The following is a 55,423-nucleotide window of genomic DNA, read 5'->3' on the forward strand; positions in this document are numbered from 1 at the left end:
CGCCGGACAATTTTTTGTGGAAAGGCCATCCCTTCGGGGGTGGCCTTTCCTGTTTTCCGGGGACTTTTACCCGAGACCGACACCCGGGCCTCCGCTTGGGCCTTTCTCCGGAAAGCCCGCCCGGCGGAGGAGACCGGGCGGGCCGGATCGGGAGGTCTCTCAGGCGGCGACGAGCGAGGAGTATGCCGAGGCGTCGCCGGACAGGGCCGTGCTCGGGCGGCCGTCCACTCCTACCGGGACGTCACCCGCGACGGTGACCCGGTGCAGGCGGCGGGGCCGGCCGTCGAAGTCGTGCACGACCCGGTGCTGGGTCGCCCGGTTGTCCCAGATCGCGACGTCGCCCGGGGACCACCGCCAGCGGACGGTGTTCTCGACCTGGGTGACCTGCTCCTGGATCAGGCGGATCACGGTGGCGGAGATGTCCGCGGGCAGGCCGACGACGCGTTTGGCGAAGTCGCCCAGCAGGATCGACCGCTCGCCCGTCTCCGGGTGGACACGGACGACGGGGTGCTCGGTCTCGAACACGGTGGAGGCGAAGACCTCGGCGTATCGGCGGGTCCGCTCGGGATCGGCGGAGGTGGCGATTCTGGCGTAGTCGAACTGGTTGGTGTGGACGGCGCGCAGGTTCTCGACCAGGCCGGCCAGCTCCCGCGGCAGGTTCTCGTAGGCGGCCACCGTGTTGGCCCACAGGGTGTCGCCGCCGGCCGGGGGGACGGTCACGGCGCGCAGCACCGAGGCCAGCGGCGGGCGGTCGACGAAGGTCACGTCGGTGTGCCAGCGGTCCACCTTCTGACCGTTGCCGTAGTCCAGGTCCAGGATGTGGGCGTTGTGGTGCAGCGCAGGCACGGTCGGGTGAGCCGTGGTCAGATCGCCGAGCAGGCCGGCGAAGGCCACCTGGCCCTGTTCGTCGAGGTGCTCCTGGCCGCGGAAGAAGATCACTTTGTGGCGGAGCAGTGCCGCGCGGATCTCTTCGACGGTCCCGGCGGGCAGGTCGCCACCGAGCCGGACGCCGCTCACCTCGGCGCCGATGCGACCGGCTACCGGGGTGATGACAGGGGATGACATGGGGGTCTTCCTTCCAGACGAAGATCTTCAGGGGGATCGAGGTCGGACGGAAGGACACAGCGCGCTGGCCACGCGGCAGAGGTCCACGTGGTGGCGTGTCGTGAGATACAGCCGGGAGGTCACACGTTCAACGTAGGTCTCCCCGTCGATAATTGTCAACTAATCAAGTAGGAAATACCTGTTTTATGGTCGGGCCCTGTACGGCCCGCACCCGTCTACGCGGGGGCGGGCCGTACAGGGGTCAGGAGGTGGTGAGGTCGAGGTCCTTGAGGCGGGGGTCGCCCTCGTCGGCGAGGTAGTGGTCGGCCCGGGTGGCGTCGTCGCCCTCGGCCGCCTTGAGGCCGCGGGCGACGAACGTGCCGGCGACGGCGACGATCAGGTTGACGCTCAGGGCGAGGGCGCCCGTGTAGATGGTCATCTTGGTGTCCAGGCCGAGCTTCTCCAGCGGGAACGCCGACCCGGCGAAGTGCAGCTTGCCGGTGACCGGGTTGCCGGTGTTGTAGAGCAGCAGCATCCCGGCGGTCATGCCCGCGACCCACCCGGCGATGAGGCCGCCGCGGTGGAACCAGCGGGTGTAGAGGCCGAGGGCCACGGCCGGGAGCGTCTGAAGGATGATGACGCCGCCGATGAGCTGGAGGTCGATGGAGAAGCCGGTGTCCAGGAACAGGATGCACAGCACCGCGCCGACCTTGACGAGCAGCGAGGTGATCTTCGAGACCCGGGCCTCGTCGGCCTCGTCGGCGTCCGGCTTCAGATACTCCTTGTAGATGTTACGGGTGAACAGGTTCGCCGCGGCGATCGACATGATCGCGGCGGGGACCAGTGCGCCGATGCCGATCGCGGCATAGGCGACGCCGGTGAACCAGTCGGGGAACATCTTGTCGAAAAGCTGGGGCACGATCGTGTTGTTGTCGGTGCCGATGGGCTTGACCCCGGCCGCGATGGCCATGTATCCGAGCAGCGCGATCAGGCCGAGCAGCAGGCTGTAGGCCGGGAGCGCGGACATGTTCCGTTTGATCACGTCACGGTTCCTCGAGGCCAGCACGCCGGTGATGCTGTGCGGGTAGAGGAAGAGGGCCAGTGCCGAGCCCAGGGCCAGGGTGATGTACTGCAGCTGGTTGTTGGCGTTGAGCAGGATGCCGTCACCCGGTGCGGGCGTGGCGTCGAACTTGGCCTGGGCCGCGCTGAAGATCCCCGACCAGCCGCCTTCGATCTGGGCGGGGATCGCGAAGATCGCGACCAGGATCACGATGTAGATCAGCGTGTCCTTGACGAAGGCGATCAGTGCCGGGGCGCGCAGGCCCGACTGGTAGGTGTACGCGGCCAGGATGGCGAACGCGATGATGATCGGCAGATGGCCGGTCACCCCCATCGACTTCAGCACGGCCTCGATGCCGACGAGCTGGAGCGCGATGTAGGGCATCGTCGCGACGATGCCGGTGATCGCGATCAGCAGTGCCAGCGTGGGGGAGCCGAAGCGGGCCCGGACGAAGTCGGCGGGGGTCACGAAGCCGTGGACGTGCGAGACCGACCAGAGTCGCAGCAACACCAGGAACACGATCGGATAGACCACGATCGTGTAAGGCACGGCGAAGAAGCCCATCGCGCCCGCGCTCCAGAGCAGGGCGGGCACGGCCACGAAGGTGTAGGCGGTGTAGAGGTCGCCGCCGATGAGGAACCAGGTGATCCAGGCGCCGAAGTTCCGGCCGCCCAGTCCCCACTCGTCCAGGGTGGCCAGGTTGTCCGGGCGGCGCCAGCGCGCGGCCACGAAGCCCATGCCGCTGACGAGCAGGAACAGCACGGAGAAAATGATGATCTCAGTCAGGTGTTCGCTCACGGGGTCACCGCCTCCGCTTGGTCATCTGGTAGACGACCGTGGTGCACACGACGCCGACCGCGATGAAGGCGAACTGGAGCCAGTAGAACCGTGGGAAACCGAAGAGCCGGGGCTCGTCGAAGTTGAAGAGAAAAGGCAGCAAAGGTAGGATGATCGGTAGGATCAACAGCCAATTCCATGGACTGCGATCGCCCCGATCCTTGTCGGGAGTGGTCAACACGCTCTCCTCAAGTTGGAGAGGAGGCGGCTGGCCAGAGCCGCCCCCTTAGCTGACCGGCAGCGTAATTATGCGAGCGTTGCATTGCGGTCACCGATCGCCGAGCGGAGTGGTTGGCGCGACGAACGGTAGGTCAGCCCCCGACATGGAGGTCGTCCGCGATGTCGCGGGTGCCGTAGCCGTCAGGAGCGTCCACTTCGACGACCTGTTCGGGCCGGTCGTCGAATTCCAGACGCAACGCTCTTGACATCGTGGCATGCATTTCGTACAGGCACGTGATGTAGGTGAGCTCCAGGATCTGCTGGTCGGACAGGTGGGCCTTGAGCACCGCGAAGATCTCGTCATGCACCCGGCCGCCGTCGAGCACCAGACCGTCGGTGTAGGCCAGCACGGCCCGTTCGATCTCGTTGAAAAATGGGCTGACCTGCCAGTAGGCCACTGCCTGGACCTTCTCGTCCGGCACCCCGAGCGCCCGCATCTGCTTGCAGTGCTGGGAGAAGACGAACTGGCTCCCCCGTGCCCATCCGGCCCGCGACTGGCCCAGCTCGCGCAGTACGGGATCGAGCCCGGCCTCCCGATAGAGCTGAAAGCCCTTCACGCAGTGTTTGAGGATGGCGGGGTCCAGGGCGAAGACCGTCCACCAGTCGCCGGGGGAGCCGGTCGCGGTGCCGGGATCGGCCGCCGGGTCCCGGTCCGGGCCGAACAGGCGGTCGTAGAAGAACAGTGTCAGCGGATCGGTCACCTCGTCACGGGGTACCTGGCGCAGCCGCGGCATCACACGGTCCTGTCCGCCGCGGTCCTGGGCTCGTGGCGGACGTCGCCGGGCCGGCCGACCTCGCGGGTCCAGGCGGCGAACTCCACCAGGATCCCGTCGGGATCCTTGAAATAGATCGACCGGACGAACACCCCCTCCTGCATCACGGGCGCGATGCCGAACTCGCTGTCGTCGTGGTTGAGGAGCACTCCGACGTCGACGCCCTTGGCGATCAGCTTGTCGCGGTATTCCTCGATCTTGTCCGGAGCGACGTCGAGGGCGATGTGGTTCATCGAACCGACCGCCGACAGCAGTTCTCCGCGGTCGGGCAGGTTCTTCGGCGCCGAGACGCCGGGCACCGCCTCCGGGGCGTCGGGGAACCAGAAGAACGCCAGCGCGTTGCCGCCGCCGCAGTCGAAGAAGAAGTGCTGGCCCCAGCCCATCGGCAGCTCGATCGTCTTGATCAGTGGCATGCCCAGGACGCCGGAGTAGAAGTCGACCGTCCGCTTCATGTCCGAGCACACCAGCGCGAGATGGTTGACCCCGCGCAGCTCGAACTCGGTGTTGTCGCCCATGGCCCCTCACTTGTCGAAGTAATGAGTTACTTATCACCCGTGGGGGCACCCGAAACATGGCCGGAAGCGGCAATGCGGCAGCAGGGTCACGCGGAGGGGCCGGCGCCGGGAACGGCCTGCCTAGCCGCGCATCCCGAACAGGGACCGGGTCACCCTCGTACGGCGCACCAGCAGGTCGTAGGCGGCCACGGTCAGGGCGAGGGAGGCTACGACGATCACGGCGTATTTGACCGCCATCGGCGCCTGCCGGCCGACCACGCCGTAGGCGACTCCGACGACGATCGGCTGGTGCAGGATGTACAGCGGCAACGCGGCGACGGCCAGATAGCCGTACAGCCGTCGGCCCCGGCCCCGCGGCGAATCCGGTGCCGGTGCCGGTGCCGGCCGTCGGCGGTCGAGAAGTCCCGTGATCGCGACCAGCCAGCACCAGCCCGCCGCGCCGTACAGCGTGCGGACGCCGATGGCGAGCGCGGTCATGTCCGTGAAGGGGTCCCCGCCGGGAGTGTCGCCCACGGCCAGGAAGCCCACCATGCCGATCGGGAACAGGGTCAGGCCGAGCACGGCGGCCGGCACCGCGTCGCGGCGCACCGCCGCCCGGAGCCGTTCATCGGAGGCGAGCACGAATCCGTACAGGAAGAACAGCAGGTACGCCCATCGGCTCCACCCGGCGTACGCCTCCTCCAGGCCCAGCAGCGCGCTGACGGCCGCGACCGGGACGGCCGGCAGCAGCACCGCGCCGCGCCGCCGTGCCGCGGTGGCCAGCCGGTCGCGGATCCGGCGGCCGCGGTCACGGGGGAGCCGGCCGGCCAGCGGCGCCAGCAGGAGCGAGAACGCCAGCAGCAGCACCACGAACCACAGATGCCCGGTCTCGAAATACCTGCCCTGCACGACGAAGGGGAACTCGGCCGGCTCCAGGTGCACGTCGAAGAAGCGCGGCAGGAATCGCAGGTAGGACTCGTGGTATCCGGGGTCGGCCCGCAGCCGCAGCCACTGCGGCACCGGGATGATCGTGAGTGTCGCGAACACCAGCGGCACGCCGAGCCTCCGCAGCCGCTCGGCGGCGAACCCGGCGGGGCCGCGCCGGCGCAGCGAGTGCCAGGAGCCGAGACCGGCGATGAGGAAGAGCATCGGCATCGCCCACACCACGCCGAGACCGGCGACGACCGTGGTCGCCTCGGTGGTCTCGGCGTTCTTCACGTAGAAGTCGTCGCGCGTGTCGAACACCAGCGCCGAATGGAAGAACACCAGCCCGACCACCACCAGGGTGCGGATCGCGTCCAGTTCGGGCCGTCGCCCCGGCCGCGCCGCCTGGGGCCCTTCGATGCGCTCCGTCGTCATCCTGCCTCCGCCGCCTCCGCCGCCGCGCATGACAGGACCAGTCTCGGCCCGCCCGGCGCCGGGCGCCAGACCATCCGGCGGCCAGGAGACGGGATCCGCCGGCCGGAGCGCTCGGCCGTGGGACCAGGCCCCGCGGACGCGCGCCGGTCCGCGATCCTCTGCCGGCTCAGAGCTCAGAGCTCAGAGCTCAGAGCTCAGGGGGCCGGGGGCGGATGCCGGGGGCCAGGTGTGGGGTCAGGCGTCGGTGCGCAGGTCGTCAGTGGCCTCATGGTAGGCGTCGGTGGCGCGGGTGAAGTAGTCGAAGAGCACTTCGAGCTGTTCGGGGGAGTAGCCGCGGAGGATCTCACCGATCCTGTGCCGGGCCGGGGCCATGACCTCGTCCAGTTTGGCGGGCTTGGCGACCGGCTCGACGATCACTTTCCGGCGGTCGTCGGGTGAGGGGGCCCGGTGCACGTATCCGGCCTGTTCCAGCCGGTCGACCAGCCGGGTGGTCGGACCGGTCGTCAATCCCGTGCGCGTGCCCAGCTCGCCGGGCGTCATCGGTCCGGACAGCTCCAGGATGTTGAGCGCGTACAGGTCGGTGGCGCCCAGCTCGCAGGCCTTGGCGCTGGCGTGGCCGTGCAGCATGACCGCGCTCAGGTAGCGCCGGTAGACCGCGCCGGCGTCCGGTCGCATCGCAGGTGTTGACATCGGTTGACCCTCTCCCTAATCTCTTCCTTAGAGAAGATAAATCTCCAATGAAGAAGCTTCATTTAGGAAGCTATCATGGAAGGGTGGGGATCATGAACCACATCACCGACGTCGAGGCCGACACCGCCGCCATCCGCGCCCTGCTCGAGCGGACCCGCGACGCCTGGGACCGCGGCGACGGCGCCGCCTACGGCGCGGCCTTCGCTCCTGACGCCACCGACGTCACCTTCGTCGGCACCGTCTACCACGGCTCCGCCGAGATCGGCCGCGCCCACCAGGTGCTGTTCGACAGCTTCCTCAAGGACACCCGGCTGGCCATGGAGGTCGTCGACATCCGCTTCTACGGCGCCGACACCGCCGTCGTGGTCACCCGTGGCGACACCTACAAGGACAGGCCGAAGAAGCTGGGCAAGGTCCAGACCTACACGATCGTCCGCGGTGCCGACGGCGACTGGCGGATCGCCGCCATCCAGAAGACCAGGCGTCAGGGCCTGATGGAGGCCATCTCCTTCAAGTTCCAGCCCGCCACCAAGCCCTCGGCCCGCCACTGAACCCCATAAGTCCGGTCCCGCCGGTCCGGCCTCATCGGTCCGGCCTCATCGGTCCGGCGTCACCGGTCCGGCGTCACCAAACCGGTCCCACCAGTTCAGACCCACCGGTCCGGCCTCACCAGGCCGGAACCCATCAGTCCAGACCCGCCAGACGAAGGAAGTGTCCGCCATGGCGTCCATCGCCGTCATCGCCGCGACGGGCCGCACCGGCCGGATCATCGTCGAACAGGCCCTGGCCGCCGGGCACACGGTCACCGCCGTCGCCCGCCGGCCTGACGTGCTCGGCCTGAGCCACCCCCGTCTCACCTCGCGCGCCGCCGACGTGCTGCAGGCGGACGCCCTCCGCGCGGCGCTGGCCGGCCACGATGTCGTGATCTCCGCGCTCGGCGCCACCGGGCGCGGGCCCACCACCGTCTACTCCGCCGGCACCGCCGCGATCGTCTCGGCGATGCCCGCCACCGGACGGCTGATCGTGATCTCCTCGGCGGGTCTGGCCGTCCCGGCCGACGCCGGTCCGGGCACGCGTCTCCTGGGGCGCCTGCTGCACCGCGTCATGCGCCATCTGTACGCAGACATGGCCCGCATGGAACGGCTCCTGGCCGCGACCGACCTGAACTGGACCGCGGTGCGCCCCACCGGTCTGAACGACGGGCCGGCCGGCGGTCACCCGCGCGTCTCGATCGGCGCCACCGCAGGCGTCGGCCCCCGGACCTCCCGCGCCGATCTGGCCGCCTACATCCTCGACCAGATCGACAACAGCGCCACCTACCGCGTCCCCGTCGCCGTCTCCTCGTGACCACGGTAGGGCCGGGCCGGCGGGTCGCCCGTCATGCCCCCGCCGCCATCTTCCCGTGGCGGTGAAGGGGCCGGCCCGCCCTTATCGCCGGACCTGCCGTGCATGGCCATCTGCATGACGGCGCCGGTCAGCGCGCCGCACTGTCCGGGGTGGCGTATCTCGCGGCAAGGGCCGCGGCCACCGGCTCGACGCCGCGGCACTGTGTCACGCTGTCGCAAAGCGCGACACGAGAGGCTTTCCCATGGACCTCACTCAAAACCCGGCGGACTCACTTTCCGCCCCGCTGCTCGTCGTCATGGGCGTGACCGGTTCGGGCAAGACCACTGTGGGCGCCGCCCTCGCCCGGCGGCTGCGGGTGCCCTTCGCGGACGCCGACGACTTCCACAGCGAGGCCAACGTCGCCAAGATGTCGGCCGGCATCCCGCTCGACGACGACGACCGGCTGCCGTGGCTGCGGGCGGTCGGCTCCTGGCTCGCCGGGCACGCCGCGGGCGGTGGCGTGGTGAGCTGCTCGGCGCTCAGACGCGGCTACCGCGACGTCCTGCGGCACTCGGCGCCCGCGGTGGGCTTCGTCCATCTCGCCGGCGACATCGAGGTCGTACGCAGGCGGGTGGCCGGCCGGCCGGGGCACTTCATGCCGGCCTCACTGGTCGCCTCGCAGTTCGAGACCCTGGAGCCGCTGGAGCCGGACGAGGGCGGGATCGTCCTCGACCTCGGCAGGCCCGTCGAGGAGCTCGTGGAGGCATATCTCGCCGCGGTCCCGTCCTCCCAGGAGTGGTCACACACCGCGGTGCCGTCCTCCGGGAGGCGGTCGCGCGCCGCGGACCCCACCGGCCCGCAACCGGACGCCGAAACCCCGGAAAACCGAGGAGAGTGACATGAGCACCGCCCTGATCGCCCTCGCCGCCCCCGCCACGGCCTCCCCCGGCCGGCTGGTCCCCGCGGCGCTCGTCGGCATCGCGCTGATCGTCTTGCTGATCACCTATTTCCGGGTGCACCCCTTCCTGAGCCTGACCCTCGGGTCGCTGGCCGTGGGGGCCATCGCGGGGCTGTCGATGGCCGGCACCATCACCAGCTTCACCACCGGGTTCGGCAGCACGGCGGCCGGCGTCGGCACGCTCATCGCGCTCGGTGCGATGTTCGGCAAGCTGCTCGCCGACTCCGGCGGGGCCGACGAGATCGTCGACACGATCGTCGGCCGCTCCAGCCCCGGATCCCTGCCCTGGGCGATGGCCGTGGTGGGCGCGCTGATCGGTCTGCCGATGTTCTTCGAGATCGGCCTCGTCCTGCTGATGCCGGTCGTCTTCCTCGTCGCGCGCCGCTCCGGGCTGTCCCTGATCCGGGTGGGGATCCCCGCGCTGGCCGGCCTGTCGGTGATGCACGGGCTCGTGCCTCCCCACCCGGGACCGCTGGTCGCCATCGACGCGCTCAAGGCCGACCTGGGCGTCACCCTGGCCCTCGGCGTGCTGGTCGCCGTCCCGACGGTGGCCGTCGCCGGGCCGCTGTTCTCCAAGTACGCCGCCCGGTGGGTGGACGTCCCGGCGCCGGACCTCTACATCGCCAAGCCCGAGGCGGAGAACGCCCGGCGACCGTCGTTCCCCGCCACCCTGGTCACCGTGCTGCTACCGGTCGTGCTGATGATGGGCAAGGCCCTGGCCGCCATCTTCGCCCCCGAGGACAACGCCGCCCGCGCGGCGCTCGACTTCCTCGGCACCCCGCTGGTGGCCCTGCTGATCGCCGTCATCGTCGCGATGTTCACCCTGGGCGGCGGCGCCGCCATGGACAAGAAGTCGATCGCCAAGTCCCTGGAGCAGTCGCTGCCGCCGATCGCGGGCATCCTGCTGATCGTGGCCGCCGGCGGCGGTTTCAAGCAGACACTGATCGACACCGGCATCGGCGGGCTCATCGCCGGGTGGGTGGAGAACGGCGGGCTGTCGGTGCTGCTGCTGGCGTGGCTGGTGGCCGTGCTCATCCGGCTCGCCACGGGGTCGGCGACCGTCGCGACCGTCACGGCCTCCGGGATCCTGGCGCCGCTGGTGGCCAACCTCGGCACCGGGGAGACCTCGCTGCTCGTGCTGGCCATCGGGTCGGGCTCGCTGTTCTTCTCCCACGTCAACGACGCGGGCTTCTGGCTGGTCAAGGAGTATTTCGGTCTCACCGTGGGCCAGAACATCAAGACCTGGTCGGTGATGGAGACCATCATCTCGGTGACCGGCCTGGTGCTGGTCCTGCTGCTGGACCTGATCGTCTAGGCCGTGTTCGGAAGCGGCATCCGTTCAGGGCTGTGACCGGGAAGTTTCACCCGGTCACAGCCCGCGCGCCCTCACGAGCTGCCGACGCGGAGCGCTCCCTTCGGAACAGGGCGCGTCACGATGACAGACAGAGCGCGTCACGGGCCCTGAGGACCCACCGGCGCCGTCCGCCGTGCTCCGCCGAGTTCCCCGGGCGGAAGGTCTTCCGCGCTCATCCAGGCGGATCACGCGGTCGCCGGTGGGTGGGTCTCAGATGCCGTCGCGCAGGATGGGGCAGGTCATGCAGTGGGTGCCGCCCCGGCCCTTGCCCAGCTCGAAGCCCTCGATCTCGATGACCTCGACACCGTGCTGGCGGAGCTTGCGGTTGGTGAACTGGTTCTTGTGGTATCCGACGACGACGCCGGGCTCCAGGGCGAAGAAGTTGTTGCCGGAGTCCCACTGCTCACGGGCCTGCTGGCTGTCGTCCCCGCCGGTGGGGATGATGTTCAGTTTGGAGATGGCCAGCGCGTCCTCGACGGCGCCGACGAAGCTCCTCTCGGCGTGGACGTCCAGCGTCCGGGCCCTGTCGCCGGGGCGCAGCGAGTGGGTGGTGGCCGTCTCCAGGAAGGGCAGGTAGGCGGAGGCCTTGTCGACGTCGAGGAAGGTGAACACGGTGTCCAGGTGCATGTAGGAGCGGCGCTTGGGGACGTTCACCGCGATGACGCGCTCGGCCGCGCCGGCGGCGAAGGTCGCCAGGGCGATGTGCTCGATCATCTGCGGGGTGCTGCGCTCGCTGATGCCGATGACCACGGTCTTGTTGCCGATGGGCATCATGTCGCCGCCCTCCAGCGCGGCCTTGCCGTAGTCCTCCTCGTCGAAGTCGGCGTCGTCGCCGCTCGGCGGGTACCAGTAGGAGAAGTCCGCGCCGGTGAACATGGGGTGGTGGTGGTAGATCGTGCTCTGGTTCATGGTCTCCAGCAGCCGCGCGTGCCAGAACATCGGGTTGAGTGAGACGCCGCCGTACAGCCAGGCGGCGGGATCGCGCTGGTAGAGGGAGTTGGGCAGCGGCGGGAGCACGAACTGCTGCAGGCCGGCCGAGGCCGCGACCAGGGAGCGGGTGTCGAAGCCGCGGACGTCGAACTCCTCCTTGGTGAGGCCGCCGATCAGGTGGGCCGCCAGGTCCTTGCCGCTCCAGGTGGACAGCTCCTCGCGGACGGCGTCGACCAGGGCGGGGCCGACGGTCAGATGGGTGACGGCCTGTTCGACGGCCCGCCGCTTCACCTCGGGGGCCGCCTCCAGGGCCTGTGCCAGCAGTTCCTGGTGGAAGAACACCTCGACGCCGCGTTCGCGCATTACGGTGACGAACGCGTCGTGCTCCTTCTGCGCGTGCTCGACCCACAGGATGTCGTCGAAGAGCAGCCTGTCGTTGTTCGTCGGCGTCAGCCGTTTCAGGCTCATGTCGGGCCGGTGGACGATGACTTTGCGGAGTGCGCCGACCTCGGAGTGCACGCCGAAGGCTGGAGTGGTCATGTGATGTCTCCGTCCGTGATGCGGTGATGCTCCGTTCCATCGAGTCCATCGAGGAGGGGCGACACCTGGGGTCGATCGGCCGCTGCCCCGTGGGCCCTGGCGGATGGCCGTCAGCGCGATGGTGGTGATCCTCTCCGCCGGCCGAAGAACATATTGGCGTTTTCCCCTATATGTGAGCTTTGAACACCACCCCTCGCGCCGTCCCCGGCGCGAAACGGCCGCGCCGTCCCTGACAGGAAACGGGCCGCGAAAACATGACATGGGATGTCCTGTTTTCTTGCCAGCATCGTCGGCATGCACACCACACCGAAGTTGAAGGGGAAGGTCGCTCTGGTCGCCGGGGCGACGAGGGGGACGGGGCGGGCGATCGCGGTCGCGCTGGGCGGCGCCGGGGCCACGGTCTACTGCACCGGGCGGAGCACCCGGGAGCGGCGCTCGGAGATGAACCGCCCGGAGACCATCGAGGAGACCGCCGAGCTGGTGACGCGCGCGGGCGGGGAGGGGATTGCTATCCAGGTCGACCACCTGGACTCCGAGCGGGTGCGGGAGCTGGTGGAGCGGATCGACCGCGAGCAGGGGAGGCTCGACCTGCTCGTCAACGACATCTGGGGCGGCGAGACGCTGGCGGCGTGGGACACCCCGCTCTGGGAGCACCCGCTGGAGGACGGCCTGCGGCTGCTCCGGCTGGCGATCGACACCCACCTCATCACCAGCCACCACGCCCTGCCCCTGCTGATCAGGAACCCCGGCGGCCTGGTCGTCGAGGTGACCGACGGAACCACGGAGTACAACGCCGCGAACTACCGGGTCTCGTTCTTCTACGACCTGGCCAAGGTCTCGGTGAACCGCCTGGCGTTCTCCCAGGCTCACGAGCTCCGCCCGCACGGCTGCGCGGCGGTCTCGCTGACGCCCGGCTGGCTGCGCTCGGAGGTGATGCTCGAGCACTTCGGCGTCACCGAGGACAACTGGCGCGACGCCACCGCCCGGCAACCGCACTTCGTGATCTCGGAGTCGCCCGCCTACACCGGCCGCGCGGTCGTCGCGCTGGCGGCCGACGAGGACCGGGGCCGCTGGTCGGGGCAGTCTCTCTCCAGCGGGCAGCTGGCCCAGGTGTACGGCTTCACCGACGTCGACGGCAGCCGGCCGGACGCCTGGCGCTACCTCGTGGAGGTCCAGGACAGGGGCGGGCCCGCCGACGCGACCGGATACCGCTGACGGGCCGGGGCTGTCAGGCCGGGCCGTACAGGGCGTGCAGCTTCGCGGCGGCCCGGGCCAGGTCGGCGCGGAGCTCGGGCGGGTCGAGGACCTCGGCTTCCGGGCCGAACCGGAGGATCTGCGCGTAGGCGACCTCCAGCGACTCCACGGGCAGCGAGAGCGTGACCCAGCCCCGGCCGTCGGGCTCTCCGGCCGAGGCCAGCGCGTCGTCGAGGGCCGCGGGGTCGGCGACGTGGGGGAGTCCGCGGCAGCCGGCGGGGCTGAGCCGTAAGGTGACATGCATGGTCAGCAGGGAGTGGGCGAACTCGGCGGCGCGCTCACCCCAGAACGCGGCCAGGTCGAAGCCGCGGTCCCGCTCGAAGCGCCGGCCGGAGTGGATCTCGACCCCGGCGAAGCGGTCCACCCGGTAGATCGCCGACCGGGTCGCCAGATACCACACCCCGGCCTTGAGCACGAGCCCGTACGGCTCCAGCGTCCGCTCCGCCCCCCGGTAGAGGGCGGTGACCGGATGGTCGCCCCACACGGCCCTGGCCAGCGGGGCCAGGGCCTCCGGCGGCGGTCTCTCGCTCGCGAACCAGCCGGGGGCGTCGAGGTGGAAGCGCTGCGCGGCGGTCGCCGGCGCGTCGCGCAGGCCGGGTGAGAGCGCGGCCGAAGCCTTCAGCCGGGCCGTGGCCGCCACCTCGCTCAGACCCATCTCCCGCAGGGCCTCCGGCACGCCGGACAGGAAGAGCGCCTCGGCCTCCGCGCGGTCCAGCCCCGTCAGGCGGGTGCGGTATCCGTCCAGCAGCCGGTATCCCCCGCCCCGGCCGCGGTCGGCGTATACCGGCACCCCGGCCTCCGCCAGGGCCAGCACGTCCCTGTGGACGGTCCGCTCGGAGACCTCCAGCTCCCGCGAGAGCTCCGCGGCGGTCATGCCTCCCCGGGCCTGCAGCAGCAGCACCAACGACATCAACCTGGCGGCGCGCACCCCCCGACCCTAACCCGCCCGCCCCCGGAGCCGGACGCCCCGGCCCGGCCCCGGGGCCGCCCTCGGCCGGGCCCCGTCGGCCGGGCCCGCTCATCCGGGGACGAGGGGGAGCACGACCGCCGAGGGGCGGGCCGGGTCGTGGAAGACCTCGTGGTCGGCCGCGACCATCGCGCGGCCGGTGCCGAGCGGCTCCCCGGTGCCGAGGTTGCGGGCGATGCGGGGGTAGGCGCCGCCGGCCACGTGCAGGCGGATCCGGTGGCCGCGCCGGAAGCGGTGGCCGATCGGCCACAGGTCCACCTGGACGCGGCGGACCCCGTCGGGGCCGGCCGGGGGAGCGCCGGGCGACAGGCGGCGCACGCCCTCGCACACGTTGTAGGACGCGCCGTCCGGGTGCACGTCGCAGACCCGCACGACCAGGTCGGCGTGCTCGCCGCTGGAGCGGACGTACAGGTCGGCGGAGACCGGCCCGATCATGTCCGTGTCCTCGCGGAGCTCGGGGCCGGTGTAGACCAGCACGTCGCGCCGGGCCTCCAGACGGCGGTTGTCGCGCGGCTCGGAGTTGCCCAGCAGGACGGGGCCGCCCAGCGCGGGGGTCGGGTGCGCGGGGTCGTAGCGGTAGCGGTCGGGCCCGCAGTCCTGGGGGTTGTCCGGCGAGAGGGCGGAGCCCGGCTGCAGGTGCCAGCGCTGCTCCCGCATGCCCGGCACCGGCCAGTCGGGATAGTCGCGCCACTCGTCGGCGCCGGTGACGTACAGCCTGACCGGCTGCTCCCGCAGCCCCGACGGGTCGCCCAGCAGATGCGCCCTGAACCAGGCCAGCGCGTCGGCGTTGGCCACCCGGCCGTGCCGGACGTCGGCGTGGTACCACGGGCCGATGGTCAGGTACGGCCGCCGCCCGGCGGCCCGCATGGCCGTGTAGTCCTTGACCTGCCACGGCAGGAACACGTCGTACCAGCCGCCGACCATGGTGACCGCCGCCTCCACCCGGCCCACCGCGGCCGAGAAGTCGCGCCTGCCCCAGTAAGGGGCCGGGTCGGCGTGGTGGGTCAGCAGGTCCTGGAAGAACGGCAGGCCCCTGCCGGCCGACAGGACGTCCAGCTCCCCGAGCGGGCGTCCCGACAGCGCCGCGCGGCGGGTCCTGCGGGGGGCCAGCAGCGCGCCCGCCCCGCCGAACCGGGTCTCCAGCGAGGCGGTCAGCGTGGTCCAGATCAGCGAGGACTCCAGGGCGAACGCCCCGCCCACGTAGGCGGCGTCGCGGAACTGGGAGGCGGTGACCGAGGTGGCCATGGCCCTCAGGTCGGGACCGGCGAACGGGGCGATCGCCCACTGGGTGTAGCCCAGGTAGGAGGGGCCGTGCATCGCCAGGCTCCCGCCGTACCAGGGCTGCCCGCGCAGCCAGGCCAGCGTGGCCAGCCCGTCCTCGTGCTCGTCGCCGAGCGGGTCGAGCAGGCCGCCGGAGCCGAAGCCGCCCCGGCAGCTCTGCAGGACGACCTGGAAACCCCGCCGGGCGAACGCCCGGCCGAAGGCCAGCCCGAACACGCCGCGCCTGCCGTACGGCGAGCGGACCAGGACCGTGGGCGGCCGCACGGCGCCGACCGGCACGTGGCGGTCGGCCAGCAGCGTGACCCCGTCGCTCATCGGCACCGGCAGGTCACGCTGGACAAGAACGCGATACGGGGGCATCCATCACTCGTAACAGATCACGCCCCGGGTGGGCCAGAGGCGGCCGGTGTGAGCCCGGTCATGCGGTCCCCGCCCGGCGGGCCGCGCCGTCCGGCGGGGACGTCCGGGCCGGTCACGGCGCCGGGCCGCGAATCGCCGTCCTGCCGGTCACGTTGCATGATCACGGTTTCCGCCGGTACTGTGGGCGGTATGCGATACCCCGACACCCTTCAGTGGTGGCGTCGCTTCTAGGCGGCGCAGGTTTCGCATTCGCGAGCACACAGACGGCCGCCCGGACAGGCGGCCCTCTCCATGTCCGCCTCCTCTGGGCACAAGTAATGACAAAGGGGCGAGGCTGCAAGTGGAGACGAGCGGATATACCACCGCCGGTGGCATCAAGGTCGAGGTCACGGCGTCAGATGTGCCCGAGACGGTGCTCGAAGACGTCGTCACGACGCTCGGCGAACGTCGCGGAGGCGTGCTCTCCTCCGGGATGGAGTATCCCGGCCGCTACAGCCGGTGGCACCTGGCCTACGTCGACCCCTGCCTGGAGATCGTGGCCAGGGGCCGCAGGATCGCCGCCCGCGCCCTGAACGCGCGGGGCAGGGTCGTGCTGCCGGCCGTCACGTCCTGCCTGCTGGCCGCGGGCAAGCCCACCGGGGAGGTGAGCGCCGACCACGTCGAGGTCTACGTCGCCGAGTCGGAGGACATCCTCCCCGAGGAGATGCGCAGCCGCCGCCCCACGGTCTTCACCGCGATCCGCGAGGTCATCGCCGCGTTCAAGGGTGAGGACGAGCACCTGGGGCTGTACGGCTCCTTCGGATACGACCTGGCCTTCCAGTTCGAGCCGGTCCGGCAGGTCCTCACCCGGGCGGGCGACCAGCGCGACCTCGTCCTGCACCTGCCCGACCGGGTGATGGTGATCGACCGCAAGCGGGAGACCAGCAAGGAATACCGCTACGAGTTCACCGTGGACGGGACCTCCACGCACGGCCTGGCCCGTGAGGGGGAGAGCGTCCCGCTGCCCGCCGCCCCCGTCGAGCTGCCCGCCGACCCGGAGAAGGGCGCCTACGCGAAGGTCGTCGCCGCGGCCAAGGAGAAGTTCGTCCGCGGTGACCTGTTCGAGGTCGTCCCCGGCCAGGTCTTCCACGCCCCCTGCACCGACCCCGCCGCCTTCTACCGGGGGCTGCGCCAGGTCAACCCCGCGCCGTACGAGTTCCTGTTCAACCTCGGCGAGGGCGAGCACCTGGTCGGCGCCTCCCCGGAGATGTACGTCCGGGTCAGCGGCGACCGCGTCGAGACCTGCCCGATCTCCGGCACGATCGCCCGCGGCGGCAACCCGATCGAGGACGCCGAGGCGATCCGCACCCTCCTGTCCAGCGTGAAGGAGGAGTCGGAGCTGACCATGTGCACCGACGTGGACCGCAACGACAAGTCCCGCATCTGCGTGCCGGGCAGCGTCCAGGTCATCGGCCGCCGCCAGATCGAGATGTACTCCCGGCTGATCCACACCGTCGACCACATCGAGGGCCGCCTGCGGCCGGAGTTCGACGCGCTGGACGCCTTCCTCACCCACATGTGGGCCGTCACCGTCACCGGCGCCCCCAAGTCCTGGGCGATGCAGTTCATCGAGGACCACGAGGCCACCACCAGGCGCTGGTACGGCGGGGCGGTCGGCTACATCGGCTTCGACGGCTCGATGAACACCGGCCTGACCCTGCGTACCGCGCAGATCCGCGGCGGCGTCGCCACCGTCAGGGCCGGGGCCACGCTGCTGTTCGACTCCGACCCGGAGGCCGAGGAGCGGGAGACCGAGCTCAAGGCCAGCGCGCTGCTCGGCGCCCTGGCCGCGGTCGGCGCGGCCCCGCAGGCGCAGGCCGCGCCGGAGCCGGTCCGGGAGCAGCCGGGCGAGGGGATGAAGGTGCTGCTCGTCGACCACGAGGACTCCTTCGTCAACACCCTCGCCGACTACTTCCGCCAGCAGGGCGCGGAGGTCGTCACGCTCCGGCACGGCTTCCCCGTCGGCATGATCGACGAGATCGCGCCGTCGCTCGTGGTGCTGTCACCCGGCCCCGGCTGGCCGTCGGACTTCGGCCTGACGGAGCTGGTCAGGGCGCTCTACGAGCGCGACCTGCCGGTGTTCGGCGTCTGCCTGGGCCTGCAGGGCATGGTCGAGCAGGCCGGCGGCACGCTGGAGCTGCTGTCCCACCCCGAGCACGGCAAGCGCGGGAGGGTGCGCCGGATCGGCGCCAGCGCCCTGCTGGACGGGCTCCCGGAGGAGTTCACCGCCGCCCGCTACCACTCGCTCCACGCCAAGCAGCCCGGGGTCGCCGGCTTCACCGCCACCGCCCTGACCCCCGACGGCGCGGTGATGGCGATCGAGGACGTGGCGAACAGGCGCTTCGCGGTGCAGTTCCACCCCGAGTCCATTCTCACCGCCGAGGGCGGAGCCGGAGCCAGGATCATCTCCAACGTCCTGCGGCTCTGCCGTACCTCTGCGTAGTGGCACGCGTGCGTAAAGGCACCCGAGATCACGCTCGGTAGCCATAGAGTGCTCCTGCCGTAGGACCGTGGGCGGGCCGGCCGGGCCGGCCCGCCCGCAGCCGTGGGAGGAGCCGACATGAGACCGCGGGACGCGCTGCCCGTCGAGCTGCCCGGCCCGGTCCGGGAGGCCCTGCTGGCGCCGCTGGTCGACCACCACTGCCGCGGGGTCCGCCGCGACGACCTGACCCGCGCCCGCTTCGAGAGGTTGATCACCGAGGCCGGGACCCCGGCGCCACCCGGCACCACCCACTTCGACACCCCCGCCGGGGCCGCGGTCCGCCGCTGGTGCGCCCCGGTCCTCGACCTGGACCCGCACGCGCCGCCGGCCGTCTACCTGGCCCGCCGGACCGAGCTGGGGCCCGCCGAGGTGAACCGGCGGCTGCTGCGCGCGGCCGGGATCGTGGCCTTCCTGGTCGACACCGGCCGCGACGGCCCCGAACTGCTCTCGGCGGCCGAGATGGGTCGGCTGGGCGACGCGGCGGCGGACGAGATCATCCGGATCGAGCAGATCGAGCAGGACGTCGCCGAGAAGGCGTCCTCCCCGGTCTCCTACATCTCCGCCCTCGGTCAGGGGCTCGCCGACGGCGCCGCCCGCGCCGTCGGCCTCAAGTCGGCCATCGCCTACCGGCACGGCCTGGACTTCGACCCCGCGCGGCCGGGCCGGGGCTCGGTGATCGCGGCGGCCGGCCGGCGGCTGGCCCGCCCCGGCGCGCGGCTCACCGATCCGGTGCTGCTGCGCCACCTGCTCTGGGCGGCCGTGGACGTGGCCAGGGAGCGCTGCCTGCCGCTGCAGTTCCACACCGGCTACGGTGATCCCGGCCTGGACCTCCACCGTGCCGACCCGGCGCTGATGACGGGCTTCGTCCGGGCGCTGCAGCCGATCGGCGTGCCGGTCGTCCTGCTGCACTGCTACCCCTTCCACCGCCAGGCGGCCTATCTGGCCAACGTCTTCCCGCACGTCTATGTGGACATCGGCCTCGTGCTGACCCGCACCGCCGCGGGGTCGGCCGCGGTCATGGGGGAGCTGCTGGAGCTCGTCCCCTTCCACAAGCAGCTGTTCGGCTCCGACGGCCACGGCGTGGCCGAGACCTGCCACCTGGGCGCCCTGTACTACCGGCGGAGCCTGGCCAGGGCGCTGGCCGTACGGCTGGCCGACGACGAGTGGAGCGTCCCGGACGCGGCCCGCGTGGCCCACCTGATCGGCTCCGGCAACGCCCGCCGGCTCTACCGGCTGTAGGCCGCGCCACCGTTGCGCGGCGCGTGGGATCCGTCCTCCGGCGCACTCCGCCCCGCCGGACCCGCTCCGCCGCGGCCCCGTCCGGACCTGGTCCGCCGCGCCGCGCGCGGCCTCGTCCGGGCCCGCTCCGCCGCGCCGCCCGCGGCCTCCGCCGGGGGCGGCGCTAGGCTTGCCTGGATCCCGTCCCCGTCACCGGAAAGGTCTGCGCCCATGGACCTGAGTCAGCCGCGTTTTCTCGACGACGTAACCGTCGAGCTGGTCAAACACAGCGCCTCGGACTCCGACGTGCTCTGGGCGGCGCGGGTGTCGACCGCGGGGGAGCAGTCCCTGGAGGAGCTCCACAAGGACCCCGAGCGGTCCAAGGGGCTGATCAACTTTCTGATGCGCGACCGGCACGGCAGCCCCTTCGAGCACAACTCGATGACCTTCTTCGTCAGCGCCCCGATCTTCGTCTTCCGCGAGTTCCACCGTCACCGGGTCGGCTGGTCCTACAACGAGGAGAGCGGTCGCTACCGGGAGCTGCAGCCCCACTTCTACGTGCCGGGCGTGGAGCGGAAGCTGGTCCAGGAGGGCCGTCCGGGCAAATACGTCTTCGTCGAGGGCAGCGAGGAGCAGCACAAGATCACGATCGAGGCGATGGAGGCGGCCTACCGGCAGTCCTACGCCGCCTACCAGGAGATGCTGGAGGCCGGGATCGCCCGTGAGGTGGCCAGGGCGGTGCTGCCCGTCGGCCTGTTCTCCTCGATGTACGCCACGTGCAACGCCCGTTCGCTGATGCACTTCCTCTCCCTGCGCACCAAGAACGAGCAGGCCAAGGTGCCCTCGTTCCCGCAGCGGGAGATCGAGATGGTGGCGGAGAAGATGGAGGCCGCCTGGGCGGAGCTCATGCCCCTCACCCACGCGGCCTTCGTCGCCAACGGCCGGAGCGCTCCCTAGCCTTTCCGTCGCCCCCGGCCTTCCCGATCTCCTGCGGGCGGGGCCGGGAGGCCGGCGCGGAGAGCGCCGAGGGCCGGGTCGGAGGTCTCCCGGCCGGTGCGGCCGGCCATCGGGAGACCTCCCCGGCCGGAGCGCGCCCGGCTCAGAGCGCCGCCGCGCGTACGGTCAGCACGTCCGGCAGGTGCCGGGCGACGGAGAACCAGCTCTCCCCGTCGTCGCGCGAGCCGTACACCTCGCCGTCGCGGGTGCCGAAGAAGATCCCCCTCTCCGAGGCGCACATCGCGTCACGCAGCACGGCGGCGTGGACCGGGCCCTCGGGCAGCCCGTCGGCCAGGGCCCGCCACGACGCGCCCGCGTCGTCGCTGCGGAAGACCCGGTAGCGGTGGTCGACGGGCGTACGGTCCACGTCGGCCTGGAGCGGGAAGACATACAGCGTGTCGGGCCGGTCGGGGTGCACGACCAGTGGGAAGCCGAAGTCGGAGGGGAGCGGGTCGCCGACGGAGGTCCACGAGCCGCCGAAGTCGTCGCTGCGGTAGACGCCGAAGTGGTGCTGGAGGAAGAGCCGCTCCGGCCGGGACGGATGCATGTCCACCTTGTGCACGCACTGCCCGAACTCGGGGTACTGCGACCCCTCAGGGAGGAAGGGGGCGCGGATCCCCTGGTTGGCGGCCTCCCAGGAGACTCCGCCGTCGGTGCTGCGGTAGAAGCCCCCGGAGGAGACCGCGACCGCGATGGTCTTGGGGTCGCTCGGGTGGAGGAGCACCGTGTGCAGGCACAGACCGCCGAAACCGGGCGCCCACTGGGGCCGGTGCGGATGGTTCCACAGGCCCTCCACCAGGGAGAAGGTGACGCCGCGGTCATCTGAGCGGAACAGCGCCCCCGGCTCGGCCCCGGCCCACACCACCTCCGGCTCGGACGGGGAGGGCTGGAGCTGCCAGACGCGGGTGAGCGCCGCCCCGGTCTCCTCGGGGAAGGCGATCGGGGCCTTGCCCGCCTCCTGCCAGGTCTCGCCGAGGTCGTCCGACCACATCACCGAGGGGCCGAAGTGGCCGTATTCGATCCCGGCGAGGATGCGGGGCACCGGACCGCAGGTGTCGATCGCGACCGAGTGCACGCCGATGGTGGAGAAGCGGACCGGCTCGACCTCGAACGGTCCGCCCCCAGCTGAGCGGGCCAGGAACAGGCCCTTGCGGGTGCCTATGGCGAGGAGCGTGTCGTGCATGACGGGTCTCCCTTCGGATGTGGCCTCATGCTGTCATCTCATGAGGTGCCCCGCCCGGATCTCGGTGGCTCTCCGTGGGTTGCGCCCGCCCCGGGCCGTGAACGCCGTTCAGGGCTCGCCGTGGACGACGTCCCTGCGGATGTCGGCCAGGGGCACCCCGCCCCGCTGGAGCCTGCGGACGGTCTCGTTGACCATGGCCGCCGGGCCGCAGACGTAGACGTCGTGGTCGGTCCAGGAGTGGAAGCGCTCCATCACCTCGGGCACCCGGCCCCGCAGGCCGTCGTAGCCGGGCTCGTCGGAGACCACGGGCAGCACCCTCAGCCAGGGGAAGGACGACTCCATCCGGATCAGGTCGGGCAGGTCGTAGAGCTCCCGCGAGTGCCGCGCGCCGCACAGCAGGTGGATGCCCGGCCGCCGCCCCGAGGCGATCACGTGCTCCACGACGGCCTTGAGCGGGGCGAGCCCGGTGCCTCCCGCGACGCACAGGATGTCGCGGCCGGAGTCGGCGGGGGCCATCGAGCCGACCGCCGGGCCGAGCATCAGGGTGTCGCCGATCCTGGTGTGCTCGACCAGCGCGGTGGAGACCCAGCCGCCGGGGACCGCCCGCACGTGCAGGCGGATGGTGTTGTCCGCCCGTGGCGCGTTCGCGATGGAGAACGCGCGCCAGACACGCGGCCAGCGCGCGGTCTGCACGTTGACGTACTGGCCCGGCAGATAGGGCAGGTGCTGGCCGGGACGCAGGGTGATCACTGCGATGTCCGGCGTGCGGAGCTCGTGGTCGATCACTTCGGCCAGCCACCACGCGGGCGAGACCCCCGAGTCGGACTCGGCCGACTCGATCATGAGATCGGCGGCGGCGGTGTACGCGGCGACCCACGCCGCCTCGATCTCGGCGGTCCAGATCTCGGCGGCGAAGCGCCTGACCGTGGCAAGCAGCGCGTTGCCGACCGCGGTGTAGTGCTCGGCGATCACCCCGTACTTGCGGTGGTCGCGGCCGAGCTGCCCGAGGAACGACGACAGGCTGCCCGGGCTGTCGAGGCTCCAGACGATCCTGGTCAGGGCGCTGAACAGGCGATCGCGCTGGACGTTCATGGCCGGCGGGAACATCCCCCGCAGATGCGGGCTCTCGGCGAACAGGCGGCCGTAGAAGTATGCCGCGGCCTTGTCGGCGACGGGCTCGACGACGGCGAAGCTCTCCTTGACGAGTCGCGGATTCAAAGACATGTGATCGAACCCACCCTAATTGATCGGACCAAAGTCCGATCATGCTGATCCACCTCCCTGACGGCTCCGGGTGACGAGCGTCCAGCGGCCCCGGCACACCTGGTCGCTCAAATTCGAGTCTTCCATCACCATGTGCACGTCACAACCGTTTCTCCATAATATAGCGGGAATTGCAACTATCGGTAATTGTGTTGTTATTCTCTGTGACCGAGCTACTTGTATTCGAAGGGATAAGTGAATAAGAATCGCATTTACCCGAAGTTGACGGTTTACCCGTTCTGTGGATTCCTGTCATGGCCCACGCCTCGGGCCTCGGGGAGACCGGCTCCTGCCGGCCGGCTCGGACGCCGTGCGAGGACCGGGCGGGCCGTCGCAGGCAACGATGGAGGACCTGGAGGGGGTCGGGCTGATGGGCTCGCGTGTTCGGCTGCCGCCGGTTCCGTCGCTCCGGATCGCGTCAGATGCGAGATGTCCGCGTCCTACGCCGCCGCCCGGCCGTGGCGCGGGCCGGGAAGTGGCATCGGCATAAGCGGTGACCTGCGAAAAGGTCGCACTTCGCGGCCACTGACCGCGGCCGCGCCCTCATCCCCTTCCTCGAGGCCGAGTGGCGCGCGACCGAGGCGGCCGTCGCGGAGCTCGACGACGAGATCCCCCATGCGCTCAGCGCGGCTGATCGACATCCGCCCCCTCGGCGCCAACCGGCCGTGCTGCCGGGAGGCGCGCTCCGCGGTGCTGCCCCATCTCGGGCAACGGCTGTGCAGCGAAGATCAATGAAGTGAACCAGGGCGGGTCCGCCCTGTCCGAGAGGCGGCGACCGGGCGCCTTCGGAGTCACCGACCGCCTGTGCTCCTCGCCTCGACGCCGGCCATGACGGCTCGGGCCACCTGTGCCGGCGGGGTCCCGGTCGTGTCGATGATCTCTGCTCCCCGGCTCAGCCAGGACAGGGCGGTGTGATAGTCCGGGACATGGTCGAGCCGCCATTGCCGGGCTCCGGTCTCGACGGTGTCCGTCTCGATCCGGTGAATGAGAGTGGCCTGGTCGGTGTGGAGCAGGAAGTGGTGGACGGGGATGCCGGCCTTCTCGAGTCCGGAGCGGATCTCCGCCCAGTACTGCTCGACGAGGACCGTCTGCGGGACGACGAGAACACCGCCGACATAGTCGAGCAGCTGCGAAGCCGTCTCTACGACCAGCCCGCGCCATGGCCGCCAATCCTGGAAGTCGCCGACCTCTGGCAGGCCGGGGACGTGCCGCAGCATGAATCCGACCTCTTCGGGGTCGAAGATCCGTGCTTCCGGGATCAGCCTGACAAGCTCCTTGGCAGTGGTCGTCTTGCCCGCGCCGAAGGTGCCGTTCAGCCAAATGATCATGGTGGCGAGTGTATCCACGCGGATGAGGTCACACATATGAATCGATCTCGTTGACCAGCTGGACGCTCGGCCGTACAGCCGCGAAGTGGCCACCTCCGCGGTGCGCGTGTCCTTGTCGCACCGAATGATCCCGCTCATCCTCGCGTGCCGGGTCTCCTGAGTGCGGTCCGCGCGGGACGGTCTGGGCGGGGTCGCCGGTGCCCTGCCCGGCGGTGGACCGCGCGTGAAATTCGACAGTCGTGAGATCCACGGAGTCGTGCACCGCTCCGCGGCCCCCGGTGGCCGCAGCGGGCGAAGAAGCGCAGGTAGCGGTGTTTGCGGCCGGTGGTTTCTGCGACCGTACGGGCCGGTGGTCCTGTGACCGGATGAGGGCCGCGTCACCCGGAGAGGCTCAGACGATCGGGGGGCGACCGGCGCGGGTCAGCCGTAGCACTGTGGTCCAGGACATCGGTCGGCGCTGTCCGTGTCCGCCGGTGAGGCCTTCGCGCAGGCCGGCGAACCAGACGGCGAGGTTGGCACGGGAGCGGATCCGGGTGAGGCTGAGCAGGGTCCAGGCCGTCAGATAGAGGGGGATCAGGGGAGCGGGCAGGCGGCGGTAGGCGAGCCAGACGCGGTTGCGGGCGACGAGGCGGTAGTAGCCGGCGTGCCGGGCGGGGTCGGTGGCCGGGTGGTGGATGACGACGTCGGGTGCGTACCAGCCGGTGCGTCCCAGGTCCCACAGCCGCCAGCTCAGATCGATGCCCTCGTGGAAGAGGAAGAAGTGGCCGGGCCAGCCGCCGGCCCGCTCGTAGTCGGCGCGGCGCACGAGGACCACGCCTTCGGCCATGACGGTGATGGTGCCGGGCCGGGCCGCGTCGCCGGCGCGTAGCCGCGGCACCCAGCGGCGCACGGTGACACCGGTGTCGGGGTCGGCGATGCGGGGTTGGATGTAGGCGGCCTCGGGGTGGCGGCGGGCTTCGGCGACGAGCCGGGCCAGGATGTCGGGGGCGGGCAGGACGGCGTCGTTGTCGAAGAAGAAGATGAACTCGCCGCCTGGCTCGGCCAGGGCGTCGGCGCCGACGTTACGGCCTTCGGGGATGCCCTCGTTGACGGGCAGTGTCACGGTGCGCACGCCGGCGGGCACATGGTCGGGCTCAACCCCGTTGCCCACGATGACCACACGCAGTTCGACGTCCTGCTGGGCGAGGAGGGAGGCCATCGCCCGCGGAAACACGGCGGGCCGATCGTTCATGGTGAGGACCACCACGTCGATGGTGGTCGTCAGGCTGGTCATCACGTCTCCGGACGGGGTGAAGCGCTCGGCGCGCAGGAGGGGTGCCACCCGGTGGGGGACGGGCGAGGTGGTCGTGTTCGGTGGTGCTGGCCACCCTAGCGCCGCACTCGCTGGATCTCGCCCGGACAGGCCACGAGGCGGCGGGCACCCGCTCGATGGCCGTCATCCTGGGCGGCTTGACCTGTCGGCAACGGCCGTCAGCGGGTATGGGGGGGCGCCGCCCGTGGATGGAGGACGAGATCGCATACGGCCACCGACGCCGTCCGTGCCGGGTGTGACCGGCCGTACGGCGCTGACCGGCCGTACGGCGACTCCGTGAGACGGCATATGGGCGCCGAGCTCAGTCCTTGACGACCTCCACCCAGTAGCGGCCGTCGCCGTCACGATGGGCGCCATGGATGTCGGTAGCCAGATCGGGGAAGGCCCGGTCGAAGTCCTCCAGAGCCTGCAGGTATGTCATCAGCGGGCCGTCGGCCGGGCCGGTCGCCTCGCCGGGCATCAGCATGGGGATCCCGGGCGGGGTGACCACCACCGTGGCCGCGGCGACCCGGCCCGGCAGGCCGGCCAGCGGGACGCGCTCGGTGCGGGCCCGGATCATGGCCTGGTAACAGTCGGCGGGAGTCGACACCGGCTCGGGCAGGGTGGTGAAGACCTGGTCGAGAAGCTTCCCGACCCCGGAGTCACGCAGTTTCTCGTGGACCAGGGTGCAGAACTTCTGCAGCGAGGTCGCGGGCGGCCCGAAGCCGGGCAGCACCTCCGCCAAGGGCAGATCTCCGTCGTAGGCGTTCTTGAAGTCGGTGAGCGCGTCGATCAGCGTGCCCCACTTGCCCTTGGTGATCCCCATGGAGAACAGCACCAGCAACGTGTGGTCGCCGGTCTTCTCCACCACGATGCCACGCCGCTGCAGGTAGGCGGCCACGACGCGGGCCGGGATGCCCCAGTCGAGCGTGCCCGTGGCGGCGTCGGCACCCGGGCAGGTGATCGTCACCTTGACCGGGTCGAGCATGCAGTAGCCCCCGGACATCCCGTCGAACCCGTGCCACGCGGCCCCCGCCTCCAGGGTCCAGCACCGGGGCTCGGCGCACAGCAGCGCCGGGTCGGCGTCGGCGAACGAGACGGTCTGGCCGGTGCGCGGGTCGGTGACCGTGGAGGGCTGCCAGACGCCGAAAAACCAGTCGGGCCGCAGGCCGTCCTCGCGGATGCGGGCGGCCAGCCGCACCATCGCCTTGCGGAACCGGACCGCCTCGACGATCGCCTCCCCGGTGAGGAACGGCCCCGACGGGCCGTCCATCATCGCCGCCGCGACGTCCAACGAGGCGATCATCGGGTAGAGCGGCGACGTGGAGGCGTGCATGAGGTAGGTCTCGTTGAACGCGTCGTAATCGACCGGCGCCCGCTCCGCGGGGCGGACGTGCAGCATCGCCGCCTGCGACAGCGCGGCCAGCAGCTTGTGCGTCGACTGGGTGGCGAACACGGTGGGGCGGCCCGGGCCCGGTAGCGTGCGCTCATCGACCGCCATGCCGTACCGGCCGGCGTAGAGCGGGTTGAACCGGGCGTAGGCGGACCACGCCTCGTCGAAGTGCAGCCGCGGCACGCTGGCGCCCAGCAGCTCGCCGACCCGCACCGTGTCGTAGCACACGCCGTCGTACGTGGAATTCGTGATCACCGCGTACGTCGGCTCTCCGGCGGCGAGGGGATGAGCGGCCACCCGCTCACGGACCGCGTCGGCCTCCAGTGCGGCGGGCGGGATCGGGCCCGCCAGCCCGAGCCCGTTGCGCTCGGGTACGAGATAGACCGGGCGGGCGCCGCTGATGGCCAGCGCGTGCTGGACCGACTTGTGGCAGTTGCGGTCCACCAAGACGGTGTCGTCGCGGGCGATCGCGTGGTGGCCGACGATGCGGTTGGCGGTGGAGTTGCCGTTGACCACGAAGAACGTGCGGTCGGCGCCGAAGACGCGGGCGGCGTTGCGCTCGGCCTCCCCGATCGGGCCGGTGTGGTCGAGCGGCGACCCCAGCTCGGTGACGGAGATGGACAGATCGGTGCGCAGCAGCCGCTCGCCGTAGAAGTCGAAGAACGCCCGCCCCACCGGCGACTTGAGGAACGCCACGCCGCCGGCGTGCGCCGGCGTGTGCCAGGAGTAGCGATGGTGATCCTGAAGGCGCCGCAGCGCGCCGAAGAAGGGGGGAAGGAGCCTTTCGGCGTACTGGTCGGCCGCGTAGGCGATGCGCCCGGCGATGAACTGCGGGGTGTCCTCCAGCGGGAAGACGTAGCCCTGGATGACCTCGTACACCCACAGCGGAAGCTCCTGCTCCTGGGTCATCAAGAAGACGGGCAGGCCGCGGAACCGCCTGGCCACCGCCTCCAGCAGCTCCTCGGCTCCCGGCGCGTCCCACGCCGCCAGCACCGCCGTCAGCGAGGCGTCCGACCCGACCACCGCCAGGGCGTCCTCGGCCCGGTGGGTCCAGCGCACCTGGAGCCCGAGCTCGTCCATCGCCGCGCACACGCGGCGGATCTGTTCGGCGAGCGCCGAATCGGCGTCAGGACGTTCGGTGACGGCGGCCAGAACCGTTCGCTCCATGCGGCACTCCGAGATCGAGGGGAAGGGGCGGGAAGGTCTTGCCAGCCCCACGCAATAGTAGCTGTGAGCAATTGAATTGCAACACTCCGTAATGACTGTGACGGCCTGGCGGCCCATGAGGTAGGGGGAGCCGTGGTGACGGCCGAAAATCGGGCGGATGCGGGAGGAGGCCCGCAAGGTGATCGAGCTGATCCTCGACCACGGTCCCGGAGCCGGCGTGAGAGCCCAAGGGTGTTTCCTGCTGGGAAGGACGGGGAAGGACCTGTCAGCTCTGCGTGAAGGCAAGGGGTACGCCGCAGGCGTCCTCGTCGGCGACGTAGAAGCGGTCAGGCGTGGTCCGGGTGGCGATTCCGTTGCTCTCGATGAGCGCGCCCTCGGGTGTGTGGGCCGCGTCGATGCGGACGCTGTCGGCCCGGACGGTGCGGATGCCTTCCGGGGGCGACGATGCCGAGCGGTTCGATGAACGACCTGCCGAAGTAGGCGCACCGGTTGGCGGTGCAGGTGCGCGTGAGCGGGTCGCCGGGCCGTTCGGTCAGCGGGTGCGGCGAGGCCGGGCTGAGCGTGAGGCCGAGAGCCTCATGGCGGGCGGAGGCCGGTCGAGGTCGGTGGTGATGAGCACGGTGTGGCCGATGTCGGCGACCTTCTCGGAAGGGTTCATGGCCGTTCTCCTTCGGTCGATTCCCTGGGCGCGGTGGGCTGAGAGGCGATTGGGCGGGTCACACGGCCGCTGCGATGGCGGCGGCGACGAAGAGCACTTGCAGGGCGGTGCGGGCGGGCAGCGGGGTCACCGGTCTGCCCGCCAGGGTGAGGCCGCGGCGGGCCGCTGAGACGTTGGCCGGGAACATGGCGGCCATGAGCAGCGCGAGCCCGGTCGCGGCGAACGGCGCCACCGGTGGGAGCAGCAGTCCGGCGGCGCCGGCCAACTCCAGTACTCCGGTGGTGGTGACCAGCAGGGCTGGGCGCGGGAACGCCGGCGGGATCATCGCGACGAAGTCGCGGCGCCACGAGGGCAGGAAGTGCGGCACGCCGGTGAAGGCGAACATCAGGGCGAGAGCGCCGCGCAGCGCGGGCTGCCACCCGTCCAGCATGTCGACCCCCGCTATGCCGAGCAGCCGCAGGACCACGAAGCCGCCGGTCAGGGCGATGAACGGAACCATCCGTCCTCCAATCTTGTCGTCGACAAGATTGGAGGACGTTCCCCATCTTGTCAACGTCAAGATAGGCTGGATCCGTCACATGAGATCATTGAGCGCGGAGGTGAGACAGATCGACCAGCCGACCTACCACCACGGCAACCTGCGGCGCGCCATCATCGACACCGCCCTGAAGGCGATCGGCGAGTCCGGCCCGGCCGGGTGGAGCCTGCGCGAACTGGCTCGCCGGGCCGGCGTCTCGCACGCGGCCCCCGCCCATCACTTCGGGGACAAGACGGGGCTGCTGACGGCCGTGGCCGCCGAGGGGTTCGAACTGTTCGCCGACAACCTGGAACGGGCGGCCGGGGACGTCTTCGAGGTCGGCGTGGCGTACGTCCGCTTCGCCGTCGACCATCGGCCCTACTTCGAAGTGATGTTCCGCCCCGAGCTGTACCGCGCCGATGACCCCGGCATGCAGGCGGCGCGCGAGCGCGCGGCCAACGTGCTCGTCGCCAGCGCGGGCACACTGTCGCCGAGCCCGGCGCAGGCCCGGTTGACCACGATCGCCGCCTGGTCGCTCGCCCATGGTTTCGCCGGCCTGTGGCTCAGCGGCAACCTTCCCGAAAGCGTCCACGACGATCCGGAGAGCACTGCCCGCTCGGTGATCCAGCTCATCTTCGGCCGGCCCTGAACCGCGGTACGGCGAGATCCCGGATGCCCGCCCGTAGCTGTCGGCGGGCACCCGCCTCGTCTCCCGCAGGGGCGTGTTTCCTGCGGGCCCGCCGTACCAGGCCATCAGGACGAAAAAGCCTCACTGATACCTCAGATGCGTGACACAACCGAAATCGCGTGCGCCATGATAGGGATCCTGCCGGAGATGGGATGGGTGCCGCCCGAAACGGGGGACACCGCCTTCCGCAAGGCCCCCTGGAGAACGCATGTCCCGACCCCTGATCGGTATCACCGCCTACCTCGAGGCCGCCCGCTGGGGCACCTGGGTCCGTGAGGCCGTCCTGTCGCCGCCCTCCTACGCCCGCGCCGTCGAGAAGGCGGGCGGCCTGCCGGTGCTGCTGCCGCCGCTGAACGCGGGCGGTGTCGACGACTACGTGCGCGATCTGTCCGGAGTGATCTTCGCCGGCGGTGGCGAGCTCGACCCGGCCCTGTACGGCGCGGCCCGCGAGGAACGGGTCGAGGAGCCCCAGCCCCACCGCGACCGCTTCGAGCTGGCGCTGGCCCGCGCCGCCGTCCAGGCCGACCTGCCGCTGCTCGCGATCGCCCGGGGCATGCACGTCCTGAACGTCGCCCAGGGCGGCAGCCTCATCCCCTGGCTCCCCGAGGCGGTCGACCACGACCGCCACGCCGCCGGCCGCGCGCACGTCATCCAGATCAGCGTGTCCAGCAAGCTGGGCAAGGCGGTGGGCGACCGCGCCGAGGTGACCGCGCCCCACCACCAGGCGGTCAAGCGGCTGGGCGCCGGCCTGCTCGCCGTGGCCTGGGCCGACGACCAGATCGTCGAGGGGGTCGAGCTCCAGGGGCACCGCTTCGCCGTCGGCGTCCAGTGGCACCCCGAGCGCGGGGAGGACAACCGGCTCGTCGAGGCGCTGGTCGAGGCCGCGGCCGGCTGACCCGGTCGGGCCGCCGATCCGGCCGAGGCGTTGCCGGCCGGTCCGGGGGCCGCCGGGTAATGTGCGGTCATGCCGTTGCACCCCCAGGCCGAGGCCTACGTGAAGCTGTTCCCGACGGATCTCGACACTCCCGTCTCCTTGCTCACTCCCGAACTGATCGCCCGGATGCGGACCATGGACGGCCTCGCCGAGCAGCGGGGGCCGGCCGTGCCGCTGCCGTCCGTCAGGGACGAGGTCGTGCGCGGGGTGCCGGTCCGGATCTACCGGCCGGAGGAGGGCGAGCACCCGCTGCCCGTGATCGTCTACTTCCACGGCGGCGGCTGGGTGTTCGGCAGCGTGGCCCGCAACGACGCGCTCGGCCGGGACCTGGCCGCGCGCACCGGGGCGGTCGTGGTCTCGGTGGACTACCGGCTCGCCCCCGACCACCCCTTCCCGGCCGCGGCCGACGACGCGTGGACGGTGGTCGAGGACGTCTTCGCCCGCCCCGAGGCGTATCTCGCCGACCCGGAGCGGATCGCCGTCTGCGGCGACAGCGCCGGGGGCAACCTGGCCGCCGTGGCGGCCTGGCGGGCCCGTGACGCGGGCCTGCGGCTGGCGCACCAGGTGCTGGTCTACCCGGTGACCGACGTCGCCATGGACACCCCGAGCTACCGCGACTACGCCACCGGTTTCGGGCTCGCCGCCCACGAGATGGCCTGGTTCGTCGAGCAGTACGGCGGGGATCCGGCCGACCCCGGGCTGGCCCCGGTCCGGCTGGCCGACAAGGCGGGGCTGGCCCCGGCGACGGTGATCACCGCCGAGTTCGACCCGCTGCGCGACGAGGGCGAGACCTACGCCGCCCAGCTCGCGGCGGCGGGGGTCCCGGTCGAGGTCAGGCGCTACGAGGGGGCGATCCACGGCTTCTTCGGCCTGCCCGGGTTCTTCGACCAGGCGGCCGAGGCGCGCGACTACGCCGCCGCGCGGCTCGGGGAGGCGTTCCGGTGAGGGACTACGAGAAGCTGAAGATCGACTGGGCCGCCGACGGGGTGCTCCGGATCGTGATCAGCGAGCCGCGCAGACTCAACGCCGTGGACATGACCGGCCACCGCGAGCTGGCCGAGGTATGGCGGGACGTGGACCGCGACGACGACGTGCGCGCGGTCGTCGTCCGCGGTGAGGGCGAGGTGTTCTCTGCGGGCGGTGACCTGTCGATGATCGAGGAGATGACGCGCGACCACGGCACGCGCATGCGCGTCTTCACCGAGGCACGCGACATCGTCTACAACGTGCTCAACTGTTCCAAGCCCGTCGTCTCAGCCATCCAGGGCCCCGCGGTGGGCGCGGGACTGGCGGTCGCGCTGCTGGCCGACATCTCCGTCGCCGGCCGTACGGCCCGCATCATCGACGGCCACACCCGGCTGGGCGTCGCGGCCGGCGACCACGCCGCCATCATCTGGCCGCTGCTGTGCGGACTGGCCAAGGCCAAGTATCACCTGCTGCTGTGCGAGCCGGTCAGCGGCGAGCAGGCCGAGGCGATGGGCCTGGTCAGCCTCTGCGTCGACGACGACCAGGTGCACGCGAGGGCAGTGGAGATCGCCGTCCGGCTGGCCGGCGGCTCGGCCGAGGCGATCCGCCTGACCAAATACTCCCTCAACAACTGGCTCCGCCTCGCCGGTCCCTCCTTCGACGCCTCCCTGGCCATGGAGTTCCTCGGCTTCACCGGCCCGGACGTGACCGAGGGCGTGCGGGCCGTCCGGGACAGGCGCCCGCCCAGGTTCGGCTGACCCCCGGGTCCGGGACAGGCGCCTGCCCAGGACCGGCCGGCCGTATGGCCGGTGAGAAGGCGTACATCCCGGTCCGGCCGGCCGGAGATACGCGATCAGGCCGGACATCCGTCCGGAAGGGGCGGGTGATATCCGTACGATGTTCGCTCCTGCTCGGAATTGCGCCATATTTCCGACCGTGTGCACATCAGGGGGTAATTTCGGACAGTCATCTGGCTACCTTCGTCGGCATGTCACCGGCCGATCGGAAGGAAGCGCTGATGGCGAAGACACAGGTGGTGCCGGCGGGGCCCGCGGAGGCGGCGCCCGGTCACCGGCTCGGACTCGCCCAGGGCACGGCCCTGTTCCTGGGCGCCGTGCTCGGGCCCGGTGTGCTGGCGATGCCGCACCTGGCCGCGGCGGCCGCGGGCCCGGCCTCCGTCGTGGCCTGGGCCGCGCTGCTGGCGCTCAGCGTGCCGGTCGCGCTGACCTTCGCCGCGCTGGGCGGCCGCTTCCCCGACGGCGGCGGGGTGGCCACGTTCGCCGCCCGGGCCTTCGGGGGCCGGGTGGCGGCGGTGACCGGCTGGTGGTTCTACTTCGCCGTCCCGATCGGCGTGCTGGCCGGAGCCATGGTCGGCGCCCGCTACGTCGCCTCGGGCCTGGGGCTCGGCCCCGCCGGGACGGTGGCGGTGACCTGCGCCCTGCTGGCCGCGGCCTTCGCCGCCAACTACGCCGGCCTGCGCTTCTCCGGGCGCCTGCAACTGATCCTGCTCGCCCTGCTGACCGCGCTCCTGGTGGCCGCCGTCGTGGTCGCCGCCCCCGCCGTGCGGCCGGGCAACTTCACCCCCTTCGCCCCCCACGGCTGGACCGGGGTCGCCCACGCGGCGGGGGTGCTCTTCTTCGCCTTCGTCGGATGGGAGGCCGCCAGCCACCTGTCGGCCGAGTTCGCCGACCCGCGCCGCCACCTGCCGCGGGCCACGGCGCTGACGCTGGCGACCGTGGGCGTGCTCTACCTGGGGCTGGCCGTCGTCACGGTCGGTGTGCTCGGCGGCCGGGCCGCCTCCTCGCCGGTCCCGCTCGCCCTGCTGCTGGAGGAGGGCGTGGGCGCCCTGGCCGGGCCGCTCACCGCGGTGGCGGCCGTGCTGCTGAGCTTCGGCGCGGTCAACGCCTACATCGCCGGGGGAGCACGGCTGGGCGCCGCGCTGGCCCGAGACGGCGCCCTGCCCCGCCCCCTGGCGAAGGGGGCGGCGCCGGGAGAGGTGCCCGCCCGCAGCCTCACCCTCCTGGCCGTGCTGACCGCCGCGCTCACCGCCGCGGCGACGCTCGGCGACCTCGACCTCGACACGCTCATGCGCGCCACCTCGGCCTGCCTGGCGGCCGTCACCGCGGTCGGCGTCGCCGCCGCGACCCGGCTGCTGCCCCCGCCGGGGCGCCAGGTCGCCACCGTGGCCACGGCCCTCACCCTTGTCCTGCTGGCCTCCTGCGGGCCCTACCTCCTCGTGCCCGCCGTGCCGGCGGCGGCCGGCCTCCTGGCCGCCGTGCGGGGCGCGGCGGGCGGTCTCAGGGCCGCAGGCGCTCGTGCAGGCCGGCCAGGCCCGGCTCGAAGATGGCGCGGGTGAGGATCCTGGTCATCTTCGCCTCGTCGTCGGCCTCGAAGGCGGCCGACCACTCGACGAAGGCCCGGCCGCTGTCGGTGACCGGCGAGACGCGGTAGGAGCCCCGGTAGTCCCGCAGCGGCAGCGGGCTCTCGACGATCTCGTAGGTCGCCGAACGGGCGCCGTCGTCGAGGGTGAGCAGCCGCTCCCGGAAGAGGCCGCCCGCGCCCTCGACCCTGCGCACCGCCCCGGGCCGGGAGCCGTCGCCCTCCTCGATCTCGCAGAGCGCGACTCCGGGCAGCCACTCGGCCAGGTTGCCGAAGTCTCTCAGATAGGCCCACACCTCGTCGGCTGAGGCGTTGACCACGGTGCTGGCATAGGCGGACATCGGCCACTCCCTCGTGTGCGTCCCGACCTGCCTACGGTCCTGCCCGTACGGCCGGCCCCGCAACCGGCTCAGAAGCTCCTGGGCAGCCCCAGGACCTGGGTTGCCAGGTAGTTGAGCAGGAGCTCCTCGGTGACCGGGGCGACCTTGCCGATGCGGGCGTCGGCCAGCAGGCGGGCGACCGGATACTCCAGCGAGTAGGCCATGCCGCCGTGGGTCTGGAAGGCGTGGTCGGCCGCCTCCCAGGCCGCCTGGGAGGCGGTCAGCTTGGCGATGTTGGCCTCGGTGCCGCACGGCCGGTGGTTGTCGAACAGCCAGGCGGCCTTGTAGAGCATCAGCCTGGCCAGCTCGATCTTGGCCTTGACCTGGGCGAGGGGGAAGGCGATGGCCTGGTTGGCCCCGATCGGGCGGCCGAAGACCTCGCGCTCCTTGGCGTACTGCACGGCCACCTTCAGCGCGACCTCGGCGCCGCCCAGGGCGGAGGCCGCCAGCAGGACGCGCTCGGGGTTGAGGATGTCCCACAGCACCAGCGCGCCCTGGTCCACCTCGCCCACCACGTTCGCCGCCGGCACCCGCAGGTCGTCGACGAAGACCATGTTGGACGGGGTGGTGTTGGCGCCCATCTTCGGGATCGGCCGGAAGGACAGCCGCCCGGCGGCGACCGCCTCGGGCACGTTCACCAGGAAGACCGTCAGGCCGTTGGTGCGGGGCCTGGCCTCGGCGGCCGGGACGGTCCGGGTGACCAGCAGCATCCAGGTGGCGCGCTGCACGCCGGTGATCCAGATCTTCTGGCCGTTGACGACGTATTCGCCGCCGTCGCGCCGGGCGAAGGTGGAGATGCCCAGGGCGTTGGAGCCGGCGTCGGGTTCGGTCAGGGCGAAGCAGGTCTCCAGCTCGCCGGTGGCCAGCTTGGGCAGCAGCTCCTCGCGCTGCCACCGGCTGCCGTGCCGGGCCAGGGTCATGGCGCCGAAGCCCGGCGTCAGGACGTAGGTGAACGCCGACCCCCCGGCCGAGCCGGAGGCCGACAGGGTCTCGGTGGCCACGGCCAGCTCCAGCAGGCCCTGGCCGCCTCCGCCGTACTCCTCGGGGACGGCCAGGCCGAGCCAGCCGCCCTTGGCCAGCTCCGCCCAGACCTCCTCGGGCCAGCGCTTCTCGGTCTCGCAGCGCTGCCAGTAGTCCAGGTCGTAGCGTGCGCAGATGTCGGCTATGCCGCGCTGGACGGCGAGGGCGCTGTCGGGAAGCGTGAAGTCCACCGTGATCAACTCCGTTCAGTTGCGTGCGCAATGGTAGAACGGAGTTCTGTTCGGGTTCCAGCCCCGCCGCGCGACGACCTGCCGCGGCCCGGCCGCGGCAGGTGGCCCGCCGCCGCTCAGCCCTGGCCGACGACCTGCTCCCGCGGCCTGCGCGCGTGGTAGACGAAGGCCGGGGGGAGGTTGCCCCACACCGTCCGGCCCACCACGACCTCCTCGAAGGTGTCGAGCAGGCGCTGCCGGAAGCGCTGCGCGGGGGGCAGGCGCTTGGCGAAGCTGTAGGCGAAGGTGGTGAAGGCCGTGTTGGAATCCATGATCGCGATGACGGCGTCCATCAGGCGCGTCTGCGTCTCCTCCGAGAACGCCGCCCAGGGGAGCCCGCTCACGACCGCGTCGGCCCGGTGGAAGCCGCGCTCCTGCAGCAACTGCGGCAGCCGCGCCGCGTCCTCGACCACGACGTCGACCTTCGGGTGCCGGGCGGCGAGGAACTCGGCCAGCCTGGGGTTGATCTCGATCGCCATGTGATGACCCCGGCCGCCCAGCCGCCGCTGGATCTCCGCGGTGAACGCCCCGGTGCCGGGACCGAGCTCGACGACCACGGGGTCACCTCGGTGGGGGACCGGCGTGGTCACCGTCTCGGCGAGCCGACGCGAGCTCGGAGCCACCGCCCCGACGGTTCCCGGGGAACGGATCCACTGCCCCAGGAACAGCGTGGTGTCATTGGTCATGCTGTGAAGAGTAAATGCTCTCCGAGCCGCGTGGCTCAGTCCTTCGGCCGATCTTTCGGCCACTCGCAGGAGGAGGGCCCCCTCCTGCGGGAGGAGGAGCCGGGCGGGCCAGCCGGCTTCCGGCCGCCACGGACAGGCCGGGCCCGCGCGACCGCACCCAGGCTGCGGTGGCCGCCCACCGGACCGGCCCGGTCCGCGGACTCCCGCCCGGTCGCGAATCCGCCACGAGGCGGATCGAGGAGTCACCCCCCAGGCTGACGACCCGGCACGTCCGCCGCGGCCACGATGTGCTTCCAACCAGTCACCCGAGGAAGGACACATCCCATGCAGGAGGTCGTCGCCCCGCCGTCCACAGCCCAGGGCCGCCCCGTCCCCGCCGGCCTGCTCTACAGCCTGCGCATCCTGGTCACCGCCCAGGCGGCCGGCCTGGTCGTCGCCGCCTCGTTCGCCGGCCAGGCCGTGCAGAGCGGGGGAGAGCTGGCCGAGACCCACGTCATGGCCGGAATGGTGGTGCATCTGATCGCGCTGCTGCAGATCATCGCCGCCGTGCTGCTGTGGCGGCCGGGCCGGGGCGCGGGGTGGCCCGCGCTGGCCAGCCTCGGCCTGCTCCTGGTCGGCATGGGTCAGCACTTCAGCTGGGAGATGCTCGGCACCCACGTGCCCAGCGGCCTGGCCCTGTTCGGCCTGACCGTGGCCGTGCTGATCTGGGCCTGGTCGCCCCGCGCCGCCGTACGCCGCTCCTGAGAGCCCCGCCGCGGGCGCCACCGGACCCACCTGGGCCCGGTGGCGCCCGCGGCGCCGTTTCCGGCCTCCGGCCGGGTGGAAAGTCCCTCGCGAGGGCCTGAGGGCCGCAGCGGCCCCGTGGGCCGTCCGTGAGACCCCCGCGCCCCGGCGCGGGCCGTCGCAGGCCGGGACGATGGGTCCGGAACGGGCGGCACCGCCCATGCACGCCCCGCACCGGTAGGGTCGGCATCAAGTGCGGGGACGGGAGACATGCGGGTGAATCCGGAAGCATCGGGGGCCGAGGACCGAATCTGGACGGTTCCCAACGCGTTGAGCCTGGCCAGACTGCTCGGCGTGCCGGTCTTCCTCTGGCTGGTGCTGGGGCCTAGGGCCGACGGCTGGGCGGTCGCGCTGCTGATGCTGGCCGGCTTCTCCGACTGGCTCGACGGCAAGATCGCCCGGGCCTGGAACCAGACCAGCAGGCTCGGCCGTCTGCTCGACCCGCTGGCCGACCGGCTCTACATCCTGGCCACCCTGTTCGGCCTGGCCATGCGGGACATCATCCCCTGGTGGCTGGCGCTGGCGATCCCGCTGCGCGACGTGATGCTGCTGGGCATCCCGCCCATCCTGCGCCGTCTCGGATACGGCCCGGCGCTGCCGGTGCACTTCCTCGGCAAGGCCGCCACGGCCAACCTGCTCTACGCCTTCCCGCTGCTCTTCCTCGCCCACCACGACGTCTGGTACGCGGATGTGGCCGGAATCGTCGGCTGGTCGCTCGCGATCTGGGGCACAGGGCTGTACTGGTGGTCCGGGGTGCTGTATTGGGTACAGGTGCGGCAGCTCGTCAGAGGAGCCAGACGCCTTAAGAGGTGATGTGTGAAGGCCGTTGTGATGGCGGGCGGGGAAGGGACACGGCTCCGGCCGATGACCGCGAACCAGCCCAAACCCCTGTTGCCTGTGATCAATCGGCCGATCATGGAGCATGTGCTGCGTCTGCTGAAGCGGCACGGGCTCACCGAGACCGTGGTGACCGTGCAGTTCCTGGCGGCCCTGGTCCGCAACTACTTCGGCGACGGCGACGAGCTCGGCATGAGCCTGTACTACGCCACCGAGGACGTCCCGCTCGGCACCGCCGGCAGCGTCAAGAACGCCGCCGACAGGCTCCGCGACGACCGCTTCCTCGTCATCTCCGGCGACGCGCTCACCGACATCGACCTGACCGACATGATCCGCTTCCACCGGGAGCACGGCGCGCTGGTCACCATCGGGCTCAAGCGGGTGCCCAACCCGCTGGAGTTCGGCATCGTCATCGTCGACGACCAGGGCAGGGTGGAGCGCTTCCTGGAGAAGCCCACCTGGGGCCAGGTCTTCTCCGACACCGTCAACACCGGCATCTACGTGATGGAGCCGGAGGTCCTCGACGAGATCGCCGCCGGTGAGGCGGTCGACTGGTCGGCGGACGTCTTCCCCCGCCTGCTGGCCCGCGGCGCCCCCCTGTACGGCTACGTCGCCGAGGGCTACTGGGAGGACGTCGGCACCCACGAGAGCTACCTCAGGGCCCAGGCCGACGTGCTGTCGGGCCGCGTCAAGGTGGACATCGACGCCTTCGAGGTCTCGCCCGGCGTCTGGGTGGCCGAGGGCGCCTCGGTGGACACCGACGCCGTGCTAAAGGGCCCGCTCTACGTCGGCGACTACGCCAAGGTCGAGGCCGGGGCCGAGCTGCGCGAATACACCGTCCTGGGCAGCAACGTCGTGGTCCGCGAGGGCGCCTTCCTGCACCGCGCCGTCGTCCACGACAACGTCTACGTCGGACCGCGCGCCCACCTGCGCGGCTGCGTCATCGGCAAGAACACCGACCTGATGACCGGGACCAGGATCGAGGAGAGCGCCGTCGTCGGCGACGAGTGCATCATCGAGGCCGAGGCCTACGTCTCCTCCGGGGTCAAGGTCTACCCGTTCAAGACCATCGAGGCGGGGGCGGTGGTCAACACCAGCGTCATCTGGGAGCCGCGCGGCCAGCGCAACCTGTTCGGCCCGCGCGGGGTGTCCGGGCTGGTCAACGTGGAGATCACCCCCGAGCTGTGCGTACGGCTGGCCAGCGCCTACGCCACCACCCTCAAGAAGGGCACCTCGGTCATCACCTCCCGCGACTCCTCGCGCGCCGCGCGGGCGCTGAAGCGGGCCGTGATCAGCGCCCTGAACGCCAGCGCGATCAACGTGCTCGACCTGGAGGCGGCCCCGCTGCCGGTCTCCCGCTTCCACACCGCCAGGGAGAACGCCGTCGGCGGCATCGCGCTGCGCACCACCCCCGGAGACCCGCAGAGCGTCGACATCGTCTTCATGGACGAGCACGGCGCGGACCTGTCCCAGGCGGCCCAGCGCAAGCTGGACCGGGTCTTCTCCCGGCAGGAGTTCCGCCGCGCCTTCCCGGGGGAGATCGCCGAGCTCAGCTTCCCCGCCCGGGCGGTCGAGGACTACACCCACGAGCTGCTGCGCTGCGTCGAGATGACCGGGGTCCGCGACGCCGACATGAAGGTCGTGGTGGACTGCGCGGGCGGCACCTCCTCGCTGGTGCTGCCCAGCCTCCTCGGCCGGGTCGGGGTGGACGTGCTCACCGTCAACAACAGGCTGGACGACGCCTCGCCCACCGAGACCCTCGCCGAGCGCCGCCGCGACCTGCAGCGCCTGTCGGAGCTCGTCAGCTCCTCCAGGGCGGCCTTCGGGGTGCGGTTCGACCCCGTGGGGGAGCGGGTCGCGCTGGTGGACGAGATGGGCCAGCTGATCAGCGAGGAGCGCGCCCTGCTGGTGGTGCTGGACCTGGTGGCGGCCGAGCGGCGCGGCGGCAGGGTGGCGCTGCCGGTCACCACTACCCGGGTGGCCGAGCAGGTCTGCCGCTTCCACGGGGTGCAGGTCGAGTGGACCTCCACGGCCGTCGACGCGCTCACCGCCGCCGCGCGGGGACGGGACATGATCTTCGCCGCGGACGGGCGGGGCGGCTTCGTCGTGCCCGAGTTCGGCCCCACGGTGGACGGCCTGGCGGTGTTCCTGCGCCTGCTCGGCCTGGTCGCCCGGACGCGGCTGTCGCTCAGTCAGATCGACGCCCGGATCCCCGAGGCCAGGCTGCTGCGCCGCACCGTCCCGACCCCGTGGGCGGCCAAGGGGGTGGTGATGCGCTCGGTGATCGAGGCCGCCGAGCGCTACCGCATCGACACCACCGACGGGGTGCGGGTGGTCGCCGAGGACGGCAGCTGGGCGCTGGTGCTGCCCGACCCGGCCGAGGCCGTCACCCACCTGTGGGCCGAGGGCGGCGACGTCGACTCCGCCCAGAGCCTGCTCGAACACTGGGCGCGGGTCGTGGAGGAGGCGGCGGCCACGTGAGCGGGCGGTCCCGGACGGCGGGCGACGGCGTGAGCGGGCGGTCCCGGGTGGCGGGCGCCGGTGCGAGCGGACCGGCAAACCCAGCGCGGCGGCATGGACCGGGGACGCCGCGCGGCTGTAACTTTGTCACCGACCGAACCCGCGGTCGGGCGTCTGCCTTGATCTCTGCTTCTCAACGGTGTATGTTGCGGCATTCGCAGTCTGAGAAAATACCTGAGAAGCGAAGAAGCGAGGCGCGCATCCCTGAGCACCGTTGCCGCGTCTTCGCGGTAGGAGGCCGAGCCGATCGATGCCGAGCGTCTACTGCACGCAGTGCGGTCATGCCAACCCTGAGGATGCCCGTTTCTGTTCACGATGCGGGTCGCCGCTGACCAGGTCCGAACCACCCGGAGACAGCACTTCCACCATCTCCCTCTCCGGGATCGAGGCCTACGAGGCGGAGACCGGAGAGACGCTTCTCGCCGAGCGGCAAGCCGTCGAGCAGCTGCCCCCGGGCACCGCTCTGCTGGTGGCCATGCGTGGCCCCAACGCCGGCAGCCGCTTCCTGCTGGACAGCGATCTCACCACGGTGGGCCGCCACCCCGAGAGCGACATCTTCCTCGACGACATCACCGTCTCGCGACGTCATGTGGAGTTCTACCGGCGTGGCGGCGGGGTCTTCACCGTCCGCGACGTCGGCAGCCTGAACGGCACCTACGTCAACCGTGAGCGGATCGAGGAGGTCCCGCTGTACGGCGGGGACGAGGTCCAGATCGGCAAGTTCCGCCTGGTCTTCCTCACCCGCGGCGCCGCTGGAGGATGATGAGCTCGCAGGCCGCTCGTGCGCACATGAGCATCGGGGAGGTGCTCGCCCTCCTGCAGGGCGAGTTCCCCGATGTCAGCATCTCCAAGATCCGTTTCCTGGAGGGCGAGGGGTTGATCGAGCCGGAGCGCAGTCCCTCCGGTTACCGTAAATTCTCCTACGCCGACGTCGAGCGGCTCCGCTACATCCTCAGCGAGCAGCGTGACCGCTACCTGCCGCTGCGCGTGATCAAAGATCATCTCGAGGCCGCCGACCGTGAGGAACGGCCGGTGGCCCGCCCGCGCGCCGTCCCCGACGACGCGCCCTCCCAGGTCCGCCTCACCCGTGAGGAGCTGCTCGCCGCCGCCGAGCTCAGCGAGGAGACCCTCACCGAGCTGGAGGACTACGGCCTGCTGGCCGCGGTCGCCCGCTACTACGACGCCGAGGCCCTGGCCGTGGCCCGCAGCGTCGGCGCACTGGCCGCCTTCGGGCTGCACGCCCGCCATCTGCGGGCGGTCAAGGCCGCGGCCGAGCGCGAGGCCGGGCTGGTGGAACAGGCCATCGCCCCGCTGCTGCGCCGCCGCGGGCCGGGCGCCATCGACCAGGCCGACGAGACCGCCCGGGAGATTTCCGGCCTCCTGCTGGAATTGCACGCCTCGCTGGTACGTTCCGGCGTGCGTGGGGTGCTGGGCCGGTGACAACCTGACCAGGCACTCGTACCCCCACGAGTGTTACGTTGAACAAACCGGTCGGAATCCAGCGAAGACGGAGCAGCCCGTGTTGCAGATGGAGGTCGTGGGCGTTCGGGTTGAGATGCCCTCCAACCAGCCAATTGTTCTGCTGAAGGAGGCACATGGGGAGCGTTATCTGCCGATCTGGATCGGCATGACAGAGGCGACCGCGATCGCCATGGCTCAGGCCGAGGAGCCGCCGCCGCGGCCCCTGACCCATGACCTGTTCCGTGACGTTCTCGACGCGCTCGGCGTCCGGCTGAGCACGGTGAACATCGTCGCCCTCCGCGACGGGATCTTCTTCGCCGATCTCGTGTTCTCCAACGGGGTCGAGGTGAGTGCCCGCCCCTCGGACTCGATCGCCCTGGCACTCCGCACCGGCGCGCGCATCTTCGCCAGTGAGGACGTGGTCCGGGAGGCCGGGGTGATCATCCCCGACGACCAGGAGGACGAGGTGGAGAAGTTCAGGGAGTTCCTTGACACAATCACGCCCGAGGACTTCGGTCGCGCAGGGTAGGAATTTCGGTGCATTTACGCTTCACGACGCGCCGGGTGGGGTCGTTGACTGAGCTTGGCCCCAGTCCTACGGTGCAAGTGAAACCCACGGCTGTGCGTAAACCCCCAGATCAGGCCGCGGGATGAGAGAAAGCCGGAGGTCCGCGTGGCGGTCAGCAGCGGCGAGGGTAGAAACGCCGATCAGGATGACCCGGAACGGCGCCAGTCGGCACGTCAGCGCGCGGGTGAAGAGGGTCTGCTGTTCGACGGGCAGCCGGTGAGAACGCCCGCCGACATCGGATATCGAGGCCCCACCGCCTGCGCGGCGGCCGATATCACCTATCGGCAACTGGACTACTGGGCGCGCACCGGACTGGTCGAGCCCACCGTGCGGGCCGCCCACGGTTCCGGCTCCCAGCGCCTGTACGGCTTCCGCGACATCCTGGTGCTCAAGGTCGTCAAACGGCTGCTCGACACCGGCGTCTCCCTCCAGCAGATCCGCATCGCCGTACAGCACCTGCGTGACCGCGGCGTCAGCGACCTCGCCCAGATCACGCTGATGAGCGACGGGGTGAGCGTCTACGAGTGCACCTCGCCCGACGAGGTCATCGACCTGCTCCAGGGCGGGCAGGGAGTCTTCGGCATCGCCCTGGGCCGGGTGTGGCAGGAGGTCGAGGGTTCGCTGGCGGATCTCCCCGGTGAGCGGGCGGAGGCCGGCCAGGGCCCTTTAGGCGATCACCACGCAGATGAGCTGGCCCGTCGTCGCAGGGCCCGGCGCACGGGGTAAAGTTAGCTCTGCTGCTGACCCTGTGCGGGAGAGACCCCGACATGATCGGGGCGCCGAAGGAGCAACCTCCCCGGAATCTCTCAGGCACCCTGTACCGCACGGACGAGGCGACTCTGGAAAGCAGGTGCGTCCGCCAGGCGTATCTCACCGACGGTGAAAGCCTCCCCGCTGGGGAGGTGAAGCTCTCAGGTCGAGATGACAGAGGGGGAGATCCGGCATACGCCCGCGCCCAGCGCCGGTCTCCACCGCCTCGGGAGGCTTTCCATGACCGATCTGTCACCGCTCAGCGAGCTCACCCCTCCGCCGTTCGCCACCCGCCACATCGGGCCCGCGGACGCCGACCAGACCCGCATGCTCGAGGCGGTCGGATTCGCCTCCACCGCCGACCTGGTCGCGGTGGCCGTGCCCGAGGCGATCCGGGCCAAGGACCGGCTCCGCCTGCCACCGGCGGCGAGCGAGCCCGAGGCCATCGCCGAACTGCGCACCCTGGCCGGGCGCAACGCCGTGCTCACCTCGATGATCGGCCTGGGCTACCACGACACGATCACCCCGGCCGTCATCCGGCGCAACCTCCTGGAGAACCCGGGCTGGTACACCGCCTACACGCCCTACCAGCCGGAGATCTCCCAGGGCCGGCTGGAGGCCCTGATCAACTTCCAGACGGTCGTCTCCGACCTGACCGCGCTCGACGTCGCCGGGGCCTCCCTGCTGGATGAGGCCACCGCCGCCGCCGAGGCGATGACGCTGGCCCGCCGCGCCGGCCGCGCCGCGTCGAACGTGTTCGTCGTGGACGCCGACGCGCTGCCGCAGACCAAGGCCGTGCTGCGCACCAGGGCCGAGCCGCTCGGCATCGAGCTGGTCGACAGCGACTTCACCGGCGAGCTGCCCGAGTGCTTCGGCGTGCTCGTGCAGTATCCGGGCGCCAGCGGCCGGGTCAGGGACTTCCGCTCCATCGCCGAGGCCGCCCACGCGCGCGGCGCCCAGGTGGTCGCCGCCGCCGACCTGCTCGCCCTCACCCTGCTCACCGCGCCCGGCGAGTTCGGCGCCGACATCGCGATCGGCTCCTCGCAGCGCTTCGGCGTCCCGCTGGGCTTCGGCGGCCCGCACGCGGCCTACATGGCCGTCCGCGACGGCCTGCAGCGGCAGATGCCGGGCCGCCTGGTGGGCGTCTCCCAGGACGCCGACGGGCGCCCCGCCTACCGGCTCGCGCTGCAGACCCGCGAACAGCACATCCGCCGCGAGAAGGCGACCAGCAACATCTGCACCGCGCAGGTCCTGCTCGCGGTGATCGCGGGCATGTACGCCGTCTACCACGGCCCCGAGGGGCTGCGCCGGATCGGCCGGCGCATCCACCGGCACGCCGTCGTGCTCGCCGCGGGCCTGCGCCACGGCGGTGTCGAGGTCGTGCACGACGACTTCTTCGACACCGTGCTCGCCCGCGTGCCCGGCCGCGCCGCCCAGATCGTCGCCGCCGCCCGCGACAACGGGGTCAACCTGCGCCTGGTCGACGCCGACCACGTGGGCGTCACCTGCGACGAGAAGACCGAGCTCATCCACCTGGAGCAGGTCCTGGCCGCCTTCGAGGTCAGCGGCGCCGTCCTGACCGACCTCGACGCCGCCGCGCACGACGCGCTGCCCGCCGCGCTGGCGCGCACCGGCGACTACCTGACGCACCCGGTCTTCCACAGCCACCGCTCCGAGACGGCCATGCTGCGCTACCTGCGCAGGCTCCAGGACAAGGACATCGCGCTCGACCGGTCGATGATCCCGCTGGGCTCGTGCACCATGAAGCTCAACGCGACCACCGAGATGGAGCCGATCACCTGGCCGGAGTTCGCCGGGCTGCACCCCTACGCCCCGGAGGATCAGGTCGGGGGCTACCTGGAGCTGATCAAGGAGCTGGAGGGCTGGCTGGCCGAGGTCACCGGCTACGACGCGGTGTCGATCCAGCCCAACGCCGGCTCCCAGGGCGAGTTCGCCGGTCTGCTGGCCATCCGCGCCTACCACAAGGCGCGTGGCGAGTCCGGACGCGACGTCTGCCTGATCCCGTCCTCGGCGCACGGCACCAACGCCGCCAGCGCCGTCATGGCGGGCATGCGCGTCGCCGTGGTCGCCTGTGACGACAACGGCAACGTCGACCTCGCCGACCTCGAAGCCAAGATCGACAAGCACCGCGACCAGCTCGCCGCCATCATGGTGACCTACCCCTCCACGCACGGCGTCTACGAGGAGACCATCACCCAGGTGTGCGAGCGGGTCCACGAGGCCGGCGGCCAGGTCTACGTCGACGGCGCCAACCTCAACGCACTGGTCGGCCTGGCCAAGCCGGGTGAGTTCGGGGCCGACGTCTCCCACCTGAACCTGCACAAGACCTTCTGCATCCCGCACGGCGGCGGCGGTCCGGGCGTCGGGCCCGTCGCGGTCCGCGCGCACCTGGCCGACTACCTGCCCGGCCATCCGCTGCGCGACGGCTCGGCGGTCGGCCCGGTCTCGGCCGCGCCGTACGGCTCGGCGGGCATCCTGCCCATCTCCTGGGCCTACATCCGGATGATGGGCGCCGAGGGCCTCACGGCGGCCACCGAGCAGGCCATCCTGTCGGCCAACTACCTGGCGCGCAGGCTGGCCCCGCACTACCCGGTCCTCTACACCGGCCGCGGCGGCCTGGTCGCCCACGAGTGCATCGTCGACCTGCGCCAGATCACCAAGGAGACCGGCGTGACCGTGGACGATGTGGCCAAGCGCCTGGTCGACTACGGCTTCCACGCGCCGACCATGTCCTTCCCGGTGGCCGGCACGCTGATGATCGAGCCGACCGAGAGCGAGGACCTGGCCGAGCTCGACCGCTTCTGCGACGCGATGATCGCGATCCGGGGCGAGATCGAGAAGGTCGCCTCCGGGGCCTACGACAGGACCGACAACCCGCTGCGCAACGCCCCGCACACGGCCGACTGCCTGCTCACCGGCGAGTGGGACCACCCCTACACCCTGACCGAGGCGGCCTATCCGCTGCCGTCGGTGCGCGAGGGCAAATACTGGTCGCCGGTCCGCCGCATCGACCAGGCCTACGGCGACCGCAACCTGGTGTGCTCCTGCCCGCCGCTTGAGGCCTACGAGGACTGACCGATACTCCCGCGGCCCGCGCCCTCCCGGCGCGGGCCGTATTCGTCCCATATGTGGGGGACGGGTGTGGCCCCGAGTCGTTAGGCTCGGGGCATTCCTTTACCCGGGAGGACCCTACATGCCAGAGGTGGACACGCACCCCTTGGACACCGCGCGGAGACTGGCCGAGAGCGGCGACCTGGACGGCGCGGCAACGATCTTCACAGCGCTGGCCGCCGACCCCGCCGAGCCCGACCGGGCGCAGGCGGCGGTGGGGCTGGCGGTGGTGCTCCAGGAGCGCGGAGACGTGGCGGGCGCCCGGGCCGCGGCCCGCACCGCGCTGGTGACCGGGCATCCGGAGTTCGCCGCGCAGGCCGCCTGCCTGCTCGCCCGCAGCTTCGAGCGCGAGGACCTGCCCGACCAGGCCCGGGCCGCTTGGCAGGCCGCCCTCGGCGTCGGGAACCCCACCTACCTCCCGCTGGCGTACATGGCGCTGGCCAGGCTCGCGGAGGGGCGGCAGGAGGCCGAGGAGGCCCTGCGGGCCGCGCTGGAGACCGCCCACCCGGAGATCGCCTCCCACGCCGCCCAGGGGCTGGCCGAGCTGCTGATGGAGGAGGGGGAGGCGGGCGAGGCCGTCGAGGTGCTCCTGGAGGCGCTCTCGGTGGCCGAGGTGGCCGACGTGCCCAGGCTCCGGGTCCTGCTCGGCATCGTGCATCTGGAGCTGGCGTGCGCGGAGTTCGCCGGGGCGGTCGAGGAGGGCGGCGAGGCCGAGACCGGTGCGCTGGCCATCGAGCTGCTGGCCCGCACCCTCCCGCTGCGGGGCCGTGACGAGGACGCCGAACAGGTCTGGCGCTATGGCCTGGACAGCCCTGACGAGCGGCTCGCCGAGGACGTCCGCCTCAGGCTGAACCGCGGCGCCTGATCCCCCCGCCGATCTCTTGCCGGGCCGGCTCCGCCGGCCCGCCGGGCTCAGTCGCGGCCGCGCCAGCGGCTGATCGCGTGGGCGATGTTGATCACCACGATGCCGCCCCAGGCCAGCAGCAGGCCCGCGGTGCCCGCCTCGCCGGCGGCGATGGCGGTCAGCGGGATGCCGATGCCCATCGAGCCCAGCGCGATCGCGGTGGAGGAGCTTCCCTTCCGCTGCCGGGGCGGGTGCCCGGGGTGGGGCTCCGAGTAGCGGCCCGGGTGGGGGTGGCCTCCGGCGAGGTGCATCTCGGCCCGCACGCGGGCGGCGATGCTCGCGTCGAGACGCTCGACGAACGCCTCCACCAGCGCGCTCTCATACTCCGGACCGAGCTCCCGCCGGGCCTCGATGGTGGCGCGCATGTCCTGTCGGATATCTTGGTGATCCTGCACGTCCCGATTCTCCGCCCGCACGCGGCCGCTGGCATCAGCCGTTAGGACTAGATCTGTGTCCATCCGGAGCACGGCCCCTGCCATGGAGATCATGACCCCGCACGGCCCGGCCCTGGCGGAGCTGGACGAGGTCACCGACCCGCGTTTCCTGCTGGTGCTCACCCACGGCTCGGCCGGGGGAGTGGACGCTCCGGACCTGCTGGCCGTACGGGAGGCCGTGACGGGGATCGGCGGGACGGTGGCCCGCGTGCTCCAGCCGTTCCGGCTGCGGGGGGCCCGGGCCCCGGGCTCGGCGGTCAAGCAGGACGAGGCATGGGTGGCGCTGGTCGCCGGGCTCCGGGAGCGCTGTCCGGGGCTGCCGCTCGTCCAGGGAGGGCGGAGCAACGGGGCCCGGGTCGCCTGCCGTACGGCCCTGGAGGTCGGGGCCGAGGCGGTCGTCGCGCTGGCCTTCCCGCTCCATCCACCGGGCAGGCCGGAGCGCTCCCGCGCCGGGGAGCTGCGCGCGGCGGGCGTGGACGTGCTGGTGGTGAACGGAGATCGCGACCCGTTCGGCGTGCCCGAGGTGGCGGACGCCGCGCGCCTGGCGGTGCTGCCGGGGGAGGGTCACGATCTCAAGAAGGACCCCGCCCGCGTAGGCGAGATCGTCGCGGAGTGGCTCGGGGCGAGGATGCGGCCGCGCCCGGCGCGATGATCAGGCGACGCCGGCCAGGGGCCGGTGCGGCTCGATGACGGCACCGTCGGGCAGGAGCTCGCCGGTGTCCTCGAACAGCACCACACCGTTGCAGAGCAGGCTCCAACCCTGCTCGGGGTGGGCTGCCATCGTGCGGGCGGCTTCGCGGTCCAGCGCCTCGGCGGACGGGCAGGACGGCTGGTGCGGGCACATCGGCGTGCCTCCGGATCTCTCTTGTCGGCTCACCGGAATCCGCATCGGAGGCCGGCGGGCACCGTCCCGATGGGTTCCGTTCCCACCTGTGACGGGGGGAGGAGCATCTGGATTGACATATGGCCATGCGCGCCTCGGGCTGGGTGAGGCCCGCACATCAAGCAGATCAAACATACGGTCGGATCACACCCTCGAGCGTGCGATCTGACCGCACGCACAAGTGTGGGATCTGGTCGCACCCGGCGACATAGCCCGTTAGGACTGTTTGCGGACGTGAAAAGGGTGAGTCCTGAAGGGGATCTTCGGGGGTGTGACCTATAGCACAGCATGCCTCATAGCCGGATAACCGGCCAAGTGCGACACGCCGCCGGGCCGGTAAACGATCGGTTACGACTTTCTGACGCCACCTGACCTGGTCAGACCCGCCAGGAGCGCCTCCAGGCCCAGCTCGAAGTCGTCGTCGGCCGCCGGGCTGCCACCGCCCTGCGACGGCGGGCGCCACGGCTCGTCGTCATCGCCCGCCGGCTCGGCCCAGCCGGACTGCTGCACCTCCACCGCCACCGCGCCGAAGACGTAGGCCCGCATCGCCCGCACGGCCCGCGCCGCGTCGGGCAGCCCCGCGTCGGCGAGCTGGTCGGTCTGCTCCCGCACCGCGATCGCCGCGCGGCCCTTGGCCGGCTTGGTCAGCGCCAGCGCCAGCACCCCCGGATGCTCCCGCAGCGCGGCCCGGCTCGCTCGGCACCACGCCCTCGCGCTGTCCTGCCAGGTCTGGCCCGGCTCGGCGTGCACGGTGGTGACGTGTTCGGCGAGCGCGTCCATGAGGGCGTCCTTGCCCCGCGGCAGATGGTGGTAGATGGCCATCGCCTCGACCTGGAGCGCGTCGCCCAGTCGCCGCATCGTCAGCCGCCGCAGCCCCTGGCTGTCGGCGATGTGCAGGGCAGCCTCGATGATGCGCTCTCTGGAGAGCGGGATGGGCGGTCGCTTGGCAGGCATGGGGACATCCTGCCACTCCGAACCTTACTGCGTAAAGGCGGACGCGCCGGGCAGGGCGGCGCCTGAGTGTGTGGGGTGGGAGCGGACGGCGTAGGCTACGGGCTGTGATCTGCCGGGGAATGCCCGGCGATGGATGGGAGAGGGCAGACGATGGCGTTTTTCCGACCGAGCGTGAGCCGGGAGGCGGAGGTCCGTTACCACGCTGACCAGGAGGTCGGGAAGAGCTTCCCCGAGCTCCTGGAGAAGGCGCGCGCGGCGGAGGCCGAGCTCCGCCGGGTCCAGGCCGCCGCGGCCTCCCCCGAGGAGCTCCGGGCCGCGGGCCGGGCCTTCGACAAGGCCCTGACCGATGCGCTGCGCGCCGCCGAGGCCAACCAGCGGGCGACGTTCGGCGTGAAGTCCTACGAGGACCGGATCCGCCGCCGCAAGGGCAGGGCCACCCCGAAGGGCGCCGAGTGGACCGCCGAGGTCGACCGCCTGCGCACCCTCCGCGAGCAGAACCGCCTGACCGGCATCGCCCGCGTCCCGCGTCCGGTCACCGCCGCCGCGCGCTGACCGAGCCCTCTCGGGCGACTGTTTCTCCACGACACCCGCCGCGCGACCGCGCGGCGGGTGTCGTGTTTTTCCGGCGTGCCCGAGGCGGGCACGCGTGTGTCGCCGTTCCCGGCCGAGAAGACGCATTCGCCGTACGGGCGGCGCCACGACGCCGTGGCCCGCGACCTGCCGCTGTCCTGCAGGAGGCGGCCGGTGGGCGGATCCCGAACCGCAGATCCCGAACCGCAGATCCTGAACCGGGGAGTCGCCGAGGCCGGCTGTACGGCGAGCTCCGTCGCCGCCGCGACCGCCTACGCCGTGCCTGGCGAGCTCCGTCGCCGCGACCGCCTACGCCGTGCCCGGTGGGCTCCGTCGCCGCCGCGACCGCCCACGTCACGCAGGGCGAGGCCGTGATCCCGTTCTGCGCCTTCACTCCATGTTCGGCCGGCAGGGGCGAGGTCTCCGAGCAGTTAAGTGGACATGATGTCCGCTTGACGTTACGATGCTAAGCGGACATAACGTCCACTTATTGATGGAACGGAGAGCCATGAGCCACCTGCTGCACCTGGACGCCAGCGCCCGTCGCACGTCCTTCTCCCGCGAGCTGTCGGAGGCGTTCGCCGGGGCATGGCGCGCCGCCAATCCCGGGGGCGGATACACCTACCGGGACCTCGCGGCCGACCCCGTCCCGCACATCGGGCAGGCCTGGACGGAGATCTGCGACAACGTCATGGCCTACGGCATCACCGACATCGGCCGCTACCGGGAGGCGGTGCGGACCCCGGCCCAGGAAGAGGCCTGGGCGATCATCGAACCGCTCCTCGCCGAACTGGTGGCCGCCGACGTCGTGCTGATCGGCACGCCGATGTACAACTACGCGCTCCCCTCGGCGCTGAAGGCCTGGATCGACCAGGTGACCTTCCCCCGGATGAAGCTGACGGGCCGGAGGTTCGTCGTCACGGGCGCGCGGGGAGGGGCCTACGGCCCCGGCACGCCCCGGGAGCCCTTCGACCACGAGGAGCGTTACCTGCGTGACTTCTTCCTCGGACACTTCGCTGTCGAGGACGTCACGTTCGTCCACGCCGAGCTGACCAACTCGCTGGTCGACCCCCTGCTGGCCGGCGCGCGGGGCGAGCACGAGAAGTCCCTCGCCGCCGCGCGCAAGCTGGCCGTGGAGCTGGCCGCAGAGCCGGTCCGGCAATGAACTGGGTCATGCTCGTACTGGCGGGGCTGGTGGAGATCGCCTGGTCACAGAGCATCAAGCCGACCGAGGGGTTCACCCGGCCGATCCCCACGGTGATCTGCTTCGCGCTGGCCGCCGTCGCGGTCTGGCTGCTGTCGAAGTCCATGCAGACCCTCCCCGTCGGCACGGCCTACGCCGTGTTCACCGGCATCGGCGCCATCGGCGCCATCGGGCTGGGGGTCGCGCTGCACGGCGACCCGCTGAGCGCCGGGCGTCTGGCGGCGCTCGCGCTGATCGTCGGCGGGATCGTGCTGGCCCGGCTGGCCGGCTGACCGGCCTGTGGGGGATCCGCCGGCGGGCCGGTCGCACGGCCGGCGGCCGGCGCGGGAGCGGCTCCCGCCGGAGCCGTCTGGGGCTCGCCGGGCCCGGCCGGGGCCGGACATGGCGAGGCGCCGCCGCGGACGGTCGCGGCGGCGCCTGAGGCGGTCAGCTGGCCCAGTCGAGCAGCGGACGGGTGTTGCTGGGGTGGCGCAGCTTGGAGAGGGACTCCTTCTCCAGCTGGCGGATGCGCTCGCGGGTCAGGCCGAGGTGCTTGCCGATCTCGTCGAGGGTGTGGGGCTTGCCGTCGACGAGGCCGAAACGCAGGGCCATTATCTTCGCCTCCCGGGGGGAGAGGTTGCCGAGCACGCCGCGCAGCTGCTCGCCGAGCAGCTGGCGGTCCACCACCTCGGAGGCCTCGGGCGAGTCGACGTCCTCGATGAGGTCGCCGATGGTGGTCTCGCCGTCCTCGCCGATGGTGGCGTTGAGGCTGATCGGCTGGCGGCTGGTGCGCAGCAGCTCCTCGATCTGGTCGGGAGTCTTGTCCAGCTCGACCGCCAGCTCCTCGGGCGTGGGCTCGCGGCCGAGACGCTGGTGCATGTCACGCTCGACGCGCGACAGCTTGGACAGCATCTCCAGCACGTGGACCGGCAGCCGGATGGTGCGGGCGGAGTCGGCGAAACCGCGCTGGATGGCCTGCCGGATCCACCACATGGCGTAGGTGGAGAACTTGTAGCCCTTGGTGTAGTCGAACTTCTCCACCGCGCGGATCAGGCCGAGGTTGCCCTCCTGGACCACGTCGAGCAGGGCCATGCCGCGGTCGGTGTATTTCTTCGCCACCGAGACGACCAGCCGGAGGTTGGCCTCCAGCATGTGGTCCTTGGCGCGGCGGCCGTCCTCGGCCACCCACTCCAGGTCGTCGCGCATGGCGGCGGACAGACCCGGCTCGGCCTCCAGCTTGGACTCGGCGTACAGGCCCGCCTCGATCCGCTTGGCGAGCTCGACCTCCTGGGCGGCGGTCAGCAGCGTGCGGCGGCCGATCGACTTGAGGTAGGTGTGCACCGAGTCGCCCATGACCGAGGACTGGTCGTCCAGGTCCAGGGTCGGCTCGGCCTCCAGCTCGGCCTCCTCGGCGGCGGCCCACTCGTCCTCGTCGATCTCGGAGTCGACGTTCTTGACGTCCTTGGCGGCGGGCTCGGTCCGGGCGACGACCGCCTTCTTGTCCTGGACGGGCCTGTCGGGCGTGGCCTTCGCCTTGCGGGCGGCGGTCTTACGGGTGGCGGTCTTGGCGGCCGACTTCTTGGCGGAGGCCGCGAGCGTGGGCTCGTTCTCGGCGGCCAGGCTGACGCCCGCCTCGGTGAGCTCCCGCAGGATCGACCTGCCTTCGGTCGGGCTGATCCCTGCCTCGGCGAAGGCGTGACGCAGCTCCGCGAGTGAAAGGTGACCCTGGACTCGCCCTCGGTCAAGGAGCTGTTCGAGGGTCGTCGGGGCCTCAGGTGAGGACGCCACGGCGGTTTGGGGCATGAGGACACCTCCTCCATCACGGAGTCTTCTGCTTACAGGTTGTGGGGTGGGACGGCGAGGGAGCCGCTCTGCGCACCAGTACCAATAACCCCAGCCAAGAACTTTCTGTTCCCGACTTGACGGGGAAAATATGATGGGTGGATCGCCATTACCGCGATCCACCCCGTCTGAGCGGCTGGTATGGCCTATTCGGTGACGTTCACAGGTCCTTCGACCGCGGGCATGGGTAACGGTTGGGCGTCTTCCAGCCGCTGCTCGGTCCAGTAGCGCGTGACCTTCTCCGGGTCGGGGTTGACATCCCTGGAGACCACGTAGCCCTCCGCGGGCGGGACCGTCTCCCGGGAGGCCGCCGGGTCCGGTGTGGCAGGGGTGGCCGGCGCGCCCTCAGAGGCGGGCTGGTTGCCCTCCAGTGCGGGCACGGGGTCGCCGTTCTTGCTGATCCTGCCCGTCGCGGCGGCCGCCGCGACGGATATGCCGCCGGCGAGGACCACGCTGACGATGCCGGCGGACACCCACGTCTTGCGGGTTATGTTCATCGGGCTCGTCCTTCCTGCTTCGGCTGTCTGTTTGACGTGCGGAGCCGTCCCTATGGTTCCCGTCGAAGACCATAACGGAGGGTCGCGAGGTCTGGCTTGCCATTGGGCAAAAGTGGTATTTCGGGCAGGACGATCAGCTCGGCGGGGGCGGCGTAGGCGGGCAGCCGCTCCTTGGCGAAGGCGCGGAGCTCGGCCAGCGACGGGGGAGCGGCCGAGACGACGACGGCGACCACCCGCTCGCCCCATTCGGGGTCGGGGCGGCCGACCACGGCGGCGTCGGCGACCGCCGGATGCTCGGCCACGACGGCGGCCACGGCCGCCGCGACGACCTTCTCGCCGCCGGTGTTGATGACGTCGTCGGCCCGGCCCAGGACGCGCAGCCGCCCGCCGGTCAGGGTGCCGAGGTCGGAGGTGAGGAACCAGTCGCCGTCCCGGGCGGCGGCGGTGAGGTCGGGGCGGAGCCGGTAGCCGGAGAACAGCACGGGGCCGGCGAGACGGATCCGGCCGTCGTCGCCGATCTTCAGATCCACGTCCTGCAGGGGCTCGCCGTCGTAGACGCACCCGCCGCAGGTCTCGCTCATGCCGTAGGTGGTGACCACCCGGGCGCCGGCGGCGCGGGCCGCCGCGAGCAGGTCCGCGGGTGCGGCGGCGCCGCCGAGCAGGATCGTCCTGAAGACCGACAGGTCCGCCGGCAGCAGCCGGCGCAGCTGGGTCGGCACCAGGGAGACGTGGTCGGCGCCGCTGGCGAGGACCGCCTCGGGGGAGAAGCCGTCGTGCACGACGGGCACGGTCTCGCTCAGCAGCGACCTGACCAGCACCTGCAGGCCCGACACGTGGGAGGGCGGCAGGCAGCAGAGCCAGCGCTCGCCGGGCCGGGCGCCCAGCCGGCGCAGCGAGGCCGAGGCGGAGGCGCGCAGGGCCGCGGCCGACAGCTGGACCCCCTTGGGGACGCCGGTCGTGCCGCTGGTGGCGATGACCACGGCCACCTCGGAGGGGACCCCCACGCCGTGCGCGTGCCGTACGCCGTTGACGTGGGTGGGGCGCAGCGCCTCCAGCGTGGCCCGCAGCGCCGGGGCGGGCAGGGCGGGCGACAGGGGCAGCACGGCGGGGCCCCGGCCGTCGAGCGCCGCGTCGACGGCCTGGAACAGCTCGGGCCCGGGTGGCAGCACGACGGCGTGCAGCTCCCGTTGCGGTCGAGGCTGCTCCGGGTGCACGGAACCGGTCATCACAGTCGTAAGGTTAGTGCCGACAAGCCGGACAACAGCCGAGGGGCACCTCGGCACAGCGGAAGGGGCCAGACGATCGTGAGCACGGAGCGAGCCGAACCGGGCACGGGCGAGCAAGTGACGGGCGAGGCGGGTCCCGTGCCGGCGAGCGTCCAGGTGCGCGCCGCCGACTGGGAGCGGTCGGGCGAGTACGAGGACATCGTCTACGAGACCGCCGAGGGCATCGCCAAGATCACGATCAACCGGCCGGAGCGGCACAACGCCTTCCGCCCGACGACGCTCTTCGAGCTCAGACACGCCTTCAACGTCGCCCAGGAGGACCCCGGGGTCGGCGTGATCATCTTCACCGGCGCGGGGGACAGGGCCTTCTGCTCCGGCGGCGACCAGAAGATCCGCGGCGACGACGGCTACGTCGACAAGTCCACCCCGCACGTGGGCCGGCTCAACGTGCTCGACCTGCAGGTGCAGATCCGCCGCTGCCCCAAGCCGGTCATCGCGATGATCGCGGGCTACGCCATCGGCGGCGGCCACGTGCTGCACGTCTGCTGCGACCTGTCCATCGCCGCCGAGAACGCGGTCTTCGGCCAGACCGGTCCCAAGGTCGGCTCCTTCGAC

The 55,423-nt window shown here is 71.5% G+C and carries 54 protein-coding genes, 1 pseudogene and 1 riboswitch (1 of these 56 cut by a window edge); of the genes and pseudogenes, 27 read left to right on the top strand and 28 right to left on the bottom strand.

Translation table 11 applies throughout. From position 1 onward, the window contains the following. Nucleotides 1-159: 159 nt before the first annotated feature. From ACZ6R6_RS39170 to ACZ6R6_RS39205, 8 genes are all read right to left on the bottom strand, one after another. Complete coding sequence (locus ACZ6R6_RS39170) at nt 160-1,065, bottom strand: TauD/TfdA dioxygenase family protein (protein ID WP_470101996.1); 906 nt, start codon at nt 1,063-1,065, stop codon at nt 160-162. Between the two features lie 27 nt (nt 1,066-1,092). Then, nucleotides 1,093-1,188, bottom strand: a complete 96-nt coding sequence (locus ACZ6R6_RS39175) for a putative leader peptide (RefSeq protein WP_470101997.1) — start codon at nt 1,186-1,188, stop codon at nt 1,093-1,095. 118 nt (nt 1,189-1,306) lie between these two features. Beyond that, on the bottom strand, nt 1,307-2,902 hold the full coding sequence (gene mctP / locus ACZ6R6_RS39180) for a monocarboxylate uptake permease MctP (protein WP_470101998.1): 1,596 nt from the start codon (nt 2,900-2,902) through the stop codon (nt 1,307-1,309). Nucleotides 2,903-2,906: 4 nt separating this feature from the next. Further along, a complete protein-coding gene (locus tag ACZ6R6_RS39185) occupies nt 2,907-3,122 on the bottom strand; it encodes a DUF3311 domain-containing protein (RefSeq protein WP_470101999.1) in 216 nt (71 codons plus the stop codon). A gap of 130 nt (nt 3,123-3,252) precedes the next feature. After that, complete coding sequence (locus ACZ6R6_RS39190; protein ID WP_451933917.1) at nt 3,253-3,894, bottom strand: carboxymuconolactone decarboxylase family protein; 642 nt, start codon at nt 3,892-3,894, stop codon at nt 3,253-3,255. After that, entirely contained in the window at nt 3,894-4,448 is a 555-nt protein-coding gene (locus ACZ6R6_RS39195; protein ID WP_470102000.1) for a VOC family protein, read from the bottom strand. The genes ACZ6R6_RS39190 and ACZ6R6_RS39195 overlap by 1 nt, the downstream gene beginning before the upstream one ends. Before the next feature lie 120 nt (nt 4,449-4,568). Then, nucleotides 4,569-5,786 carry an acyltransferase family protein gene (locus ACZ6R6_RS39200; RefSeq protein WP_470102001.1) on the bottom strand — a complete coding sequence of 406 codons (1,218 nt, stop codon included), beginning with the start codon at nt 5,784-5,786 and terminating at the stop codon, nt 4,569-4,571. 234 nt (nt 5,787-6,020) lie between these two features. After that, complete coding sequence (locus ACZ6R6_RS39205) at nt 6,021-6,476, bottom strand: MarR family winged helix-turn-helix transcriptional regulator (RefSeq protein ID WP_470102002.1); 456 nt, start codon at nt 6,474-6,476, stop codon at nt 6,021-6,023. 92 nt (nt 6,477-6,568) lie between these two features. Here ACZ6R6_RS39205 and ACZ6R6_RS39210 point away from each other — a divergent pair, with 92 nt between their 5' ends. From ACZ6R6_RS39210 to ACZ6R6_RS39225, 4 genes are all read left to right on the top strand, one after another. Next, a complete protein-coding gene (locus ACZ6R6_RS39210) occupies nt 6,569-7,027 on the top strand; it encodes an SgcJ/EcaC family oxidoreductase (RefSeq protein WP_470102003.1) in 459 nt (152 codons plus the stop codon). A 169-nt stretch (nt 7,028-7,196) separates the two neighbouring features. Beyond that, on the top strand, nt 7,197-7,823 hold the full coding sequence (locus tag ACZ6R6_RS39215) for an NAD(P)-dependent oxidoreductase (protein WP_470102004.1): 627 nt from the start codon (nt 7,197-7,199) through the stop codon (nt 7,821-7,823). Between the two features lie 241 nt (nt 7,824-8,064). Then, on the top strand, nt 8,065-8,700 hold the full coding sequence (locus ACZ6R6_RS39220; protein ID WP_470102005.1) for a gluconokinase: 636 nt from the start codon (nt 8,065-8,067) through the stop codon (nt 8,698-8,700). 1 nt (nt 8,701) lies between these two features. Beyond that, nucleotides 8,702-10,075, top strand: coding sequence for a GntP family permease (locus tag ACZ6R6_RS39225; protein WP_470102006.1), 1,374 nt, complete (start codon nt 8,702-8,704; stop codon nt 10,073-10,075). A gap of 249 nt (nt 10,076-10,324) precedes the next feature. Here the strand turns inward: ACZ6R6_RS39225 and ACZ6R6_RS39230 are convergent, their stop codons facing one another. Continuing rightward, nucleotides 10,325-11,584: an arginine deiminase gene (locus tag ACZ6R6_RS39230; RefSeq protein ID WP_470102007.1), complete on the bottom strand. Its 1,260-nt coding sequence runs from the start codon at nt 11,582-11,584 to the stop codon at nt 10,325-10,327. 294 nt (nt 11,585-11,878) lie between these two features. Between ACZ6R6_RS39230 and ACZ6R6_RS39235 the strand changes: the two genes are divergently transcribed. Beyond that, nucleotides 11,879-12,799, top strand: coding sequence for an SDR family oxidoreductase (locus tag ACZ6R6_RS39235; protein ID WP_470102008.1), 921 nt, complete (start codon nt 11,879-11,881; stop codon nt 12,797-12,799). A gap of 13 nt (nt 12,800-12,812) precedes the next feature. Here ACZ6R6_RS39235 and ACZ6R6_RS39240 read toward each other — a convergent pair whose 3' ends face one another. Together ACZ6R6_RS39240 and ACZ6R6_RS39245 are read right to left on the bottom strand one after the other, a co-directional pair. After that, the gene (locus ACZ6R6_RS39240) at nt 12,813-13,766 is read right to left on the bottom strand and encodes a helix-turn-helix transcriptional regulator (protein ID WP_470102009.1); all 954 of its coding nucleotides are present in this window, start codon (nt 13,764-13,766) and stop codon (nt 12,813-12,815) included. Between the two features lie 90 nt (nt 13,767-13,856). Then, nucleotides 13,857-15,446, bottom strand: a complete 1,590-nt coding sequence (locus ACZ6R6_RS39245) for a CocE/NonD family hydrolase (protein ID WP_470102010.1) — start codon at nt 15,444-15,446, stop codon at nt 13,857-13,859. Nucleotides 15,447-15,786: 340 nt separating this feature from the next. On the opposite strand from ACZ6R6_RS39245, the gene ACZ6R6_RS39250 reads away from it, so the two are divergent. The 3 genes from ACZ6R6_RS39250 (at nt 15,787) to thyX (ending at nt 20,142) form a co-directional block, all read left to right on the top strand. After that, nucleotides 15,787-17,928 carry an anthranilate synthase component I gene (locus ACZ6R6_RS39250; RefSeq protein WP_470102011.1) on the top strand — a complete coding sequence of 714 codons (2,142 nt, stop codon included), beginning with the start codon at nt 15,787-15,789 and terminating at the stop codon, nt 17,926-17,928. Nucleotides 17,929-18,045: 117 nt separating this feature from the next. Further along, nucleotides 18,046-19,206 carry an amidohydrolase family protein gene (locus ACZ6R6_RS39255; protein WP_470102012.1) on the top strand — a complete coding sequence of 387 codons (1,161 nt, stop codon included), beginning with the start codon at nt 18,046-18,048 and terminating at the stop codon, nt 19,204-19,206. 210 nt (nt 19,207-19,416) lie between these two features. Beyond that, nucleotides 19,417-20,142, top strand: a complete 726-nt coding sequence (thyX, locus tag ACZ6R6_RS39260) for an FAD-dependent thymidylate synthase (protein WP_470102013.1) — start codon at nt 19,417-19,419, stop codon at nt 20,140-20,142. Between the two features lie 142 nt (nt 20,143-20,284). Here the strand turns inward: thyX and ACZ6R6_RS39265 are convergent, their stop codons facing one another. From ACZ6R6_RS39265 to ACZ6R6_RS39300, 8 genes and pseudogenes are all read right to left on the bottom strand, one after another. After that, the gene (locus ACZ6R6_RS39265) at nt 20,285-21,364 is read right to left on the bottom strand and encodes a WD40/YVTN/BNR-like repeat-containing protein (RefSeq protein WP_470102014.1); all 1,080 of its coding nucleotides are present in this window, start codon (nt 21,362-21,364) and stop codon (nt 20,285-20,287) included. A 108-nt stretch (nt 21,365-21,472) separates the two neighbouring features. Further along, the gene (locus ACZ6R6_RS39270) at nt 21,473-22,588 is read right to left on the bottom strand and encodes a globin domain-containing protein (protein WP_470102015.1); all 1,116 of its coding nucleotides are present in this window, start codon (nt 22,586-22,588) and stop codon (nt 21,473-21,475) included. Between the two features lie 830 nt (nt 22,589-23,418). Continuing rightward, nucleotides 23,419-23,955 carry a P-loop nucleotide/nucleoside kinase family protein gene (locus ACZ6R6_RS39275; RefSeq protein WP_470102016.1) on the bottom strand — a complete coding sequence of 179 codons (537 nt, stop codon included), beginning with the start codon at nt 23,953-23,955 and terminating at the stop codon, nt 23,419-23,421. A 391-nt stretch (nt 23,956-24,346) separates the two neighbouring features. After that, entirely contained in the window at nt 24,347-25,228 is an 882-nt protein-coding gene (locus ACZ6R6_RS39280; protein WP_470102017.1) for a glycosyltransferase family 2 protein, read from the bottom strand. A 340-nt stretch (nt 25,229-25,568) separates the two neighbouring features. Next, nucleotides 25,569-27,806 (bottom strand): Orn/Lys/Arg family decarboxylase, encoded by a 2,238-nt coding sequence (locus ACZ6R6_RS39285; protein WP_470102018.1) that lies wholly within the window; start codon nt 27,804-27,806, stop codon nt 25,569-25,571. A gap of 326 nt (nt 27,807-28,132) precedes the next feature. Then, nucleotides 28,133-28,351: pseudogene (locus ACZ6R6_RS39290) on the bottom strand (hypothetical protein); the annotation flags it as partial. Continuing rightward, nucleotides 28,339-28,464 (bottom strand): hypothetical protein, encoded by a 126-nt coding sequence (locus ACZ6R6_RS39295; protein ID WP_470102019.1) that lies wholly within the window; start codon nt 28,462-28,464, stop codon nt 28,339-28,341. The pseudogene ACZ6R6_RS39290 and the gene ACZ6R6_RS39295, both read right to left, overlap by 13 nt. 58 nt (nt 28,465-28,522) lie before the next feature. After that, nucleotides 28,523-28,963 carry a DoxX family protein gene (locus ACZ6R6_RS39300; RefSeq protein WP_470102020.1) on the bottom strand — a complete coding sequence of 147 codons (441 nt, stop codon included), beginning with the start codon at nt 28,961-28,963 and terminating at the stop codon, nt 28,523-28,525. Nucleotides 28,964-29,063: 100 nt separating this feature from the next. Here ACZ6R6_RS39300 and ACZ6R6_RS39305 point away from each other — a divergent pair, with 100 nt between their 5' ends. The 5 genes from ACZ6R6_RS39305 to ACZ6R6_RS39325 all read left to right on the top strand — a co-directional run bounded on the left by ACZ6R6_RS39305 (nt 29,064) and on the right by ACZ6R6_RS39325 (nt 33,925). Next, complete coding sequence (locus ACZ6R6_RS39305) at nt 29,064-29,630, top strand: TetR/AcrR family transcriptional regulator (RefSeq protein ID WP_470102021.1); 567 nt, start codon at nt 29,064-29,066, stop codon at nt 29,628-29,630. Between the two features lie 247 nt (nt 29,631-29,877). Further along, entirely contained in the window at nt 29,878-30,564 is a 687-nt protein-coding gene (locus tag ACZ6R6_RS39310; protein ID WP_470102022.1) for a gamma-glutamyl-gamma-aminobutyrate hydrolase family protein, read from the top strand. A 69-nt stretch (nt 30,565-30,633) separates the two neighbouring features. Further along, nucleotides 30,634-31,548: an alpha/beta hydrolase gene (locus tag ACZ6R6_RS39315; protein ID WP_470102023.1), complete on the top strand. Its 915-nt coding sequence runs from the start codon at nt 30,634-30,636 to the stop codon at nt 31,546-31,548. After that, complete coding sequence (locus tag ACZ6R6_RS39320; protein WP_470102024.1) at nt 31,545-32,327, top strand: enoyl-CoA hydratase/isomerase family protein; 783 nt, start codon at nt 31,545-31,547, stop codon at nt 32,325-32,327. Before ACZ6R6_RS39315 ends, ACZ6R6_RS39320 begins: the two co-directional genes overlap by 4 nt. Before the next feature lie 260 nt (nt 32,328-32,587). Then, complete coding sequence (locus ACZ6R6_RS39325; RefSeq protein WP_470102025.1) at nt 32,588-33,925, top strand: APC family permease; 1,338 nt, start codon at nt 32,588-32,590, stop codon at nt 33,923-33,925. On the opposite strand, the gene ACZ6R6_RS39330 is transcribed toward ACZ6R6_RS39325, so the two are convergent. The 3 genes from ACZ6R6_RS39330 to ACZ6R6_RS39340 form a co-directional block, all read right to left on the bottom strand. Further along, nucleotides 33,867-34,289 (bottom strand): SRPBCC family protein, encoded by a 423-nt coding sequence (locus ACZ6R6_RS39330; protein ID WP_470102026.1) that lies wholly within the window; start codon nt 34,287-34,289, stop codon nt 33,867-33,869. The two genes, ACZ6R6_RS39325 and ACZ6R6_RS39330, sit on opposite strands and share 59 nt — an antisense overlap. A 68-nt stretch (nt 34,290-34,357) precedes the next feature. Beyond that, complete coding sequence (locus tag ACZ6R6_RS39335) at nt 34,358-35,539, bottom strand: acyl-CoA dehydrogenase family protein (protein ID WP_470102027.1); 1,182 nt, start codon at nt 35,537-35,539, stop codon at nt 34,358-34,360. Nucleotides 35,540-35,655: 116 nt separating this feature from the next. Beyond that, entirely contained in the window at nt 35,656-36,264 is a 609-nt protein-coding gene (locus tag ACZ6R6_RS39340; protein WP_470102028.1) for a class I SAM-dependent methyltransferase, read from the bottom strand. Between the two features lie 324 nt (nt 36,265-36,588). Here ACZ6R6_RS39340 and ACZ6R6_RS39345 point away from each other — a divergent pair, with 324 nt between their 5' ends. The 9 genes from ACZ6R6_RS39345 to ACZ6R6_RS39385 all read left to right on the top strand — a co-directional run bounded on the left by ACZ6R6_RS39345 (nt 36,589) and on the right by ACZ6R6_RS39385 (nt 47,180). Beyond that, on the top strand, nt 36,589-37,008 hold the full coding sequence (locus ACZ6R6_RS39345; protein WP_470102029.1) for a hypothetical protein: 420 nt from the start codon (nt 36,589-36,591) through the stop codon (nt 37,006-37,008). 249 nt (nt 37,009-37,257) lie between these two features. After that, the gene (locus tag ACZ6R6_RS39350) at nt 37,258-37,860 is read left to right on the top strand and encodes a CDP-alcohol phosphatidyltransferase family protein (protein ID WP_470102030.1); all 603 of its coding nucleotides are present in this window, start codon (nt 37,258-37,260) and stop codon (nt 37,858-37,860) included. A 3-nt stretch (nt 37,861-37,863) separates the two neighbouring features. Beyond that, a complete protein-coding gene (locus tag ACZ6R6_RS39355) occupies nt 37,864-40,365 on the top strand; it encodes a sugar phosphate nucleotidyltransferase (RefSeq protein ID WP_470102031.1) in 2,502 nt (833 codons plus the stop codon). Between the two features lie 289 nt (nt 40,366-40,654). Next, nucleotides 40,655-41,167, top strand: coding sequence for an FHA domain-containing protein (locus tag ACZ6R6_RS39360; RefSeq protein WP_271217508.1), 513 nt, complete (start codon nt 40,655-40,657; stop codon nt 41,165-41,167). A gap of 26 nt (nt 41,168-41,193) precedes the next feature. Further along, nucleotides 41,194-41,844, top strand: coding sequence for a transcriptional regulator FtsR (ftsR, locus tag ACZ6R6_RS39365; RefSeq protein WP_470102032.1), 651 nt, complete (start codon nt 41,194-41,196; stop codon nt 41,842-41,844). Nucleotides 41,845-41,923: 79 nt separating this feature from the next. Next, entirely contained in the window at nt 41,924-42,394 is a 471-nt protein-coding gene (locus tag ACZ6R6_RS39370; protein WP_086012361.1) for a bifunctional nuclease family protein, read from the top strand. 144 nt (nt 42,395-42,538) lie between these two features. Then, entirely contained in the window at nt 42,539-43,159 is a 621-nt protein-coding gene (locus tag ACZ6R6_RS39375; RefSeq protein WP_470102033.1) for a MerR family transcriptional regulator, read from the top strand. Nucleotides 43,160-43,174: 15 nt separating this feature from the next. Beyond that, a riboswitch (glycine riboswitch) is annotated at nt 43,175-43,266 on the top strand. A gap of 157 nt (nt 43,267-43,423) precedes the next feature. Further along, on the top strand, nt 43,424-46,279 hold the full coding sequence (gene gcvP, locus ACZ6R6_RS39380; RefSeq protein ID WP_470102034.1) for an aminomethyl-transferring glycine dehydrogenase: 2,856 nt from the start codon (nt 43,424-43,426) through the stop codon (nt 46,277-46,279). Between the two features lie 118 nt (nt 46,280-46,397). Next, nucleotides 46,398-47,180, top strand: a complete 783-nt coding sequence (locus ACZ6R6_RS39385; protein ID WP_470102035.1) for a tetratricopeptide repeat protein — start codon at nt 46,398-46,400, stop codon at nt 47,178-47,180. Nucleotides 47,181-47,227: 47 nt separating this feature from the next. Here ACZ6R6_RS39385 and ACZ6R6_RS39390 read toward each other — a convergent pair whose 3' ends face one another. After that, nucleotides 47,228-47,584: a hypothetical protein gene (locus ACZ6R6_RS39390; RefSeq protein ID WP_470102036.1), complete on the bottom strand. Its 357-nt coding sequence runs from the start codon at nt 47,582-47,584 to the stop codon at nt 47,228-47,230. A gap of 112 nt (nt 47,585-47,696) precedes the next feature. Here ACZ6R6_RS39390 and ACZ6R6_RS39395 point away from each other — a divergent pair, with 112 nt between their 5' ends. Beyond that, the gene (locus ACZ6R6_RS39395) at nt 47,697-48,305 is read left to right on the top strand and encodes an alpha/beta hydrolase family protein (protein ID WP_470102064.1); all 609 of its coding nucleotides are present in this window, start codon (nt 47,697-47,699) and stop codon (nt 48,303-48,305) included. On the opposite strand, the gene ACZ6R6_RS39400 is transcribed toward ACZ6R6_RS39395, so the two are convergent. Together ACZ6R6_RS39400 and ACZ6R6_RS39405 are read right to left on the bottom strand one after the other, a co-directional pair. Continuing rightward, a complete protein-coding gene (locus ACZ6R6_RS39400) occupies nt 48,306-48,497 on the bottom strand; it encodes a DUF5999 family protein (protein ID WP_012890661.1) in 192 nt (63 codons plus the stop codon). A 387-nt stretch (nt 48,498-48,884) separates the two neighbouring features. After that, nucleotides 48,885-49,490: a TetR/AcrR family transcriptional regulator C-terminal domain-containing protein gene (locus tag ACZ6R6_RS39405; protein ID WP_470102037.1), complete on the bottom strand. Its 606-nt coding sequence runs from the start codon at nt 49,488-49,490 to the stop codon at nt 48,885-48,887. 150 nt (nt 49,491-49,640) lie between these two features. Between ACZ6R6_RS39405 and ACZ6R6_RS39410 the strand changes: the two genes are divergently transcribed. From ACZ6R6_RS39410 to ACZ6R6_RS39420, 3 genes are all read left to right on the top strand, one after another. Beyond that, a complete protein-coding gene (locus tag ACZ6R6_RS39410; protein ID WP_470102038.1) occupies nt 49,641-50,042 on the top strand; it encodes a hypothetical protein in 402 nt (133 codons plus the stop codon). A gap of 526 nt (nt 50,043-50,568) precedes the next feature. Continuing rightward, the gene (locus tag ACZ6R6_RS39415) at nt 50,569-51,225 is read left to right on the top strand and encodes an FMN-dependent NADH-azoreductase (RefSeq protein ID WP_470102039.1); all 657 of its coding nucleotides are present in this window, start codon (nt 50,569-50,571) and stop codon (nt 51,223-51,225) included. A gap of 8 nt (nt 51,226-51,233) precedes the next feature. After that, nucleotides 51,234-51,536 (top strand): DMT family transporter, encoded by a 303-nt coding sequence (locus ACZ6R6_RS39420; RefSeq protein WP_470102040.1) that lies wholly within the window; start codon nt 51,234-51,236, stop codon nt 51,534-51,536. A gap of 154 nt (nt 51,537-51,690) precedes the next feature. Here ACZ6R6_RS39420 and ACZ6R6_RS39425 read toward each other — a convergent pair whose 3' ends face one another. From ACZ6R6_RS39425 to ACZ6R6_RS39435, 3 genes are all read right to left on the bottom strand, one after another. Continuing rightward, on the bottom strand, nt 51,691-53,046 hold the full coding sequence (locus ACZ6R6_RS39425) for an RNA polymerase sigma factor (RefSeq protein ID WP_470102041.1): 1,356 nt from the start codon (nt 53,044-53,046) through the stop codon (nt 51,691-51,693). Between the two features lie 185 nt (nt 53,047-53,231). Next, nucleotides 53,232-53,582, bottom strand: coding sequence for a hypothetical protein (locus ACZ6R6_RS39430; protein WP_470102042.1), 351 nt, complete (start codon nt 53,580-53,582; stop codon nt 53,232-53,234). 50 nt (nt 53,583-53,632) lie between these two features. Next, a complete protein-coding gene (locus tag ACZ6R6_RS39435) occupies nt 53,633-54,808 on the bottom strand; it encodes an AMP-binding protein (protein ID WP_470102065.1) in 1,176 nt (391 codons plus the stop codon). Nucleotides 54,809-54,964: 156 nt separating this feature from the next. Here ACZ6R6_RS39435 and menB point away from each other — a divergent pair, with 156 nt between their 5' ends. Beyond that, nucleotides 54,965-55,423, top strand: partial view of a 1,4-dihydroxy-2-naphthoyl-CoA synthase gene (gene menB, locus ACZ6R6_RS39440; RefSeq protein ID WP_306875891.1) — the 5' portion only. The gene runs 369 nt beyond the window's last position; the window shows 459 of its 828 coding nt (coding positions 1-459); its start codon is at nt 54,965-54,967; the stop codon falls past the right edge of the window.

Source organism: Streptosporangium sp. NPDC048886 (assembly GCF_055586905.1).

Bases quoted from the DNA above. Each gene is read 5' to 3' on its own strand.
- ACZ6R6_RS39315 (WP_470102023.1), top strand. From the start codon at position 30,634: ATGCCGTTGCACCCCCAGGCCGAGGCCTACGTGAAGCTGTTCCCGACG.
- ACZ6R6_RS39425 (WP_470102041.1), bottom strand. From the start codon at position 53,046: ATGCCCCAAACCGCCGTGGCGTCCTCACCTGAGGCCCCGACGACCCTC.
- ACZ6R6_RS39410 (WP_470102038.1), top strand. From the start codon at position 49,641: ATGGCGTTTTTCCGACCGAGCGTGAGCCGGGAGGCGGAGGTCCGTTAC.
- ACZ6R6_RS39400 (WP_012890661.1), bottom strand. From the start codon at position 48,497: ATGTGCCCGCACCAGCCGTCCTGCCCGTCCGCCGAGGCGCTGGACCGC.
- ACZ6R6_RS39280 (WP_470102017.1), bottom strand. From the start codon at position 25,228: ATGACCAGCCTGACGACCACCATCGACGTGGTGGTCCTCACCATGAAC.
- ACZ6R6_RS39255 (WP_470102012.1), top strand. From the start codon at position 18,046: ATGAGACCGCGGGACGCGCTGCCCGTCGAGCTGCCCGGCCCGGTCCGG.
- ACZ6R6_RS39415 (WP_470102039.1), top strand. From the start codon at position 50,569: ATGAGCCACCTGCTGCACCTGGACGCCAGCGCCCGTCGCACGTCCTTC.
- ACZ6R6_RS39430 (WP_470102042.1), bottom strand. From the start codon at position 53,582: ATGAACATAACCCGCAAGACGTGGGTGTCCGCCGGCATCGTCAGCGTG.
- ACZ6R6_RS39265 (WP_470102014.1), bottom strand. From the start codon at position 21,364: ATGCACGACACGCTCCTCGCCATAGGCACCCGCAAGGGCCTGTTCCTG.
- ACZ6R6_RS39420 (WP_470102040.1), top strand. From the start codon at position 51,234: ATGCTCGTACTGGCGGGGCTGGTGGAGATCGCCTGGTCACAGAGCATC.
- ACZ6R6_RS39395 (WP_470102064.1), top strand. From the start codon at position 47,697: ATGGAGATCATGACCCCGCACGGCCCGGCCCTGGCGGAGCTGGACGAG.
- gcvP (WP_470102034.1), top strand. From the start codon at position 43,424: ATGACCGATCTGTCACCGCTCAGCGAGCTCACCCCTCCGCCGTTCGCC.
- ACZ6R6_RS39225 (WP_470102006.1), top strand. From the start codon at position 8,702: ATGAGCACCGCCCTGATCGCCCTCGCCGCCCCCGCCACGGCCTCCCCC.
- ACZ6R6_RS39245 (WP_470102010.1), bottom strand. From the start codon at position 15,446: ATGCCCCCGTATCGCGTTCTTGTCCAGCGTGACCTGCCGGTGCCGATG.
- ACZ6R6_RS39235 (WP_470102008.1), top strand. From the start codon at position 11,879: ATGCACACCACACCGAAGTTGAAGGGGAAGGTCGCTCTGGTCGCCGGG.
- ACZ6R6_RS39310 (WP_470102022.1), top strand. From the start codon at position 29,878: ATGTCCCGACCCCTGATCGGTATCACCGCCTACCTCGAGGCCGCCCGC.
- ACZ6R6_RS39325 (WP_470102025.1), top strand. From the start codon at position 32,588: ATGGCGAAGACACAGGTGGTGCCGGCGGGGCCCGCGGAGGCGGCGCCC.
- ACZ6R6_RS39195 (WP_470102000.1), bottom strand. From the start codon at position 4,448: ATGGGCGACAACACCGAGTTCGAGCTGCGCGGGGTCAACCATCTCGCG.
- ACZ6R6_RS39390 (WP_470102036.1), bottom strand. From the start codon at position 47,584: ATGCGCGCCACCATCGAGGCCCGGCGGGAGCTCGGTCCGGAGTATGAG.
- ACZ6R6_RS39345 (WP_470102029.1), top strand. From the start codon at position 36,589: ATGCAGGAGGTCGTCGCCCCGCCGTCCACAGCCCAGGGCCGCCCCGTC.
- ACZ6R6_RS39200 (WP_470102001.1), bottom strand. From the start codon at position 5,786: ATGACGACGGAGCGCATCGAAGGGCCCCAGGCGGCGCGGCCGGGGCGA.
- ACZ6R6_RS39330 (WP_470102026.1), bottom strand. From the start codon at position 34,289: ATGTCCGCCTATGCCAGCACCGTGGTCAACGCCTCAGCCGACGAGGTG.
- ACZ6R6_RS39205 (WP_470102002.1), bottom strand. From the start codon at position 6,476: ATGTCAACACCTGCGATGCGACCGGACGCCGGCGCGGTCTACCGGCGC.
- ACZ6R6_RS39435 (WP_470102065.1), bottom strand. From the start codon at position 54,808: ATGACCGGTTCCGTGCACCCGGAGCAGCCTCGACCGCAACGGGAGCTG.
- ftsR (WP_470102032.1), top strand. From the start codon at position 41,194: ATGAGCATCGGGGAGGTGCTCGCCCTCCTGCAGGGCGAGTTCCCCGAT.
- ACZ6R6_RS39215 (WP_470102004.1), top strand. From the start codon at position 7,197: ATGGCGTCCATCGCCGTCATCGCCGCGACGGGCCGCACCGGCCGGATC.
- ACZ6R6_RS39300 (WP_470102020.1), bottom strand. From the start codon at position 28,963: ATGGTTCCGTTCATCGCCCTGACCGGCGGCTTCGTGGTCCTGCGGCTG.
- ACZ6R6_RS39350 (WP_470102030.1), top strand. From the start codon at position 37,258: ATGCGGGTGAATCCGGAAGCATCGGGGGCCGAGGACCGAATCTGGACG.
- ACZ6R6_RS39170 (WP_470101996.1), bottom strand. From the start codon at position 1,065: ATGTCATCCCCTGTCATCACCCCGGTAGCCGGTCGCATCGGCGCCGAG.
- ACZ6R6_RS39270 (WP_470102015.1), bottom strand. From the start codon at position 22,588: ATGTCTTTGAATCCGCGACTCGTCAAGGAGAGCTTCGCCGTCGTCGAG.
- ACZ6R6_RS39385 (WP_470102035.1), top strand. From the start codon at position 46,398: ATGCCAGAGGTGGACACGCACCCCTTGGACACCGCGCGGAGACTGGCC.
- ACZ6R6_RS39220 (WP_470102005.1), top strand. From the start codon at position 8,065: ATGGACCTCACTCAAAACCCGGCGGACTCACTTTCCGCCCCGCTGCTC.
- ACZ6R6_RS39340 (WP_470102028.1), bottom strand. From the start codon at position 36,264: ATGACCAATGACACCACGCTGTTCCTGGGGCAGTGGATCCGTTCCCCG.
- ACZ6R6_RS39210 (WP_470102003.1), top strand. From the start codon at position 6,569: ATGAACCACATCACCGACGTCGAGGCCGACACCGCCGCCATCCGCGCC.
- ACZ6R6_RS39285 (WP_470102018.1), bottom strand. From the start codon at position 27,806: ATGGAGCGAACGGTTCTGGCCGCCGTCACCGAACGTCCTGACGCCGAT.
- ACZ6R6_RS39275 (WP_470102016.1), bottom strand. From the start codon at position 23,955: ATGATCATTTGGCTGAACGGCACCTTCGGCGCGGGCAAGACGACCACT.
- ACZ6R6_RS39360 (WP_271217508.1), top strand. From the start codon at position 40,655: ATGCCGAGCGTCTACTGCACGCAGTGCGGTCATGCCAACCCTGAGGAT.
- ACZ6R6_RS39405 (WP_470102037.1), bottom strand. From the start codon at position 49,490: ATGCCTGCCAAGCGACCGCCCATCCCGCTCTCCAGAGAGCGCATCATC.
- ACZ6R6_RS39295 (WP_470102019.1), bottom strand. From the start codon at position 28,464: ATGAACCCTTCCGAGAAGGTCGCCGACATCGGCCACACCGTGCTCATC.
- thyX (WP_470102013.1), top strand. From the start codon at position 19,417: ATGGACCTGAGTCAGCCGCGTTTTCTCGACGACGTAACCGTCGAGCTG.
- ACZ6R6_RS39230 (WP_470102007.1), bottom strand. From the start codon at position 11,584: ATGACCACTCCAGCCTTCGGCGTGCACTCCGAGGTCGGCGCACTCCGC.
- ACZ6R6_RS39190 (WP_451933917.1), bottom strand. From the start codon at position 3,894: ATGCCGCGGCTGCGCCAGGTACCCCGTGACGAGGTGACCGATCCGCTG.